Genomic DNA, 57,671 nt, shown 5'->3' with positions numbered 1-57,671 from the left:
GCATTATCATCCTCAGGCGGTGTCTGATCAGAAGTGACCGTACTCACATTCCTAATAATAGTGCCAATAGCGGTTCCCGCAGGTATCGTGAAGGTAGGCGCGAAGCTTTGAGATTGACCTACTGCGAGTGTAGGAATATTCGTGCTGAACCCAAGGAACGGATCGCTTACAGTTACATTTGTTAAAGGGATATTTCCAGTGTTGGTGACCGTAATTGTATACGTAATTGTATCACCCGGCAGTCCATTAGGCTGATCTGGCGTTTTGGTAATGGTGATGTCAGGTACTTCGTTTACCGTAATGGTTGTTGTATCCTGCTGGGGGCCCGTTTCTGTTGGCGTCACGGTAACGACATTTGTGATGGTCGACCCTGGGGTTGCGTCATTTGGAATAGTAAATGGAATCGATTCAATTACACTTGCACCTGTAGCAAGTGTGTCAATCGTCGTTTGGTAAGACAGAACGGGATCAGAGATAACAACATTCGTCAGGTCGATATTTCCGGTATTGGTGACGGTTATCGTGAACATGACGGTATCACCCGGATTGGCCTGTGGCTGATTGACGGATTTTGCTACCGTGAAGGCTGGAAGCAGTAGGGCTAGAGCGGCCGTTGAACTGTCTTGAACCGACTGCGTTCCAGCAGTGCCGGTTACTGTCGCGGTATTGATGAACGGATTGCTGCTAGAGCTAGAAACAACGAATGGGAAGGTAATCGTTCGCGATTCTCCTACTGCAAGCGAGCCAATGGATTGGATAATTCCAAGCAGCGGATCACTAAGCTGTACGCTTGTCAGTGGTGTGTTGCCTGTGTTCGTTACAACAAACGTATAGGTGACTGTATCCCCGACAGCGGCTTGGGTAGGGGCGACCGATTTGGATATCGAGATACCAGGTGCACTGATGACTGTGACGACAGCATCGGCTTGCCCAGGAGCTGTTTGATCGGTTGTAACGGTGGAAACGTTAACGATTGTATCGCCTTGCATTGCGGTTAATGGGATGACGAATGGCATCGTAACTACAACTGTATCTCCGGGGTTTAGCGCAGCAAACGTTTGATCAATACTTATAGTCGGGTCGACAATGTGTACATTGGTGAGCGTCTGATTGCCTGCATTTGTTACCGTAATGGTGTAAGTGACCGTTTCTCCTGGGGCAGCAATTTGTGGCGTGACGCTTTTGAAAATAATCGCATCTGGGATTGGTGTTACGATAATCGTCGCTGTATCGGAGGTAGGTGGCGTCTCGTCAGAGGTTCCCACCGATTGATTCGTAAACACAGTACCTGCAGTCGTTCCTAATGGGACCGTAAATGGAACCGAAAACGTTTGTGATTGTCCTACATCCAATGAAGGGATCACTTGGGAAAAACCAAGTAAATCGTCTGTAACGGTGACATTGGTAATAGGAGCATTGGATGTATTGCTGACAGTAATCGTATAGCTTACCGTGGTTCCAGGGGCTACAGCTACTTGATCCACTGTCTTCGCAATCGCTAAACTAAAGCTTGGTAACACCGTCACTTGTGCCGTATCAATAATAGGAGGAGTCTGATCCGAAGTAGCTGTGGCCGTATTATCGATAATGGTACCGGCCAAAGTGCCAGGAGGAACTATAAATTGAACAATAATGGTTGTTGAGACTCCAGGTGCCAAGCTGGACAAGACATCAATCAGTCCGAGCAGCGAGTCTTCTATGCGTACATTCGTCAAGGTGACATTGCCTGTATTGGTTACCGTGAATGTATAGTTCACACTATCTCCAGGTAATGCAGTGGGCGTAGACGCTGTTTTCGTAATCGAAAGCATGGCTGGAGCAGAAATTAGAACAATGTAATCCTCTACTTCTCCATCCGCGGCAGCTCCTAAGCTTCTCGTATCTTCTGCAGTCGGCAAAGTATTTTGATTCACCAGATTATCAGTTGTAAGCCGTAGTCTTACAAAGGTCTGACCTGAAACTAATGTGACACCTGCAGGAACGGTGAAGGGAAGCGTGACGATTTGGGTCCCTGTCTGTGAAGGGACGACCTGAACAGGTGCAGCTTCATTCGCTTGGAAAATACCATCATCATTAAAGTCAACCCATCCGTACAAGTTAGCTGGACTTCCTGTATTATTCGTTATCGTGACATTTAACAAATAACTCGTTGCGGTTACTGCAATGGCAGGAAGAGGAACGGTTAAGCCGTCATCTTGTATCCCTTTTGAAATATCATCGCCTGTGGCGGTAGGGTTCTGGAAAGCATCTTGTTCCGTCGTAATCCGTGTTCCTAGGAAAAGTGTATTTGTCGTCTGATGCCGTGGTCCATTGTTAGCAAGCAAGGTAGAATAATTACTTGGCCCATTCCCTGCACCTGTATCTGGCGCATCACCATAATCAACGCCAACGGTGATAAAGGGACATAGAGTTGCATCATTTAAATTCGTAGTAATGGTTGTGGAGAAGCGGGCTGAAGTTGCTTTATTTCCAGTTATGGTATATCTGTAGATTCCCCCGTTTGTATTGGAGATCGCGTAGATATTGTCCGCTGCATCAATAGCCATTGCACCAAAGGACGTGGCGGTAACAAGTGGAGTCGTCGTTAAGTTGGTAACCGCTCCCGTCGTAGGGACAATTCTTATGACAGGACCCGATGGATCAACCCCATATAAATTTCCATCTAATGGTCGGAATACCCAGTCGCTAATGGTTGGTGTTTTGCTAAAGGCAACTCCGAAGTTGCTCGTCTGTTCCTGAAACCCATTTGCAGGATTAACCAGTTTCATAAAGGTTGCAGTATTGGGACGTAAGTCTACAACAAAAAATCGGGATGCCCCTCTTGCCAACAGGTACAGAAATCCGCTCAAATCGAAAGTTCCACAAATATAATCATCCGCAGGCAATCCAGGTGGAAGAGGAGCCAGATCTGTAACATTTCCACTTCTATCTACACGGGTAATGAGATTATTAGTCCGATCATAGCCGTAAATATAATTATCTAATGGATTGTATCCAATTGCATTAATACTTACCGCTGGATTAACAATTCCTTGTGAGATAGCAGTTCCCGTTACAAGGTTAATATTAAACCACTGGGTAGGTTGGCCTGAAAACTGAACCATGGTCGCTGTACAGAATAAAGGGTTATTTGTCGTGTCGTGGCTGAAATTTTGGTTCGCAATGGTGGCGTTGCCAGTAACCTGTGCAGCGGTTACGGTAACTGTTAATTTTCGTGGCCCGTTGGATACGGTAAAGCCGCTAGGCTGTGTAAAGGTAGTAGGTGGGCAGGTAGCGCCTGGATTCGCTACAGGCTCATAGACGGTATACGTTCCTGCAGTCGTAATAGAAAAGCTGTAGTTACCATTCGCATCCGTTTGCACAGATGTACAGGTTCCTGCTGAGCTGCTAAATAACACAACAAAAACATTAGGTATGCCCGGCTCTCCGGGGTTAAATGTACCATTATGATTGAGGTCATTAAACACGATTCCTGTAATCGTTGCTGGCATCTTTCTTTATCGCTCCTTTCATATTGGCGCCAATACATTTACATAGCGTCTAAATGAGCAAACATCACACTACTCAAAATTCGCCTATGTCTACTGTTAAGCATCTTATGCGACTTTACTTATCACAGTGCCCATTTTCCAATAATGAAAGAAAGGAGCATTCATACAGATACGTATCACAAATTGGTCAAATATGAAGGTGGGCTTGGTGAGGAAAAGTGATGATTAGTTTGAAACCACATGATATTGTGATAAACTTCACATATAAGTGTGTTAGCTGGGTATAGTTCGGGTAATCCTATTACTATCCATATAATGCAACTAGTATGAATCGTGGAGATGAGACAGCATGAGATTTTCTTACGGGAGCGAGTCTATCTATTATCAACAAGAGGGGCAGGGACCTGTCCTTCTATTTCTGCATGGTCTAGGTGGCAATTCAAGCAACTGGATCTATCAGCGAAAGTACTTTCAGACGCATCGAACGGTCATTTCCGTGGATTTGCCTGGTCATGGTCAGTCAGAAGGATCACATATCAGATTTCAGGAGTACTGGAAGGTAATTGCCTCCTTATTAGAGCATCTCAATATTATATCTTGTACAATTTGCGGACTTTCTAAAGGAGCACGAGTTGGTCTTGATCTAGCTGATCATCGTCCCGAAATGGTTGATGGTTTAATTATGGTGAATTCCTTTGTACGTCTTCGAACTGATGATCGGATTGAGCGAATGAGCATTTACGGATTGCTTGACTTAGCTGATGGGGGAGAACAGTGGGCTGACGTTCTACTTAGAGAAATGGGTGTGCTTGAACATCCATCCATCGTTAGAGGTTTTAAACATTCATTGAAAACGATGAATCGGAAGCATGTGCAGCAGATGTTCTATGAACTGGCGGATGTGGATCAGAGGGACAAGCTGGAGCGGCTAAACTGTCCGGTACTCATTATAAGAGGTGTCCACGATCATTTCGTCCCTGAGTTTTATGCGAATGAAATCCATCGTCTGGTGAAGCAATCCGAGGTGGTAGTGATGGAGCATTGCGGTCATCTTCCCTATTTGGAGAAGCCAGCTGATTTTAATCATATTGTTGATACGTTTTTGCTGAGAGGAGAAGGTGAATAACACATGAATCCATTTATTGTACTTGCACATCATGAACCGGAATCATTTTGTGGTGCGCTTAAAGATGCAGCGATAGAACTGTTTGCCGAACAAGGTTATGAAACGCAGCTCTCTGATTTGTATCAAATGGCGTTCAAGCCTGTGGCGGATTGGGTTGATTTCCAAGCTCCGAAAAATCCAGACTATTTGAAATATGGTGCTGAACAACGTCATGCTTATGAAAATGACAGCTTATCGCCAGATATCGAGCTGGAGCAAAAAAAGTTGGCTGAGTCCGATCTGGTCATCTTTATTTTCCCATTATGGTGGCACTCTGTGCCCGCAATCTTGAAGGGCTGGTTCGACCGCGTGTTTGTGCCAGGCTTCGCGTATGGAAGAAACCAAACGTTTGCGAACGGCTTATTAAAAGGAAAGCGCGCGATGCTTGTGTTTACAACTGGTGCAGAGCCAGAGCGTTATGAGGATGAAAACGATCTGGGTATTCTAGAGCATCACTTGCATGGCATAGAGCATGGAACGTTAAAGTATGTAGGAATGGACATTGTGCCTTATTTTGCGGCATGGCAGCCTACCCATGTTTCTGCGGAGCAGCGGGAGAAGTATTTGGCGGAGTTTCGAGAGAGACTGATATCTTTGATTGAGGGATCTGAGCAGTAGTTGCGCTCGAAGATGCTTTGAAACTACTAAGCTTTCAGCATTTTGCATGATATTTTCTCGTAAATGTAGGTAAGAGCAGTAATTTTCTGAATGTTGATTTACACAGAAAAGCACCCTTAATTGAAGGTGCTTTTTTTCTTGTTTTTAATTTTTTTAGAGAAACTTAATTAATTGACAAGCTGTTATATCCTGCTATAATTATCGCTCAAAGAAGATACCACACAATTCGAAATTCAACTCGCTTCGAAACCTCTTTCCAATTAATTGTTACTTATTCTTCTTAGACATTCATAATTCCTATTGTATTTTTTTATAATAGTACAGGATATCTGGGTAAAAGTTGTTCGAATTTTTATCAATATGCGTTTCCTTCGAACACTGTTCGATATTTAATTGACAACACATTAAGGTCCATTGTAATCTAATATAGCTAATAAGCCATAAATTTCCTCTATTTTTTATACCTCATAATTTACTTAGTCGCATATTTCTCATGTTGTCAGTACGTTTAAATATTGAAAAAGGACGTGAATGTAAGATGCCTGTAACTACGACACTTACATTCGGGGATTTAATTAAACAACATAGAACAAACGCCGGGCTATCCCTGAGTGAGTTGGCCGATCTAGCTGCGATTAATAAAGGTACGATCTCTAAAATTGAAAACGGTCGAAATCCTGAATTTCGTACCTTGAAGCCAATAGCTGAAGCCCTTCAAATACCTTATGAGACGTATCTAATTCCTTTCATTGAACAGGGACAAAGACCTCACGTACTCAACGACATTCTCAAAGACGCTATTGAAGATAAACGGCCAACATACCTCATAACGAAAATCGCCGAAAAGTTCCTTGAATCTGAGAAGCTAGACAGCTATGAAGCTACCTCCCAACTGTTTGATTCTACTTATGCATTAGAAAATCCTGAGCTGAAATTAGCGCTATTTAAAACGATCATACTGTATTCCCGGGGGCATGGAGTCATGCCATTTTTAGCGCGCTCCTTGTTTCAAGAATACCTTATTGAACGAAACAACTTTAGTAAGTTACAAGAAACCTACCCAGCAGGGAAATATGTACTCAAGTACAGGGACGCACTTCCAGCCGGAGAGTATGCAAGGCTCCTTTATTGTCTTGCAGGACATGCATATGTTATCCGTCAGTACAGTGAAAGCGTGGAGTATTGTAAAGCATTCCTCAAAACCGATGAACAGGAAACGGGTCAACTTCGTGTGTACGCTGTGGATATATTGCGTGGGGCATACTACCATCTCGGAGAGTACGACTTGGTAGAGAAGTACACTGAAGAATACCGGAGATGTGCGCCGTCTATTGAGGCCGATAATGATAGGCTACTCAGTGCTATGTTGAATGCAAAGAAAGGGAATGACGATCTCGCCATTGAGTTGTTCGAGAAAAGCCTTAGACTTTGCGACGACGATTTTATCGTACACGCAGTAAACGAATATATAGCATTCTGTTTCGAGCGTGATCATATAGATAAAATGGAGAATCTTATCTTAAGCTATGAGACGAAGATCCACGAACAAACGTACATAACACCAAGGGAAAGGAGTGAGGTCGGACGGTTCTACATGCTTAAGGGGGATTATTATACTCGAGTAAATAGTATAAACCGAGCTATCAGCAATTACATAGAAGCTGCCTATTCCTATGCTTGTATAGCTGATCTCGATAACGAGCGAGAATGCTTACGACAAGTATTCAGTGCTGGTAATCAACATAGCTTAGCGGCTGATGTAGTGAAACTTATTGGAAACTATTACAACCGTTTTAAAAAGGAACAGGAGGGGCATCATGAAGAGTAGAACTATCAAATTATTGTTCTCAGCTGCATTATTTAGTGTTATCCTCATTCCAGATCTCGGGGGAAGCCTTGACGGGGGTATAAAACCCTTTGATATTAAATTCCCATGGTAAAAGTTAAGTAGACGCCTAATGTGGGCGTCTTTTTTTGTTGCCGCAAAAACGAACAGCATGATCACAGGCAACTAATATTATGATAAACGTGGGGAACTGATTTACGGGTGAGTGGATGGGGAGATTCACTCACCTATATACAAAAAGGTGATCTATATGATAAAGGAAATTGAATGCCTAAGAAAGCAAATGCATGAAGCGTATGAAGAGGGCTTAACATTGACCGACGTTAGAATAGTTAGCATAAGCCAAGACCTCGATAAACTACTCACCGAGTACCATTATACACACAAATATGAAAGCAAATCATTACACTTAAAATCAATTACTGGAAGATAATACGTAATTATATTAGGAGGTGAAATCCCTTTAAATGATTTTAAATAACATCATTCCCAACAAATAACTCACGCGGGTACTGGAATCAATTATATAGAAAGCACTATTTTGAAGAAGATACGTTTGTATTGTTATTTGATGTGCATTTTTTCACATTTGATAGCAATTCATTCGTACTTGAAAGGGAACAAAGCAGCTTTCTAATAGAATCTATTCTTACATTACTTATAAAAATAAGGATTTATTGCAGAAGTAATACTTAAGGGGTGTCTTTACAATGAAGTTAAGATTGAAAAATCTTCGTACGGATGAATTTGCAGAGAAAAACAAAAGTCTGATACGTAAGTTGGTAGGGCAAGAAATTAAGGACGTAGACACTACTAATAAAGCCCACTATTACACCAGGTGCGGATGTAGTTATAAAAAATCTTATTATAAACGGTTTGACTTTCAAGAGACATTTATTGATGTATTTGCATGCTCGTGCGGAGTCTGGGTAGCAAATCAAATGAAATGTTGGTAGAAATAATTTTACAGTTATGTAAAAACGATCTATATTCATTTGGGCATAGAAAGGGGTGATAGCAAATTAATAAATAGGCGCGTTGAAAGCCTGCAAAATCCTACATCAAATTAAACTAATTATGATAAGGAGAATTTGCATGAAACTCAAAAAACTGTTATTATCGTTCTTGACAATCGCTTTACTGTTTACTCTAGTTATTCCATCCTCGTTAGCAACCGCACAAGAAACTTCTCAAACACAAGTTTATTCTACAGAAAATGGTTCCAGTTACACTGTAGCAAGTAGTGAGAATGGCACTGAAATTGTTATCCCTATTTATGTAATCTATGATGAAGAAACGCAACAAGGATACCAGCTTACCGAAAGCGAGTATCAGCAACGTAAGTCTTCTTTATCTCCAATGACCGTTTCTGTTATTAGATACCAGGTTGCCATATCTGCTAATAACGGTATCCTCACCTATGGGTATACTATTAAAACACTTGCAGGGCCTATACCAACCACTGCTAAAATACATGTGGCTTCGTTAGTTTCATCCACTACGCGTTACGGCCTTTACAGCCAATGGGGTTCAGCAGATTTTAATTTAATTGGTTCCGATTTTGTATTAGGAACTGGTAAGACTAAACAAGACAATATGTATAATACGTATTATTGGAAATTTAGAATTAACTCGTCAACAACTTGGGCATCTGGGCGTGTGGATCTTAGTGACGAAACTACTGATGCATTCCTTTTAAATAAAAAAGGTGTTTTGTACCCTAAATATAGTGACCCTCAATCTGGAATAGCTCTTATCGAACCTCGCGCAGATATGGTGCCAAATCCTAGAACACCATCATCTACTTATCGAACTAATTTTATGAAGCATTATAACACTAGTTTTGGAAACCCCACATACTTCATTTGGGATGACGTACAAGTTCATCATATGATTCCAGTAAGATTTAATGGGAGTGACGCTATGTCCAATTTAATTCCTCTCTGGAAGCCTGGTGTTCAACCGCAGAACGGAATATTGAGTCATAGTGTTTTGAATAGTTGGTGGGCTAACTACTATTAAGTAAGGAAGTGTTTGCGTTTGTCAGAAAAAACTAGATTAACATTAATTATAAAATCTCTTCAAGAGTTGCTTAATTCCTCTTCTGATAGAATGGTTACTACAATTACTCAAGAGGGAAATATCGGAAAAGCAACTTGTCTATTTAATGAACCTATCAGCAAAAAAGAATTTGAAGATATTATAATCAAACATAATTGGAACTTCCCACCTGACGTAATAGAGTTTTATTTAACTCATAATGGGGCAAGAATGTATACGGTTCCAAATTACGGTGGGGGTACAGATTTATTAAGTCTAGACAGGATTTTACGAATAAAACATGAGCAAATTAACATACCTGATCGATGGGTACCTATTGCATGGACTGATCACACAATAGGAGGGATTTACGTTGATTGTGATCGAGTAGTCGAAAATAGATACCCTTATCTATACTTTTTAGACGCAATTGCTCCTGTAAATGAAGCAATACCAATACATTCTGATTTTACAACATGGCTTGAAAGGTTAATTATATGCCAGGGTGTTGAATATTGGATGTGGGATTTTTACAATTCAATTGAGTTCAAGAATAAATAGAATTTGACATCAGTTACAGCAGGTTATCTAGATATATAAGGGTGAGTATCTGTGTTTTAAAAAAAACTCTACAAGAACTTTATGAAGCATATAAAAATGGTTCTAGGGTTGTTATCAGAGAAGAAGGCTATAATTTTGAGAGCATGTGCGTATTTCATGCCCCTGCTACTTCTCATGATATTTCTCGTTTATTAGAAAAGTATCCTAATATGCCTAAAGATTACCTCGAGTTCTTGTCTATAACGAATGGACTTGCTCCCTTCATTGAAACTGATTTTTTTGGCGGAGGAGATATATATCGAATAGATTCAGTACTTGAGTTTAATGCTGCAATCAAACATCCAGCTAGAATATCTGTTGCATATATCTCTGACGATTACATTATTATCGATCTTGATGATGTGAGATCAGGTAAATCAGAATATATGTATGTGCTTGAAAGTATTAGCGATTTTGATGATGCACGTTCATTGTACTGTGATTTCCAGACCTGGTTTAATCGTTATATTATGGCGCAAGGAAATAAATATTGGACGTGGCGTGTAGAAGATCGAAAGTTTTAAACGCGTTAGAAATTAAGCCTGTTCTTAGATTGGACAGGCTTTCCTTTTTATTTTTGTAAAGTTTTCGTGTAATGCCAGAACCAGCGTCATTCATCATATAAGACCTCAAGAGCAACCTTATTCCTTTACCTTACGCGTTTCATCGTGGGACAGTCAGTCCGTGGTGGATTGCATACTAAAAACAAAACACTGAAGGGTGAACACAATGTTTGTAGAAGAAGTATTGAAATCATTGGCAGAACTGTACTCAGAAGGTTCGCGAAAAGTTAGTGCAGAAAATGGAAATTTAATTGAAAGTGAATTAAAGCTTTATCCTGCATCTTCTGATTCAGTCTCCTTGTTGACAGAACGCTATTCACCTTTGCCAGAAGATTACTTGAAGTTTTTGTCGATAACAAATGGTTGCAGGCTCTTTGAAGATGTTGTGTATGGAGGAGAAAATGATATTTTCTCAGCAGAAGAGGTTCTAGAAACTAATTCTCATTACAACCATCCATCAAGAATAATAGTTGCATATATAAATGGCGATCATATTTTTATTGACTTAGAAGATGTAAAAGCAGGTAGAACAGAATATATGTACGTATACGAGGGTGGTGTTGATTTTGATGACGCAAGCTCTCTGTATTGCGATTTTCAGACTTGGCTTGATAGATTTGTTATGGCACAAGGAAATAAATATTGGACTTGGCGTGTAGAAGATCGTAAGTTTTAAAGATTTATGAAAGAAAAGCCTGTTCTTGATTAGACAGGCTTTCGTCTTTATGAATATAGTGTTGAGAGGAGTATTCTATGATTAATTTAAAACGAGTAAAAATCACAACAATACTTGCTTCTTCAATGTTATTGGCTTCTATTCTTAATCCAATCAGCTCATCTGCACACAAATACTACTACAACTATGACGTTGACTTTATACCAAAAAAACAAGTCGATGGAATTTCATCTAATGTATCTTATACTGAACATGCAAGCGATTACTTTCACTACAAAGAAAAGGTTTTTCATTTTGAATCCGCTTACCATCAAGCGATGGAAGAATGGAATGCTAAGACCGAAGCTTACATCTTAGACCACCAGACCTATGGCGGATTAGAAACAGTGCGCTTAAAGGTTGCTCCAGCTATACCAGATGGATATCAGGGATTTGCGGAATTTTACAGAAACGGAAGTCTTGTTAGTGTTAAAATTAGCGACTATCCTAAAGCGCTTTCTGACTGGAATTTGGGCGTAGCATATGTAAATCCTTACTATTTAAGGTTAGCAGACTTCAAAACTTACAAAGCAGTTGCTGTGCATGAAATTGGGCATGTTTTAGGTTTGGCTCATGAAAGTGGAACATCCATTATGAATCCTGATTATAGCACACAAAGTGTTCAACAGGATGATATCAATGGAGTTAACAATCTCTATTAGTAAGTAGAGGAGGAAATTCGAGCGATGCTAAAAAAACTTGGGATAATATCTGTGTTGAGTATACTTGCATTCACATCAATTGCTTGCACGTCAACGTCAGAAAAGAATCAAGCTTCAAGCTCTTATAGAGATCAAAAAGATGTAGGGGTTAACTATGGCACAGCTTTAGTAGCAAACCGCTATAAATCGATGGAAGAGATGATTTATGACGCTGATTTAGTTGCAGAAGTTGAACCAACTGGAAAAACGCAAATAAAAGACTATCAAGGCGTAAAATATGTTGTCACGGAACTAAAAGTAATCAGAGCTTTACACGGTAGTGAAAATTTGAAGTCAGATATCATCACTGTCTTTAGTTTAGAACTATTCAGCGGCGACCTGTTTAACCATGAAATTGTGTTTTTAGACATTGTTGAGCCTGAGTTTCAAATGTCAGACTTTGTAGTTACTGGAGCATATCAAGGAAGATTTAGGATTGAAGATGGTAAGGTGATGTATGATGCAGATAAATATGGTGGAGAGATATATTTTCAAAACGAGGTTAAAGGTATGGATTTAGCTTCCTTTGAAAAACGTATCCAACAAGCGGCTCAAAATGCTACACCACTTGCAAAGCCTCAATCTACTTTGAGTATTGAGGAGCAAAATAAGATAGATGAGCAACAGATGTTAGAAGGAAATAAGGCAATGGAAGAGAGCAAAAGAAAACGACAAGCAGAACTTGAAAAGAAAAAGCAACAACAAGACGAAACTAAGCAACAAGAAGTGAAGCAACCTTAAGCATCATTCATTGAACATGGTATGAAGAAAAACGTAGGTTTTAAAGAGGTATGAAAGAAAAGCCTGTTCTTATATGGACAGGCTTTTGTTATCTCTGAATCTATTACATGGCGAGGTGATTAGATATGCAGGAAGACGAAGATTTGTTCCCACCATTAACTATTGAGTCACTGATTGAAATGGTGAAACAATGTAATGAGGAAGGATTTAAAATCTACCGTAAAGGAGCTTTAATTGATTATTCTTTCACAGTTCATCCTCCAGCAACAATGTCAGAAATTAAGGAGCTATAAGCTCTTTAGATATGTTTATCAGCACTTACGGATACCCGTTCTGGGAGTGGAGCATCGATAATCAGCGTTTTATTGTAAAAAAATTTATAATAGGTGAGCGAAAATGACTATAGAGAAAACGATAAATTCATTACGTAAGCTATATGCACATGGTACACGTAAGATTCAATGTAATGAAGGATATGTATATGATAGTGAACTTATATTTTACGAACCATCCTCTGCTAGTGATATTTCTCTACTACTAGAGTCGTACTCTCCATTGCCAGAAGATTATCTAAAATTTTTGTCAATAACCAATGGTTTCAGACCATTTTCGGAAGTTCCTATTACTGGTGAAACTGATATCTTTTCAATTGATGAGGTACTTGAAATCAATAAACATTATGTTCATCCTTCCATGATTATGATAGCCTGTACTAATGATGATTATTTAATTCTAGACACGAAAGATGTTGCCCAAGGAAAGAGTGAATACATGTACGTGATTGAGGGCGGTGGTTGTCCGTTTGAGTATGCTCGTTCATTGTACTGTGACTTCCAGACTTGGTTGGATCGATTTTGCATGGCACAAGGTAATAAGTATTGGACGTGGCGTGTAGAAGATCGTAAGTTTTAATGTGAGAATGTCTATTTCCTTGGGAGTAAGCATTCTTCTTAATGCCATTGCCTTACAGCTTCCATAGAGGGGTAGTTTCGCTGTGGTGGGTAGGATATCCAGATAATTAAGGGTGAGGATCAATGTTTATTAATAAAACTTTACAGGCATTGCGTGATATGTATGCACAAGGTACTAGGGGTATTCTTAGAGAAGAAGGCAATAATTTTAAGAGCATATGCGTATTTCAAGACTCAGCTACTTCTCATGATATTTCTCGTTTATTAGAAAAGTATCCTGATATGCCTAAAGATTACCTTGAGTTCTTGTCGGTAACTAACGGACTTGCCCCTTTCACTGAGACTGATTTTTTTGGTGGAGGAGATATTTATCGAATAGATTCAGTCATAGAGTTTAATGCTCCAATCAAACACCCAACCAGAGTATCTATTGCATATATCTGTGACGATTATATTATTATTGATCTTGATGACGTGAGATCGGGTAAGTCAGAATACATGTATGTACTTGAAAGTATTAGTGATTATGATGATGCACGTTCCTTGTATTGCGATTTCCAGACTTGGTTTGATCGTTATATTATGGCTCAAGGAAACAAGTACTGGACGTGGCGTGTAGAAGATCGTAGATTTTAATCCGTTAGAAATAAAGCCTGTTCTTAATTGGACAGGCTTTATTTTTAATTATCAATTGAAGCACTAATTGAAATGGTGAAGCAATGATTTGTTAGTATAAGCTTCTATTGGCATATGTTCAGAACGATTCATTCCACAGCAGCCTTATTGACCTTCTTCAACAAACTTTTTAATGCGCGCTTTTATAGCATCGCGAACGTTTCTGAAGTGTGCCATGATTTCTTCTTCCGTACCTGTTGTCTTGGCAGGATCTTCGAAGCCCCAATGCCATTTTACAACATTAGTGTTGGAGATAACGGGACAATGCTCATCCGCATGGCCACATAGGGTTACAACGTAATCAGCGCGGTTTAAAATCTCTGGATCAATGACATCTGAGGTATTACTACTGATATCAATGCCAGCTTCCTTCATCACTTGAATGGCTCTTGGATTTAAACCATGAGCTTCAAGACCTGCACTCTTCACCTCATAGCGTTCTCCGCCAAGTTCCTTCATAAATCCATCCGCCATTTGACTGCGGCACGAATTTCCAGTACATAAAAAGTAAATGAGTTTCTTCTCCATGTTGTATTTCTCCTTTATATCTACTAAATGTCTACTAATGAATAAAGCTAAGCCACAAATATAGTCCAGTTAACGTAATGAATAACACCGGTATAGTTAACACGATACCCACTTTGAAGTAATAACCCCATGTGATTTTGACATTCTTCTTAGCGAGTACATGAAGCCATAATAGAGTTGCTAGCGAACCAATAGGTGTAATTTTTGGACCAAGATCTGAGCCTATGACATTTGCATAAATGAGTGCTTCGCGAATTACTCCTTGCGTATCCGTACCCTGAATAGCAAGTGCGTCGATCATAACCGTCGGCATGTTATTCATAATAGAGGAGAGGAGTGCTGCAACAAATCCGGAGCCAACTGTCGCGATAAACAGGCCTTGATCTGCCATCCACTGAAACACCTTACCGAGTTCTTCTGTGAGTCCTACGTTGCGTAAACCATAAACGACAACATACATGCCGATGGAAAAGACGACAACGGACCATGGAGCACCTTTGATAACAGCGCCTGTTTGTATAACTTTACTTCTCCGAGCAATGAACAGGAACGTGATAGCAGCCACGCCAGCAATGATAGAAACTGGAATGTGTATGAACTCGCTAATCATGTAAGCAACTAATAATACGCCAAGTACGCTCCACGAAAGCTTAAACATTCGCATATCTTTAATTGCTTCCTTAGGTTGTTTCAGTTGACTGAGATCATATGTTTTCGGAATACTTTTTCGAAATACAAGATACAGAACGAGCAAGCTTCCAGCGATAGAAAAGATAGTTGGAACAATCATTCGACTCGCATATTCAGCAAAACCAATGCCAAAGAAATCAGCCGACACGATGTTAACCAAGTTACTTATGATAAGCGGCAGGGAAGCCGTATCTGAAATAAATCCACTGGCCATAATGAATGGCAATATCATTCGATCATCAAATTTAAGAGCCCGAACCATAGCAAGTACGATTGGAGTCAGAATCAGAGCCGCTCCATCGTTTGAAAACAATGCAGCTACTGCAGCTCCTAGTAAGACGACATAAATGAACATCAGCGTTCCATTTCCTTTAGCAAAACGCGCCATATGTAGGGCTGCCCATTCAAAAAAGCCTATCTCGTCAAGAATTAATGAAATTAGAATAATGGCTACAAAGGTAAGGGTTGCATTCCATACGATGCCAGTAACATCCCATACATCCTGAAAGTTTACGACCCCGAAGAGCAGGGCCAAGATGGCACCTCCAGCAGCAGAATATCCAATGTTTAACCCTTTAGGCTGCCAGATGACGAAAATAAGCGTAACCATAAAAATAAGCGATGCAATAGCTAACATGTGCGCCTCCTTGTGTTACTTACAACAGTTAGGATTTAATTTATTTAGTTCATCTTTCATGGAAGGCAATTCTTTAAGAATACCTTGTAAATACGGTTTATCATCCATGTTCAACGAATAGTAAATCCACTGACTACGTCTAGTTTCTAGCACAAGCCCACCATTTTTAAGCTTTTTCAAATGCTGACTGATATTAGGCTGTGTCGTATGTAAAATATCGACGATATCACAGACACACATTTCCTTCTCTTTCAGAAGGGCAAGAATGGTCAAGCGTGTTTTATCAGCTAACAATTTCATCGTCTCTACAAGAGAATCCGTTGTTTCTGTCAAAATAGACACCCCTTTCACTTAAACTTGGATGTTAAGGTTTTCTTACAATCACGGCAATCTTTATCCAGAGTTTATTATACACAGATCATTATATAAGTAAATAATTATATTAGTAAACACTTATATACATATATATGTATAGTGTTACTTGCGTTACAATTAAATATATTAATCAAAAAAATTTGATTAATAATTGACTTTCATAAAAAATGGATGTTATGATATCAATCATAAATCAAATTAATTTGATTAATTGCAGAATTAAAAGATAGGAGGAAAGAGGATGTTCAAAGAACTTCCCATCGTACAACAAGAATCATCGAAAGTTGATTTTGCTACATACGAAGCCAAGTTCAAAGCACTGGCAGATCAAAAACGACTGCAGATTATGTATGAGCTCACACAAAGAGGTAATACATGCGTATGTGATCTTACCGATATTTTCGATATGCAGCAGTCTAAACTGTCGTACCATTTGAAAATCTTGCTGGATGCTGGTTTAATTCGGAAAGAAACGAAAGGTACCTGGAGTTACTACGAACTCAACCAAGAGGAAGTTAACAATCTTCTTTCACCAGAGCTATGCTGTATTTTCCGCTTAAATGATGTTAAAACAGGCGATTGTTGCTAATCGCTTTTGTTTTATTCTATTAATCAAATTAATTTGATTAATAGAATATGGAATTATTTTAATCAAACGAATATCAATTAATCATGGAGGTTATGAATCATGAATAAATGTTGTAGTGCATTACCAGTTGCAATCATTGGTGGAGGTCCTGTAGGTCTAGCGGCAGCAGCCCATTTGGTTTCTAAAGGAGAATCCTTCATTTTATTTGAGGCATCCAATGAAATAGCAGGGAACATCAAGCGATGGAGTCATGTACGTCTATTCTCTCCATGGCAATTTAATATCGATAAAGCAGCTAAGCAATTACTCGAGGAAAGTGGTTGGAAGGTACCAATTGTTACGAATATTCCAACAGGCGGTGAGCTAGTAGAGCAGTACCTTGTTCCACTTTCAAACCTGCCAGCCATGAAACCACATATCCACGTTAATGCCAATGTTACTGCGGTAAGTCGTAAAGGCTTAAGTAAAGTTAGAACAGCCGAACGTGGTCAGCTGCCATTTGTACTGCATGTCACGAAAAATGGTGAAAGAAAAGTGTTTGAGGCAAAGGCTGTCATTGACGCATCTGGCACTTGGGCAACTCCTAATCCTGCCGTTTCCAATGGGATATGGACGGAGAACGAGCTCACACTGAAAGAACAAATTACTTACGGAATCCCTGATGTAGTTGGTCAGCAAAGAGAACGTTATGCTGGCAAACACGTACTTGTTGTTGGAAGTGGGCATTCTGCAATTAATGCACTATTAGATCTTGAAAAGCTTAAAGAACAGGAGCCAGATACAAAAATCTCGTGGGTCATACGAAAATCGAATGTAACAGCAGTATACGGAGGCCAAGAAAAGGACAGTCTTCGTGAACGTGGAGAGTTAGGTATTCGTTTAGAGAATCTTGTTCGTTCCGGCAAAGTACAAGTGTACCCATCCTTTATGATTGAGAACTTCGAAAAATCAGGAGATAAGATTCATGTAATTGGGTATAGCAACGGTCAGACCATGCAGATTGAATTTATAGATGAGGTTATTAGTAATACCGGATCTCGTCCGGATATGAGTTTTCTTCGTGAAGTCAGAACGGACATCGATTCTGCAATTGAGAGTGTTGGTGCAATAGCTCCGTTGATTGATCCTAATCTTCATAGTTGTGGTACCGTAAGGCCTCATGGAGAGAAGGAATTGCGTCAGCCTGAACAACACTTTTATATCGTTGGATCGAAAAGCTATGGTCGTGCACCAACGTTTCTGATGGCAACTGGCTATGAACAGGTTAGATCTATTGTGGCAGCTCTGACAGGTGATTGGGAAGCTGCAGAGAAGGTCGAATTAGAACTGCCGGAAACAGGAGTATGTAGCATAAGTCTTTCCCGCGAAGAGAGCTGTTGTGAGACAGAAGAAACTCCCCACGAGGAGAAAGCAGAAAGTACTTGCTGTACAAGTAATTCAAATGTAAGTGCGCCTTCATCATCATCTTGCTGCGGATAATCATAGAAGGAGGGAAGGGACTTTGAACATTGAGATACGGAGAGCCAAGGTAGATGACGCAAGTGCTTTAACCGAAATCTACAACTATAATATTGTTCATGAGCGAAACTCGACATTTGAGAGCGAGCCTAAAACGATTGAAAGCAGAGTGAAATGGATTGAGGACGCAGGGACTTATTATCCTATCTTAGTTGGCGTTCGTGAAAATGTAATTGTGGGCACAGCTTATGTTTCTCCGTACCGTGAAAAGAGAGAATGCTATAAAGGCGTAGGGGAATTCTCGATTTACATTCATAAGGATTACAGAGGAAAAGGAGTAGGCAAGCAGCTTCTAAGTGTACTTATAGAGGAATGTGAGAAGCTTCATTACTGGAAACTGCTTTCTCGTATCTTTGACTTTAACACAGGCAGCCGACAGTTGTGTCGTAGTTTGGGTTTTAGAGAAGTTGGTGTGTATGAAAAGCATAGTCAATTAGACGGTAAATGGCTTAATGTTGTGATTGTTGAAAAGTTATTTCCAAGCAATATGTAGATTCTATTTAGACAAGAACATAGTGAAATTTCTCATTCAAAAACAATAGCGATAGATGGTACGGCTTTCAAATAAAAATCCAATTTCAAACAATAACCGGCTTTCAAAAAGGCTGGTTATTTCTTTATTCGCTTTATTCGGTTCCCGTAACATGCTTGTACAAAATAGCATACTTCATTTGGTTTGCATATAATGCCTAAATTGAATGCTAAATCAGCACTAACTAAACAATTCTGATCCAATACTGGAAATAGTATGTGTGGAGGAAAGTTTACTATGATTAGTGTGTTAACTTTAACCTACCGACGCCCTCATTTATTAGAGGAAGCCATTGAATCTTTTCTTCGTCAAGATTTTTCAGGTGAATCAGAAATGGTCATTATTAATGATAGCCCTAAAGCTGAGTATGTATTTAAGCACCCCCAAATTCGAATTGTTAATGTAAAAGAAATGTTTACATCCATTGGAAGTAAACTTAAATTTGGATTTTCTCAATGTAAATATAAATATATATACCGCCTTGATGATGATGATTTATTGGCACCGAGGGCATTGAGTCATACATGGGATGACATTATTGCTCATCCAGGTTATGAAATTTATCGAAGTGATGGTCATTATTTTTTTGTAGATAACAAATTCGAAGGAATATATAGCAATGTTAATACTGGAAATGTGTACACAAAGAATTACTTGTCACGTATTGAAATACCTGATAGCAGTTTTGGAGAAGATTACACAATGACTTTTAGTTTTAATGCAAACATTTATAAATCTCCCCGTGAACAAAAAACGATGATATATCGCTGGGGTATGAATACGTATCATATATCTGGAATGGGTAACATTAATGAAATTGCTAGACGTGCATGGACTGATCTTATTGTTGAAAATGTAGCAAAGGAAAGGAATACAAGTGTAGAGGAGGGGCTACTTATGCTCCACCCCCACTTTCAAGAAGATTATTACCAACAAATATCTATAAATTAATAGGCTTTAATGTGAAGACATAACCATCGTGATTCGATGGTTTTTCGTGTTTTTTATGCGTACCATAAGCTACTAAAAATCCTATTCAAAACAACAACCGGCCTCCGAAAAGGCCGGTTATCTCTTTATTCCGCATGTTCATCCACTTTGATGCTAATTACGTTGGAATCGATTGTAAACGGTCGAGTTGAATTGTCTAACTGGAAGCTGACTGATGCCCGATTTTGTACCTTTTCATTAGGCGGCAGCACAGTTTGCTTCACTTGGAACGTCACTTTAATTGTTTCACCCGGGGCGATATTGCCTAACGGAATACCAGCATTCGGATTTGCTCCAGGTAAGGCACATCCTGCGACCGTCACGCTGCCTGGGACGAACTTCGTACCTGTCTGTAAAATGTCCGTCAACACGGCATTCGTGACCGTAATCGAACTCGTATTGGCTACTGTAATCGTGAAGCGAACCTTATCCCCAACAAAGACGGTGTTGCAATCTGCTTTTTTAGTAACGGTTAGCGGTAGTCCTGCAACATTGACGGTTACGGACGTACTTAGCGGACCTGTCTGAGCCGAGTCGAGCAAAACGGTGTTGACAATCGGCTCGCCTGGCGTGGCGTTGGCTGGAATGGTAAATGGAACAATCAGTGATACGGCAACGCCGACATCCTGTGATTGCACGATTCCGTTAATCCCGAGCAGCGGATCGGAATAGCGAATATTCGATAGCGGTACGTTTCCAGTATTAACGCCTATCATATTGAAAAATACTTGTTCGCCAGGGAAGGCGACTGGCGGAAACACTGTCTTACTGATCGTCAACTCCGGATCTTCAGCCACGGTAACTTGAGCCACAGCAATGATTGGCGTCGTTTGATCAGAGCTGAGCGTAGCTATATTGGTAATGACGCTATCGCCACGTGCATCCGCAGGAATGGTAAATGTGCGAGACACGTTAACGAAAAATCCGGGAGGAATAGATTCTACCGTCTTGTCGATCCCAATTAACTCGTCAGTAAATCGAACGTTCGTAAACGTCGTATCGGTCGTATTGCGAATTTCGAATGTAAATGTCACTGTTTCACCCGGCAAAGCAACGGACGGAGTGACGGTTTTGACCAGCGTAAGCTGGGCCTCTGGTAGTACTGTGAGCGTCGCCGTCGCAGATGTTGGGCCTGTTTCGTTGGAAGAGGCCGTTGCTGTGTTCGTGATGACCGTTCCTGCCGGTACAGTAGGCGTCGTAAATGGAATTGGGAATGTGCTTGTCGATCCTGCAGGCAGAGATGGAATGACAGAACTGAAATTGATGGTCGCATCTGTAATGACGACGTTCGTGAGGTCGACGTTGCCCGTATTCCTCACCGTAATGGTTGCCGTCACCCTCCCGCCTGGTACGGCCTGAGTTTGAGAAAGCGCTTTGGTCACGGTTAGCCCTGGAGCTGGTTGAACTGTAACGGTAGAAGTGCTTTCCTCTGGATTTGTCTGATCCGAGGTCACGACGGCTGTATTGACGATGACGGAGCCGCTTGGAGTGCCAGCAGGAATGATGAAGTCAAAGGTTAGGGCCTGGCTTTGGCCAGGGTTGAACGTGCCAAGTGCTTGCGAGATGCCAAGCGTCGTGTCTGTCAAGAGTACATTGGTCAACACGACCGCACCCGTGTTCGTCACCGTAATCGTATACGTGACAGTCTCTCCCGGTGCAGCAGCCAGCACATTTGGCGTTTTTACAATGGTTATCGATGGTGGCACATCGTTGACCAGTACTTTGAAGGTCGCATTGACCGATTCCGTCTGGTCAGAGACGGCCGTGCTTACGTTTGTGATAACGGTTCCGATTGCTGTTCCCGGTGGAACGACGAGCGTTAGCGTGAAGCTTTGGGATAGACCCACTCCGAGCGATGGAATAACGGTATTTAGTCCTAGCAGCTCGTCGCTGACGCCAACACTTGTTAAAGGGACGCTGCCGGTATTCGTTACCGTCACTGTATAGGTAATCGTATCACCCGGCAGCGCATTGACCCGATCCGCCGTCTTCGTGAGCGAGATCGCGGGAACCTGATTCACCGTTACGGTGGCTGTCGCTTGCTGCGGCCCGGTTTCTGTTGGGGTCACGGTCACGACATTTGGAATGACCGATCCTGGTGTTGTACTTGCAGGAACGGTGAATGGAATCGTCTGGGTGACTGATGCGCCCGGAGCTAGTAAAGCAATTGTATTCGTGTAGGCCAATAGCGGATCGGAAACGGCGACATTGGTTAACGGTACGGCTCCCGTATTGACGATTGTAATCGTGAAGTTCACCGTTTCACCCGGATTGACCCGCGCCCGATCTACTGTCTTCGTCAGCGTGAAAGCAGGGAAGAGCAGATTCAGAGACGCGCTGTCACTTGCCTGAACCGTTTGCGAACCAGAGGTACCTGTAACCGTCGCGATATTGATGAACGGATTGGCGGCGCCACTTGGGATGACAAATGAGAAGTCGACCGTTTGTGATTGACCAGGTGCGAGTGTACCAATGTTCTGATTCAATCCAAGCAGTGGATCGGTGAGCTGCACGTTCGTCAAAGACGTATTGCCTGTGTTCGTAACCTCGAATGTATACGAAACCGTAGCTCCTACCGTTGCCTGCTGCGGCGAGACGGACTTCGTTAGTGTAATAGATGGAGCGCCGATTATGATCACGACGGCATCCGCTTGCGTTGGTCCCGTCTGATCGGATGTAACGGTTGCGACGTTAACGAGTGAGTCTCCTTGCATGGCGGTTAAAGGGATTATAAACGGTATCGTGACAACGACCGAGTCACCCGGATTCACGGCATCGAACGTTTGATTGATGCCTAACGTCGGATCGGCAATTCGCACGTTGGTAAGCGTCTGATTGCCAGCATTCGAGGCCGTAAGCTTGTAAGTGACGGTATCTCCTGGCGCAGCCGTCTGCGGCGTCACGGATTTGAAAAGAACCAAATTCGGAACGGGTGTGACGATGATCGTTGCTGTATCGATTGCAGGCCCCGTTTCATTAGAGGTTGCGGTCGTCACGTTTGTAAACACGGTACCGGCCAGCGTTCCCAGAGGTACGGTAAATGGAACGGTAAACGATTGTGACGCCCCAGCGTCTAGCGATGGGATCACTTGCGAAAAACCGAGCAGATCGTCCGTCACGGTAACGTTGGTAAGCGGAGCATTGGACGTGTTCGTAACCGTCAGCGTATACGTGACGATATCCCCGGCTGCGAGGGAAACCCGATCCGCCACTTTCGCAACGTTGAGACTGAAGCTCGGGAGTACCAATACTTGTGCTGAAGCGTCTTTGGGCAGCGTTTGATCGGAAGTGACCGTAGCCGTGTTGTTAATCAGGGTGCCTGCCGGCGTACCCGGAGGGATGACAAAATCCACATCAAATGTGACGACGTCTCCCGGCGGCATATTAAGTAGCACAAATAAGCCAAGCAGTGGGTCATTCACTTGCACGTTCGTGAGCGTCACAGCGCTGGTGTTCGTCACCGTAAACGTATACGTAATCGTATCGCCGGGGACGCCGGACAGCGGATTTGCCGACTTCGTAAATTCAATTGTCGCCGGTGAAACCTGAACGCAGATCTCGCTGGACGGGATACTGCCGTCGAGTATGGGACCGCCCGCAACGCTCTGGTACTGGAAAAATGCCGTAGCCTGATTGCATGCTAATCCGTTCGGAGGCAGTGACACGATGGTCACGGAAAAAGTTACGAAAACCGACGTGAACGGAGCAAGCGTGCCGATGGGGACGCCAACCGTAGGATCTGCTCCCGACGGCGCGCCATTGATCCTGACGCTTCCCGGAACAAATGCCGTATTGTTAGGCAGCGGATCGACGATGACGGTAGAAGTTGCAGAGGTTGTTCCGGTATTGCTTACAACAATAGTGTAGGTTACCGTCTGTCCGATGACGACTGTACCGGCATTGAGGGCTAACAAACCGCCTTCTATGGCAATATCTGCGGTTATACCAGTCGAGCTACCACCTGCGACGAATTTATTGACGACGATTTTTGGGGCGTTGATGTCGAAATAAAGGCCGACGGCATAGACGGTATAGCCGTCACCTGTCGTTCTTAACTGCAAGGTGGCGGATGTCTGATTGTTCGTTAGCGTCCCCGAAATGTTGACATTCGTAATATCCCAGCCCTGCCGCCCCGCGACGACGTTCGCCCCTGGGGCTCCTAGGAGCATATTGCGCGTGCCGAACGTACCGGATGTATCCAAATTTCCGCTATCGTCGCAAATTTGCGAAGCAAAAAAGTTGTTCTGGAAGTTCCTTGGGCCGGAGAGGAAGGTCAAGCTAGCCGGGTCAGGTCCGAACAGTACTTGATCTCCCGATTTGTTAGCATCCCCGTCACCAGCGCAAAGCTGCATCCTCCCCGTAACAGGTCCAGTAATTGGCGTGCTGAATCCCGTAATGGTCGTGTCGACCGAAGGCGTACTCGCAAACTCGATATCGACGATGCCAACGTTCAAGCTCAGATTACGGAATGGCAAGACGGTATTTTTGTACACGACGCACAGCGTCCAGCCGCAATGGTTGCCCGAAGAAGTTGAGACGTTTTCGGTGTTGCCGACGATCCCTCCTACCGTATAAGTACCAGCACCACCCGCCTGAACGATTGAAGTGACGTTAGCGGATCGGAAATAGTTAAAGTTCCCGTTAATGAACAACAGCTGCGCTGTAACCGGATCGGGCGCAACGCTAACGGTTGTACCTAGCGGCGTCGTCACGGAGATTGACTTGTCGATAAACGGGGAAAAATCGGTCGTGCCTCCCGTTACTGCATACGTACCCGCCCAAACCAGCTCCGCATAAAGGATACTGCTTCCCGGCGGCAAGTTAAGAATGGCGCTGGCGTTATTCAGATTGAAATCGTTTGTCGTGCCTGGGGGAAAGTCTCCGACCTGAAGAGAAGTATTCGTCGTGACAAGGGCACCGATAAAGTCTTGCGTTCCAGCTACGCCATTCAATCCGGATAGCCCCAGCGTATTGCCGGTAAACGAAATTGCCCCTGTATCATTACCGGAAAATCGAAGAATAAATGGCACTGCATAACCTCCTTTCGTAAAATAAGTTTTCAATCGATAGGAAGAAGAATATGAATAATTAAGGGTGCGTGGCAAAAAGTTGACCATAAATCATCATCGACACATAATTATGTTGGAATGGCTTGGCTTTATGTCGTGAGTAGGGAGAAGATTCGTGTTATACAAAGAACCTATCTAATTTGGGAACGAGGGGGAGATCTGTTTGTTGCAATCGAGCATCGTGTATTATCAGGACCCGCTAATTTCTTACTATAAGAATGTCGCATCTGCCGATGAGTGCCAACAATTGATTGATTTGGCGACAGGGAAATTAGTCCCATCCGTTGTCGCAAGTCACAATGCGGTAGGTTTATCCCAATCCCGAATATCGGAGCAAGCGTCTTTCGAGCACGCTTCATCCGAGATCGTCCGAAGAGTGACAAGCCGCATTGAGGACATCGTGTGCCAACCACTCAGCAGAGCCGAGCCGGTTCAAATCGTCAAATATCCGTTCGGAGGAAAAGTCGATCCCCATTACGATACGTTCGACCCGGTTTCCCCTACGGGTTAACAAAGTTTGCAAATGGCAGGTCAACGGTTGTATACGGCAATCCTGTACTTAAACTCGGTACAGCTAGGCGGAGAAACCTTATTCCCGTTTCTTAACTTGCATATGCCACCGGTAAGAGGGGATTTGCTTGTGTTTCAGAATTGCAAAAGCGGTTCGTCCGAGCTCACCTGCTTTCCACCCGGTAGTAGAAGGGGAGAAATGGATCGCTACATTATGGTTACGCGAGTTGTCGCATTAATAAGAGTGTTCCTTCATGTGAAAGGGGGCTAGTCTTTGAAAGTTGCCATATTGACGATGTTTACTGGATTAAGCAGTACGTACTCTGTGGTCAATGTCGTCGCCGAACAACTACGAATGCTTCTGGATGCCCATGTCGCGACCAAGCTACTGGTCTCTGAGCGCTTTTCCGACGAAGAGAAGGTTGGGGTTTTCCTGGATGAAAGAATTGAGTGGGTGAAAATTACAAACAAACGGAACCTCAATATCATGGAGAACGGCAAGGTTCGTGATGGCTTTTATGAAGAAGCAGACGTCATGGCACATGATTTTGTACGGAATCTGTCAGATGTAGACGTTTGTTTCATGCATGATATTCTTTACCTGGGGGAGTTTCTTCTTCAGAATGTCGCTGTAAGGACGGCACAGCAGCAGTTGCCGGGCGTGCGTTTTTTAGCGTTTACCCATTCGAGTCCTGAACCTCGGCACAAAACAGATTGGCCGTTTTCAGCCCGGTTTATGCCAATGCCCAATACAATTTATGTATATCCTATAGCCTCAGGAATCCCGGCTTTAGCCAAGCAGTATGATGTGCCTGAAGAGATGTGCCAGGTTGTCAACAATAGCCTCGATTTTCTTGCCTTCTGCAGCGATGAGGTACGAACGGTAGCCCAAAAAGTCGATTTGCTTTCTCCTGATTATCTCGTCGTCTATCCTGCCCGTTTATCGCCGGGAAAACAGCCTGAAAAAGTGGCTTCTTTCTGCGGTGCGATCAAAGAGTTGACTCGGAAAAGTGTTACCGTTCTTTTTTGTGATTTTCCGTCCAACGAGATTGATCCGAAAAACTATAAGACCTTGATTCAACTGACAGGCTATGAAAATGGACTGAACGTCGATGATATTGTTTTTACTTCGGATATCGGTTTTGAAAAGGGGTTTCCAAGAAAGGGGGTCTTGGAGCTTTTTACACTGTCGAATTTGTTCGTTTTTCCATCGGCTTCCGAAGCATTGCCACTTATCCTACTGGAAGCAGCAAGTCGAGGCAATTTTCTTGTTGTCAATGAGGGTGTACCCGCTCTTGAGGATCTGGGAAAGAAACTGGGAGCCTATTTTATGAGGTGGGATGCTCACAACTTTAGGCTTCGCACAACCGAAACCTATCCTCAGACCGAGAAGGTCTATTTACAGGAACATGCAGCAAAAATTGTCGATAGGATGCAAAACGATTCCGTCATCCATGCCAAAACGTTGGCAAGGCAGCAGTTTAGTCCCCAGTGGGTATGGAAGAATCAGCTGGAACCGCTTTTAAGGAAATAAAGTGGTCATCTTCTTTACCTTCATATATTAGTTCTGCCAGCGAGAGTAATGTGGAGCTCATACAATTTGCTGGTGTATTCTACGACTAATTCTAAATATGAAATACTTCCAGCTGAGTAACTTTATTATAAATAATAGTAAGTGCTCTTTCCTTGACTCTTGAGATAATGAACAATTCATCAATTCCATGCTTTCGAAGGTGCTGCACGTCGTCAAAGCTTCCTGCAGTGTGTACGGTATTTTCTCGTAAATTGAAGGTAAGGGTCGCGATCCAATTATTTTTGTGCAAAATATCAGCTGTTATGTTCTGCTCTACTACATCTACCTTACGAAACAAAGCCTTCAGTTCTATCGATTTGAACTCGGTATATCCTGTCATATCCAACAACCCTTCCATTCGTTTCTACAATACCTACTAATATATAAGTATAACTAAGTTCATCGTCCAATAAAAATAAACAACCAACTACCGATGGGGACGGCAGTTGGTTATTTCATGAGGGGTTTGTTTATTTTCTACCATAATGGGGAGTGTGAATATTGATAGAGTGGGGGCAGTGCGGCAAATTATTTAATAACCTTTTCAATCCATTCATTATTTACAACGGACTGAAAGTCGAGCTTCTTCTTAATAAAGCCATGCTCAAGCAATTGATCAGCAGATTGCTGTTGAGCTTGCAGCGCTTCGTTTGCGTATCCAGACACGGTAAATGATAGATTCGAAACGAGAGATTTCATAATATCTTTCGGTATTTTCACTCGATTAGCGAAGATTTCAGCTGTTTCATCTTGATTCGCATTCATCCAGTCAATAGCTCTCTTATATGACTTTAAGAAAGCAGTAACGACCTCGGGATGCTCATTAAGAAACTCAGTGCGGCCGATCAAGGAGGAAGGGGCTAATATGTTGTCTTCATCCCATGCGATCGTACGCGCCTTATTTGTTTTGGTTAAATTCGTAATATGGGGGTCCCAAGTTCCCCATGCATCCAATTGTCCGCTGGCAAACGCAGCTGCACCATCATCTGGCTGCAAGTTAATAAGTTGGACATCATCGATAGATAGACCGTATTTAGCGAGTACTTTTAGAAGATAGACGTGTGCCGTTGTACCTTTGGCGAGTCCAACTTTTTTTCCTTTTAGGTCTTTTACGCTTTGAATGGGACTATGTGGAGGAACGAGAATGGCGTTGAACTTGGCTCCTTTGGACAGTAAGGCGATAACTTGAAAAGGCAGCCCAGCCGATGCTCCGCTAATCGTCGCTCCATCTCCTAGAAGAGATAGATCTACACGTTTTGCAGACAATGATTCGAGTATAGGAGGGCCATTCGAAAATTCACTCCATACGACTTCTGCATTCAACGCTTTAAATTCCTCTTCCAGCCAACCTTTATTTTTTAAAATGACAAGCGCGTTGAGACTCCCATTGATGGCGACATTGACCTTGATTTTCTCCTGAGCTGCTGTACCATTAGCAGCTGTAGAACTAGCCTTATTGCCGCCGGTATCTGAGCAGCCAGCCGCGAGTATAAGAAGAAGCACTGCGAAACTGATGACATAGGCAGCTTTAGTTTGCTTAGATTTTTTCATAGGCGGCATCTCCGTTTCCATTTCTCACATTGAACTTTGTGCTCAATAAGGTACGTCACCAACAATAGAGACTCTTTCAACGACGCGACGATTCGGGAAATAGTCAGATACTGCATAATGCTGTGTGGCTCGATTATCCCAAAATGCAATCGTATTTGCTTCCCATTTATAGCGGATTTGATATTCAGGCGTATGCGCCTGCTGGAATAAGTACTGGAGCAGTTGTTCGCTTTCTTCAGGTTCTAATCCTACAATGCGTATGGTGAATGCTGCATTGACGAATAACGTTTTGCGGCCTGTTTCTGGGTGTGTGCGTACAATGGGATGCTCAGCAGCAGGATACTCGTCTTGTTTAATGGCCAACAATTCAGAAGAAAGGCGACGCCCGAAAGACGGGGTGAAATCATGAATGGCTGTCAGTCCGTCAATTTTCTCCTTAATGTCATCAGGCAAATTATCATAGGCAGCGGCCGTATCAGCCCACAGTGTATCTCCACCATATGTAGGGGCTTCGACCATGCGGAGCACGGCACCAAGCGCAGGGTTGAGGCGCCATGTGACATCGGTGTGCCATATGTTTTCCATCCCGGTTACTTTCTCATCTTTTGCAAACCGAGCAATTGCTTCCTGATCGCCTTGCGGCAAGAAAGGATGGGATTCCAACTCGCCCCATTGTTTTGCAAATGCAACATGCTGTTCGCTTGTAATATCCTGATCGCGGAAGAAGAGTACCTTCCACTCAAGCAAAGCACGGTTTATCTCTTCTTTTACTTCGGGAAGAAGGGGATCTTTCAAATCAAGCCCTTCAATTACTGCACCAATTAGCGGACCAAGCGGCTTAAGCTGAAACAGGTTATAAGGTAGACTTTCCTGTCCTTCAGGTAGACGATGCAGCTTACGGGCACCGGATACTTTGTATCTTTCAGGAAAATAGTCTCGGGATAACGTTTCAATAATATCGATTTGCTGTGTCATCATTATCACTCCTGATCGTTAATATAGGTAACAGACGAGCTCGGCTTTTTAATTAGTACGAAGTGTGGAAAACAAAAAAAGATCCAACATACATGTTGATCAACATGTACGCTGAATCTCTGGTCGTCCAGTGGATTCATTACCAGTATTGTTTTCGTTTCGCTAGGTAACTAATTAGCCAGTCTATATTTGAATAGGGAAATGATACCAACTGAATATAGGTGTGTCAATAGCCAATTCAAATTAATCCGATTATAATACAAGGATATTGACAGTGGGATAGGGCGATGCTAAACTCTCCTGAAACGAGCTGGCCATATAAGATCGGAATTCAATAATGACAGAATCGACTAGACGACTAGAGATTCATCAACGAGCAAGCCTGATAGCAGGCGGTTTTGTTGGTGGGTCTCTTTTTATTTTTTCAAAAGGGAGGAAGGACATATGCCTAATACGATGCTGGAATTGACTGAGCTGAATAAGACGTTCTATTCGTCAGACCATACGACACATGTGCTGGATCAAATTCATTTAACGATTGAAACAGGTGAATTTATAACGTTAATTGGACCAAGTGGGTGCGGCAAAAGTACGCTACTCAAGATCATAGCGGGTCTTGATGTGGATTATACGGGGGAAGTACTGCTTGGCGGTGAGCCAGTGAAAGCTCCTTCTCAAGAGAAAGGATTTATTTTTCAAGAACATCGCTTGTTTCCATGGCTGACGGTGGAACAAAATATCGCATCTGAGCTTTCGTTAAAGGATACCTCCGTTAGAAAGAAAGTAGATGAGTTAATTTCGCTAGTAAAGCTGAATGGCTTTGAAAAAAGTTATCCGAAGCAGCTTTCTGGCGGTATGTCACAGCGTGTTGCCATCGCACGGGCGCTGCTGCGGAATCCAAAGGTTCTGCTGCTGGATGAGCCTTTTGGTGCATTAGATGCCTTTACCCGCAATCATATGCAGGAAGCCTTGTTGGATATTTGGAGAAGCAATCGCACGACTATGGTGCTCGTTACTCATGATATCGATGAATCGTTGTTTTTATCGAATCGGGTAATTGTGCTGGATACGAAGCCCGGCAGAATTAAGGCAAGCATCCCAATTGATCTGCCTTATCCTCGCAAGCGATCAGGTAAAGCTTTTCAAGAGTTGAGGACGAAACTGATCGCTCTCTTGGAGCATGAGACAGTCGATAAACAGGATTGGCAAATATAACGTTCAGAGAATGGAGCGTCGATACTGATGAGTAAAACGTCTAACCATGCTATTTCCGCCGCAAATCCGATTTCTCACCGTCCGTCGTGGAGCAGTAAAAAAGAGAAGAAAGCTAAGCTCAATCTCTCTATTATTCGTGGAGCTTTGCTGCCTGTTTCTGTTCTCTTAACTTGGCAGATTCTTAGCACCAATGAAATCATTCCGTCGCAATTGTTTCCGCCGCCATCGCTCATTTTTCAGACCTTTATCGAAATGATTTCCTCAGGAGAGCTGTTTCATCATTTGAAAATAAGTATTGTCCGAGCACTGCTGGGCTTCACGATCGGCGGTGTTAGCGGTCTATTAATCGGTCTATTCGTAGGGATGTTCCATCGGGCAGAGCAATACATTAATCCAACCGTACAAATGCTGCGTGCCATTCCGTTGTTGGCAATCACGCCTTTGTTTATTTTGTGGTTTGGATTTGGTGAGTTGTCAAAGGTGCTGCTTATCTCGTTGGGTGCATTTTTCCCGATGTACGTGAATACGTTCCTCGGGGCTCGGAACGTGGACAGCAAGCTATTCGATGTCACGCGCGTGCTTGAGTTCAGTCGCGTCCAGCAAGTGACGAAGCTCGTTCTTCCATCTGCGCTGCCCAATGTGCTGCTTGGTTTGCGGCTTTCGTTAAGCATTGCGTGGATGTGCTTGGTCGTGGCTGAACTGATGGGGGCGGATGCAGGAGTCGGTTATCTCATTCAAGAAGCCCGCTCGTTTATGCGCACGGAAGTGATTTTTCTAGGTATTTTACTGTTTGCTGCTGTCGGGAAGCTGTCGGATTCGTTGGTGAGAGTTTTGGAAAGCCGACTACTGCATTGGCAGGATAATTATAAGGGGTAGTTGGATGTAACAAAGGAAATAAAGGAAACATAGGTAACAAAAAAGTGCAAGGATGCTCCCTTTTATTTGCAACTAGAAGGGAGTATTTTTGTGCGGTTATTTAGTGAATATGGATGCGCTTCTATCAGTTTAATGCTAACGGTTGTCATAGAGGCTATTAGATGGCAATTTACTCATTTTGAAATGTAACGGTTGGCAGCGAGCTTATTTTTTATTGGTAGCGATATCATTCACTATCAATGCTAAAATAAGCGCGTTCACGACCGTTAAAACTAGAAATTGAACGAATTCGCGTTAATAACGTCAATGGCGACCGTTAGAGAGAGAGGAATTCTCATACTACTACAATGGATTACATAGGGCCACCTTTAAATGTACATAACACCAGTCAAGTGAGTATAACTTCCTATCTGGTATAGTTACATCGAACTATATATTCCAATATATGTTTGGACTTTCAAACTAGCTCCTGATATGTTTAACAATGTTTTCTATATGTTAATGATAAAAGGGGATCAGAGAGAAATGAAGGAAAAATTTAAAGGATTAGTAATTGGTTTGACTGTTGGATCATTGATTACGGGTGCTACTGCGTTTGCAGCAAGTGGCAAAATGATTGAAGTATTCTATGGTGTTAACGATATCAAAATTGATAAAGTATCCAAAATGCCAGCGGAAGATAAGCCGTTTCTATATAACGGAACAACTTATGTTCCACTTGCATTTGTCGCTAAAGCTCTAGGACAGCAAGTAAAATGGGATGGCAGCACGAAGACCGTACATATTGGTGAGACAGAAGGTAAGAACGAGCTTTACTTCGAGCGTGATATTAAACATATGAATGTTCAATCTGGATACAAACCAACTTCTCATTATGAATATAATGCAAATAACTCGTTGTCAGATAATATTGGAAATGAATACTCAAATTATTTGAAAATAAAAATGAACGGATATGTTTCTGATGAAGATTCGTGGGAATACATTGAGTTTCCGTTAAATGGAAAAGTTAAAACTTTAAAGAGTAAAATTGGTTTGACAGACGAATTTAAAGATACTCAAGCAACATTAGTAGTAACGATTTCTGCGGATGATAAAGTTATTTACACGGAGAAATTTAAAGCTGGCGAATTTCCCAAAGATCTTGAGTTAGATTTAAAAAATGTTTTGAAGTTGCAAGTGAAAGTTCAAAAGCAAGGTGAATTTAAAACTGAAGGTGAAATCGGATTATTCAATCCTGTATTCACGAAATAATATTTATCTAGAAAAAGGTCGCTGAATAATCAGCGGCCTTTTGGTTTTGCGCTGCAAATAAGATCGTAGAGACGTATGACGTAAGTATTCTGTCGGCTTGCTAGATTTAGTATTCATTATCCAATGCACGGATAGTTTTGTTCAGTGAGATTCTAGAACCCAAAATCCAATGTCTTTCCTGTCTCCGCATACGATTTAATATTACTTAAAATCATAGGCCAGTGCTGCTGTGAATTGGCATACGACGGGTGATCGACAGGCCAATGATCATGGACAAGTGTAAGCTTGGTACACGCTCCGACTAGCTCTAAAGTAAAAGTTACTCGTGTTTCTAGTTCAGCATGGTTAGCACGATAGGAAGGTCCAGCGTGCTCAGTGTAACTAAACGTACGATTCTTTTCCAATGCAAGTATTTTCCCATACACATGTACGGTATCATCCCCGTCGTTGCCTGGTCCCACATAGGCATAATCACTGCCAATTTCAAATGTAGATTGAAGGGTGCATCCGTAGAAAGTTTGCTTGACACCCTCATCAGATACGAGTATTTGCCATACTTCCTCAGGTGTTGCTCCAATGTAGAAATTAAAAGTAAGATCCATATCCTAATCCCTCCGTGTACTTGATTTGCTTTGTTCATTGCCTGCGAAAATTATATAATGAGGTTCAACAGTTCGTATTGTAAAAACGCGACAGGTTGTTTGATAGTTGTTGACCATCTTGTTAGGAGGAACGGACATTGGAAATCATCCCTGGACGGTTACCTAAAGGAATTCTTAATGCCAAGACAGGAGATCAGACGTATGCACTAACAAGATTTCATCCTTCCCCTAAACTAAGCGCCTTCGTACAGCATTATTGGGTAGTGCAGTGGGATGTGCGTGGAAAAGCTCCGTATCCTCAAACGGTACTGTCCCATCCTAATGTAAATCTTATCGTGGAGCGAGATATGGCTCGCATTTACGGGGTTTCCAGAACGACCTCAACTCGTCTAATTGAGGATCATGGCTGGGTGGTCGGAGTGAAGTTTAAGCCAGGTGGCTTCTATCCTTTCTGGCATAAGCCTATTTCTGAGCTAACGGATCGTTCGATTTCTTTCGAAGAGGTTTTCGGGGAGGAAAGCGATTTACTCCGGGCTGATATTTTTGCAATGGAATCGATAGAATCAGCTGTACAGTTGGTGGAGTCGATGCTAGCAGCGGTGATAGAACGACTCCCGGAAGTAGAGCCAGATATGTTGTTCGTAAGTGAAGCGGTGGCTAACATTCAATCGGATCGGACGATTATGAAAGTAGACGATGTCGTGCAGCGAACGGGTCTTCATATCCGCAAGTTGCAGCGTTTATTCGATCGCTATGTGGGCGTTTCTCCGAAATGGGTCATACAGCGATATCGGCTTCATGAAGCGGCTGCCTCAATGGAGGCGGGAGAAGCAACGGATTGGTCACAATTTTCAATCGATCTTGGGTATTACGATCAGTCTCATTTTATACGTGACTTTAAGGCAATCATAGGCCGATCACCTGAGGAATATATTCGAAATGCCTAGTCGCGATCCAATCTTAAGTTGCATCATCGTCAGCTCTAATCAGTAATGGCTAGCCCCAGCAAGAGGGGAATAAGAGATTCAGGTCTCTATTACGTAAGCAACTTAGAGGTTGGAAAAGCAGGTAAACATGTAGATTAACATGTAGATTAACATGTAGATGAATACCATCATAAGCGTATAATAAAGGGACGGCAGCAAACACTAACTCAACTTACAAATGTTGATGAAGGAACATACATGATATACGATTCAAACTCAGATATATTAAGTGTCAAACGAAAGAAACAAGGAATACATAAGCCACAATCGATAAAGGAGATACGATGATAGAGAACAACGAAATGATAGAACCAGGATGGAAGTTCGATAACAGTTACGTACGCCTTCCTCAACTATTTTACACAGAGCAACAACCTACGCCTGTACATGCACCAGAAATGATCATATTCAACACTCAGCTGGCAGCATCTTTAGGATTGAACGCGAAAACGCTAAACAGCGAAGAGGGGCTGACCGTGTTTGCAGGCAATCACATTCCTGCGGGAGCTGCACCATTGGCTCAAGCCTATGCGGGCCATCAATTTGGATATTTTAATAGATTAGGGGATGGGCGTGCGCTGCTAATCGGGGAACACATTACTCCGCATGGTGAGCGATTTGATATACAGCTGAAAGGTTCCGGTCGAACACCTTATTCTCGCGGCGGGGATGGGCGAGCAGCACTTGGTCCGATGCTGCGCGAGTATATCATTAGTGAAGCGATGCATGCGCTGGGGATAGCGACTACTCGCAGTCTAGCGGTTGTCACTACGGGAGAGTTCATCAATCGCGAAACGGAATTGCCAGGCGCAATATTAACTCGGGTAGCTGCCAGCCATATTCGTGTTGGTACGTTTCAATATGCAGCCCAATTCGGGACCGTTGAAGATATTCGTGCGTTGGCTGATTACAGCATTCAAAGACACTATCCGCAAGTTTTCGATCATGAAAACCGCTATCTATCGCTGCTGCATGAAGTAATAAAGCGTCAAGCTGCATTAATTGCGAAATGGCAGCTCGTTGGTTTTATACACGGGGTAATGAATACAGATAATATGGCGATTAGCGGTGAAACGATTGATTATGGTCCGTGTGCCTTTATGGATCGCTATAATCCAGCTACGGTATTTAGTTCGATTGACAGGGACGGTCGCTATGCCTATGGCAATCAGCCGCGTATTGGCGCATGGAATCTATCGAGATTGGCGGAAGCATTGCTGCCGCTTATTCACGAAGATGAAGAGCAGGCGATTACAATCGCAGAAGATGCGATAGCAGACTTTATTGAGCTGTATCATGTGAATTGGCTTGAGGGTATGAGAGCGAAGCTAGGTATTTTTAATGAGGAGTTAGAGGATTCATCTTTAATTGAAGGCCTTCTCAGCATGATGAAAAAGTACGACGCGGATTATACGAATACGTTCCGTGCCTTAACTTTAGAACAACCAGAAGCTACTGCGTTGTTTGGCTCAGCGGAATATGCAGAATGGCATGAGCGTTGGCAAGCAAGATTGGGCAGACAGAAGCAATCGATTGCTGATTCGCAGCAGTTAATGAAGAACAGCAATCCAGCAATTATCCCGCGCAATCATCGTGTTGAAGAGGCGTTGGACGCCGCAGTGGAGGGGGATCTCACTGTCATGGAGCGATTGCTGCATGTTCTTGCGAATCCTTTCGCGTATTCGGAAGAGCAAGCTGAGTATACCTCTTCACCTCCTCCAGATGCTTGTCCTTATCAAACGTTCTGTGGTACGTAAATATTAAAGGCGGAACATTATCATTACTTAATAAGGAGAAACACAATGGAAATACGTAAGCTGAATGCTCATGAACTTCCTCCTATGGACTTGCTGCTGTTGGCAGATCCTTCTGAAACGATTGTGACAGAATATTTACAGCGGGGGCAGTGTTATGTAGCCGAAATAGATAGACGCATCGTAGCTGTTTACGTGCTGTTGCCTACAAGGCCGGAAACAATGGAATTGGTAAATGTGGCAGTACACGAGGATTTGCACGGACAAGGGATCGGGAAGCATATCGTCAATCATGCGATTGACCAAGCTAGGAAGCAAGGCTATAAGACAATCGAGATCGGCACAGGCAATTCAAGTGTAGGTCAATTAGCGCTATATCAGAAATGTGGCTTCCGAATTGTTGGCGTGGATATCGATTTCTTTGTCAGACATTATCCTGAGGAGATCATTGAAAATGGGATTCCTTGCAGGGATATGATACGCTTGGCTCAGGATTTATAAGGTAATAGCTAATAAAATAAATAATGAAATGGTTGCGGCCGCTGCTCAGTATATTGCTGGGGGCGGTCGTTTTTATTGTTCCTTTAGCAAGCCTATGAGGAGAAATGGCTCCTTTATTTTCAGGGAAATTTTACATAGAGACAACATTCCGTTGACATAACATTAATATATTCAAGTTACTATATATCAGTACTTAAACATATGAGCTAATAAACCGATATAAAAGTTAATGAATATGCTGTTTTGACCTCAAGGGAGCTAATAGCCACAATGAATCAACATCCACGTAAAAAAACCATGGTTATGGAACGATTGATACAGATGGAAGATAAGGGACGCGTTATAGAAATGCCATTCAACATGTCGTCTGCTGCAGAGCGACTTGATATAAAGATACAGGTAGACGCGTTAGGAGAGGAAGCATGTGTGATAGATTTGGGCTTCCAGGATGCAGAAGGTATGCGTGGCTGGAGCGGGGGGACCGACATCTCTTTTCAAATAGGGAGAGGTGCACCAGCTAGGAGTTATGAATCCCCAGAAATAGAAACCGAGTCAGAATGGGCGGTACTGTTATATGCTAATGAAGTGTCGCAAGCAGGATGTCGCGTCACCTTACATCTAACTTGTCAGCTCACGGCTCCATGCCGGCAGAAGGATAGCAAGTACAGCGATTACTTCCCGAATATAGAGAAAAACTTGAATAGGACCTTTGACATCAGTACAAGCCCGAGCTGCACATTGAGTGAATTAATTCGTTTAAAGGATTGATTTACTGATGTAAATAGGATTAAAGGCGACTGCAAGAGACAAAACTTTGGGTGCTTGAAGTGAATGAAAAAGCTTAGTAGGACGCTAATGTTATCGATAAACATTTTTCCTTTTGAATGGTTAGTGTTATGTACTTACTCATTGTTTGTTCGAATTTTGAATGGTGTTCATCCGATCATTTGTATGATCTGAGAGTTGTATGATGGCATAAATAAACCAATTGTGGGTCAAATTATGTAGGTACAATCACGGATAGGATGCCGATTCAAAGGAGATTACAAACATGACAAATAGTGAAGCAGTCATACAGGTACAAGCTTTTATTAAATCTGTTGAGAACGATGTGACGACTAATGGTTATACCCAACACTACTTGCGACTTCACGAAGTTGTCGTTATGCATGCGGAAGGCATTAAAGTATCAGACATTAACAAAGAAATTACCGCATTGATTCGCTATGGTGATGAACATAGCTTTCCCGAGCCGATTACGGGATTAGCAGCAGGACAATCGCTTGAAATCAAAGGCGTCTATTTGGATAAGAATACACTAGATCCGATTATTGGAAGTCCAGATGATGCGGTGCTGTATTATGCACATCGTCCAGTAGGGTATGTTGTGTATGGCGGGAAACGCTACGAATAAGCTACCTGATTAGGAAGTATATAGTAGTGTAGTAGCGTGAATATGAATGAAAGCCTGCCTCCTCTTCGAGGATAGCAGGCTGTTTCAGTTGCGAAAATTGAATTACTTGGTGTGGTTGTATATGTTAAAGAAGCAGCTCTTTCGATTCGGGAATATTAGGCGAAGACAAGAACGATGATCTCGGACCTTGCAAGCATGCGTGCATACGCTCTACCTGTTCCTCTGTAAACATCACCATCGCCGAATCATTCACGTAGTCCATATAATTCATGAACATATCGCCGTCCGGACCATTATTGCAGGAGATCTGAGGGAAGCTAGGGGTGTCAAAGTTAGGGCCGGCTTGATTAGGAGTATCCTCTACAAGATCGCTGCCTGTACATTCTGTTCCTGGTTCCATGCCGTCATCTCCCCAGATGTGGCGAAGATCGAGCCAGTGACCCACTTCATGGGTAAGGGTTCTGCCTAAATTGAATGGAGCCTCTGCGGTTCCTAATGTACCGAATGCCTGATACGAGCATACGACGCCGTCAGTATGGGCAGGTCCTCCTGGAAATTGTGCATAGCCAAGTAAACCAAAGCTTAATGCGCACACCCATATGTTCAAGTATTGATCAGATGGCCAAGCGTCAATCCCACCTGTAGCGCTTGCTTTGACATCATCCTCAAAGGCTGAAAATTGGACTTTAGAAGTTTGGGTTCGAGTAATTCCTGTAGTAGGCAGTCCTTCTGGATCGATAGTCGCTAAATGGAACTCAATGTCAGCATCTTCAGCAGTATCCTCCCACACAGGTGGAACTTGAGATATATCCGGGTTTTGTTTGCGGAAATCTTGATTGAGCACGAGCATCTGACTAGCAATTTGTTCATCTGAAATGTTCTGTGCTGGATTGTTCCAGAGTACATGTACAACAACAGGAATACTTACCACATCACGTTGTCCGACACGGGCAAGCATGACATTTTGACGATAGCCAGCTTCAATTCGTTGACGTTCCTGTGCATAATGCTCAGACTGTGCTAATAGTTGTTGATGGACATGTAAGGTAGCGCATGTTCTCCTTACCGGCAGGTCTGTTGTTGGAAGCTTAGCGTGTGGTTCATTCATACCTATCCCTTCTTTCCATTTGAAATGTGGAGATAAAGAAGATAGTAATGACAATAGATGTTAGACTAGAGCTACTAGACGCCTCAGGATATGCAATTGTGAGTGGAAGATGTTAATTAACATCTTATACTAGAAGGACTTAATTATACCATATTTACATCCGATTGTAATGTCACGATTTGTGTCAAAGTGAATAGAGAGAAATAAATCCAGATTCTAGGTAATTAATGATTGCTATTTATTACGATATCGTATTAAAATAAAAAACAAGAAGTACATCGTCATACTGGAGGAACTACACCGTGATAGAACAACTGCTGGATCTGTTCGTTAAGAACGGATTGCGGCCTTTAAATTGGATGCCAGAGGCACGAGAGCTGGAGCAATCGGTAAACAGCTCGGAACTATCTGCGCTCGTACTGCTTGATTATTATGAGGAGCTGACGATGTCGGAGCTGGCTGAGCATTTGGGCGCTCCACTTAGTACGATTACAAGTTTGGCGAAACGACTCGTTCGTAAAGAATTGATTGCACGCAGTCAATCCGAGCGAGATCAGCGAATTATTCTTGTTCGACTAACTTCTGAAGGGAAGCAGCTGGCATTACAGGCTAAGGCTATACTAGAAAGCTCCTTAGAACGTGTTCAGAGTGCTTTGACTGCTGATGAGCTGCAGCAGTTTATAACATTGGCACTGAAAGTTGGAAGGGCGTTGCAGCAAGATAGTAAGGAAGAGAAAGTTAAGCCAGCAAAGTCGCTGCACAAAATACAAATAGAAGATTAGCGGCCGCTGGGTAGTCAAATTTTTTTAGGTATTTACTACGATATCGTAGTAATGCAAAACATAAAGTATCCTCACCTTAGAATATGCACAAGACATCATCTAACGACGAGATGGAGGGTTTTTGTGATGAGAATATTGCTATATACAGGTAAAGGCGGAGTAGGTAAAACGAGTGTGGCAGCAGCTACGGCTGTAAAGTTAGCTTCGGAAGGATATCGTACACTAGTGCTGAGTACAGATGCGGCACACAGTTTATCAGATTCGCTTGATATACCGCTTGGCAGTGAGCCCGTTCAAGTTGCGGAAAGGCTGTGGGGACTTGAAGTAGATAGTGTGCGTGAGACCGAAAAACATTGGGGAGCCGTACAAAGTTGGCTGACAGGAATGATGAATTGGGCGAAGCTCAATGACGTGTCTACCGAAGAAATGCTTGTGTTTCCGGGTATGGAGGAACTATTCAGCTTACTGCAAATTAAGCGTCATGCTGATAGTGGCAACTATGACATTATTATTGTAGACTGTGCCCCGACTGGAGAAACGCTGCGCCTGCTTAGTTATCCGAACGTGATGAGCTGGTGGATGGAGAAAATATTCCCTTATGAACGGAGACTCATCAAGCTAGTACGTCCTGTGGCCAAGATTGTCACGGGAGGGATGGAGCTGCCGGATGATAAAGTGATGAACAATATTGAATCATTCGTTCATGAACTGGAAGAACTTCATAAGCTGATTCTCGATCCAGCTATTACATCAGTAAGGTTAGTGATGATTCCTGAGAAGATGGTCGTGTCTGAAGCGAGAAGGGCATTTACCTATTTGAATTTGTTCGGGTTTAATACAGATGCGGTTATCGTCAACCGTGTTCTTCCAGAAGAGGCTGCTGTAGGCTATTGGGATGAATGGCGTACTATTCATGCGAAATACGAGGAAGAAATACAGAACAGCTTCAGTCCTTTGCCCATTTTGCGTATTCCGTTAATGAAATCTGAAGTTGTTGGTCAATCGATGCTGCAGAAAATTAGTGAGCAGGCATTTGGTGAGCAGGATGCTGGGGCTGTGTTACATGTAGGCAGAGTGCAAGAAATTCGTAAAGAGGATGATGTCTACTATTTAGATCTCACCTTGCCATTTATGCATAAAGAAGATCTCCAGCTTAGTCAAAAAGGGGATGAACTTACGGTTCAAGCAGGCCCATATAAAAAGAAGGTATTGCTGCCAAGAGCATTGTTTGGCCGTTCGATCGCAGGTGCTCGCTTTATAGACCAAAAGCTGTCGATAAAGTTTGGAGAACGTTCGGCTGAAGAGGAAAGGGGTCTTGGTGATGAAGCGAGATGACGTAATACTGCTTGTAAACCATCTGTATTCGATGCATGAAGCGTTGAAAGAAAGCTATATGCCTCGTATTCCGGGTAACGCACAAGATCATTTTCGTGCGATGAAAAAAGAAGCATTGCTTGGGACTCGTTCTCTGTTAGACGCTGTTATCGAAGGATTGGATAACTCCGCTGATAGGGAGGAGGTTTCTGCCCAACAGAACAAACCTAATCAAGGTCATCGAGACCATGCGAATATAGAAGGCAGGCGCTCTCACCGCAGTAGCAGTTCTAACATTGAGATTACAGATTGACTTTCTTTTAAAAAATGGATACAAAAGTGCAGTTATTTCATTGCTCTGGTTCCTTGGAGTGAGGATCGCAGCGAAATAACTGCATAATTGTATCCTTTTACATTCTTATTGCTGCTCATAGCGCTCAAAGGGCACGTGTTTACATCAATTTTTGTTAGCAGGTTAGCTGTTTGTGAAGCAGTTGTACTTCATTTCGACTCATTATTCCTATTAGGCCATCCAGTGCTCTGGAGTATTAAAAGCAGCAGGCAATTTAGTTGTTCTATCGCCATTCGCCGAATTGACTTGCGCTTGTGTAAGAAAATACTGCCTACAAGATTCGCTCCCCTTAGATCAGCGTCTCTTAAGTCTGCGCCAATTACATCCGTCATTCTCATATCGGTATTTCGTAGGTCAGCAGCAATAAATAGCACGCCTCTCAAATTCGCACCTTTTAAATCAGCCCCTCTTAAATTGACCCCGATACAATCTCTTCCTTTGATCAAATTACGCTGGCTATTCAAGAGTTTACTGCTGCTTTTTATTTTAGAACGCACCAATTCGCTTGCTTGCAGCAATAAGGGATTAATTATCGCTCTATGCTCAGCAATATGAAGCCGTATGAGAGCTGATGGTGGAAGTTGTGTAAGACGTTCTGTTTCCGCAAGAGCTATCTTCAAATCTTCATAGATCGGGTGTGCGTCCTTGAAATGAAGTGCTTCATATAAATAATAAAGCATTTCATGAAGCTGCTGCATAATTGGCAGCACATCAAACATTTCCTTAGCTGTGGCAGGATTGTCTCGCCAATTTTGTCCGCTGTATGTATGTTGTGAAATTTTTTGGCCCGCTCCAAAGCATTCATAGACGGTACAACCGCGAAAGCCACTATTTCTCAACTGATTATGAATGCCGCAGCGATAATCTGCTTGCAGGTTGCGACAAGGTGTACCGCTATCTTTATCAAAAGCAAAGTCAGCGGTTTTCGCATAGGGCAGGGCAATACAGCATAAGCCAAAGCAAGTTTCGCAGTCTGCACGAAATCTATTTTTCGTTTGGTTGTAATCAATTGATGTAGAGGACAAGCGATTGCACATCCTTACTAAAGTATTGGTGTTTTGATTTACCATATTTTACGTATTCGACATTGCATTGTGTTAATCCTTGCTGTGAGTATGCAAACAAAGAGCGCTGACGAAACGAGTCGGCACCCTTTGTACGATAAGCACTAGAAACTTTTTTACACTCAACGTTTACTGTATATGACTTATAGTTGTATTCGTGTTCGCAGATGGTTTCTCGGCAGCTGTCGATTTTTTAATCGGTGTCCATTTCCAATACGTAAACATTCTCCACAGCCACTCAATGGGGCCGTATGCAAATCGAGACAGCCACCAAGAGCTGAATTTGGCCTGCAAGACGATTGTGACACAGGCAATAACAAGGCCCCAGAACACGCCTACGCTGTGGATGAGACCAATCCCCTTCAACAAGATGCCTGCAGGAATGAACAATAGAGTGAATATAATCGTGTGTGATAAATAATTGGTTAGCGACATTTTCCCAATCGCTTGAAAAGGCTTAAAAAAACGTTCTCCGAAACGGGTTGTAAATAAGTACATGATGCCGAACAAATAGCCAAGCATCGTAAGTCCATTCCCGATAATAAGTAAATCAGCCCACGCTTCGTGACTATTTGAGAGGTACAATATTGCTTTGATAGGCCATCCAATAATCAAAAATATCAATGAGAGCAAGCCATTTCGCGTCCTGTTGTCCTCTAATCGATGGAACCAATTGCTGTGCATTGCATACATCCCAAGAAGGAAATAGGGAAGCACTTCAGTTGCGGAAGCCCATAGCGTATGAAATAAACTTTCGAACGGATTCCATAATCCAGGGGAAATTAAATTTGCCAAGTCCATAATATGAAACAGTGGCTTGTCTACGATATCGAGTGGCCTGAGTATTAGGGATATGATAGGCGCTGACAACCAGATGAGAAGTGAGCTGACCAGCAAAGTCTTAGGTTGACATTTTAAAAATAGAAGAAGGAGAAACCCAGCTGCCCCATACGTTGCTAATATGTCACCTTGCCATAAATAGAGATAATGGATAAGTCCTAATCCAAACAAAAAGAGAAAACGCCGCAAAAAGGTTAGTTCTACACGCAATCCTCGTCTCTCCAAACTGCGAAACAAAATAACAAAGCCTACTCCGAACATGAAAGAAAATAAAGGACGATAGCTGCTGCTGGTGAAAATTTGCACGAAATCAGTTAGCACTTTATCAAGGTTAATTAGCTTTGTGATTTCCTCTGGTGAGGGGTACTGAAACATAATGATATGCAGCAATAAAATACCGAACAATGCGAATCCTCGTATCGCATCTAATACTGGCAAACGTTCCGTTTTCAAATTAATCACTCTCCACTCCATATTCTCTCTTTCTATTCTCGAACAACATCATCATAAGTGCTGTAGATGTTAATGATGTGTCAATTAACTACTAAAAAAGACACACAAAAAACATAATGATCGATTACAATATTTAGGAAAGAAAATAGAATAAGCCCTTTCATGGCTAGCACAAAGGGGAGGACATAAAATGGGGTATAGTGTACTCATTGTTGAAGATGAGAGTCGGATTCGGGAAATTGTGAGCGATTATTTTGAACAAGAAGATTGGGTCGTACATGAAGCAGAGAATGGGAAAGAAGCAATGAATATGCTCCTTTCCTTAACTGTGGATTTGATTATAGTCGATATTCTCATGCCAGAGATGGACGGATGGAGTGTATGCCGCCAAGTTCGCAAGCGATCGGCTGTGCCGATCATCATTTTGACGGCACGAAGTGATGATGACGATAAGTTAATGGGATTTGAGCTGGGGGCAGATGATTATGTAACGAAGCCATTTAGTCCCAAAGTGCTCGTCGCGAGAGCTGCGATGCTAATGAAGCGGGTTGAAGGTACGGTAGGTATGGAGCATCAATTGATCAAGTTCGGTAGTATTTCGATATTTAAGCAGGGCAGAAACATTGAAGTAGATGGCCAACAAGTGGAGCTAACGCCGAAGGAATTTGATATTCTCATGTATATGTACAAGCACAAGGGAATTGTAGTTGCTAGAGAAACGCTGCTCGATCATATATGGGGTTATGAGTATGATGGGGAACTGCGCGTTGTGGATACACATATTAAGAAGCTGAGGGCAAAGCTAGGAACAGGAGCTTCCCATATACGTACCGTGACAGGTTCAGGCTATAAGCTAGAGGTGAAAGTATGAAAAAGCGTGGCATTACGTTTAAGCTATTTGCGCTCACTTCTGCGATTTTTGTGTTATTCTACGCGCTGCTCACTGCAGGGCTGTTTATCTTTTTCGAGCAATTTTATGAAAAACATAACATTAAAACGGTAAAGGATAGTTTATATTCGTATATTAAAGAATCATATGAAGAGGAAACCGATGAGGCTCAATATGTATTGAAGAACGATGCTCTTCTTGCCATACTTGAACCAGACGGCAGCAACATTTACACCAATCCCTTTGTCCTTGAAGTTCTTGTGGAAAATAAAGGGAGTTATATGGTTCCTCTCTTTATGTTCTACAACAATAAAGAGCTGCTTGAAGCGGGTGTGAAAACGGGAGATTCTATTACGCTGACAGGGTTGTTAGGAGAAAACGCTACGATTTCTAAAAAAATGAACAGCCGCTTGTTTTATCCATATATCATTTCGTATAAAGATAACGTTATTACAGGAGGGCCTGAGGAAAAGGTAGACACAAACGGGATGACCCAGTTGTCGGGGGTGATTACAGGGATCCAATATCCCGATCAACCGTTTATAGATGCTCCATATGATGAACGTAATGAGATTATTGCAGAAGCGATTGATAGGTTGTTCCCATTAACAGATGCTCAGCTTAGTCTGCTTGGAACAGGCGAGTCCATGGAAGTTACATGGTTGGACAGCAAGACTGGGGCCGATCATCTCATTGAAATTCAACCAATCCTACAGCATGGAAATTTAAATGAACTTATATTTTCCGTTTCCGCCCACCAAGAGATAGGCGAGAGCTTTGATGCACTGAAGACGTACTATATTTACATAGGTATTGGAGGATTTGTTGTTATCATTTTGCTATCCTTTATGTTCTCCAAAATTGTGAGCCAACCGATTTTGAAAATGAATCATGTCGCTTCTCGGATGGCGCGACTTGATTTCTCTGCCGTCTCTGAAGTTAAAAGTTACGATGAAATGGGCAGTTTGTCCGAAAGTTTAAACAGCCTTTCCAACAACCTTCAGCGTTCTATGAATGAGCTTCAGGACGCGAATGAGCAATTGCAAAAAGATATGGAACATAAACAAAAGATGGAACAGCTTCAGAAGGAGTTCATAGCGAATGCCTCTCACGAATTAAAAACGCCATTAAGTATTGTGAAAAGCTACGCAGAAGGTTTATTGGATGATGTAGTCGCACATAAACGGACTCGATATACAGAAGTGATTCTGGATGAAGCGGGTAAGATGGAGACACTCGTAAACGATATGCTGGAGTTAGCTAAACTCGATTCCCCCGTAACGAGATTGAAGTTGGAAAGCTTTTCACTTATCGATTTGCTGCAAGAGATTATCGACAAACTCACCAAACATCTGAGGGAGAAACATTTACATGTCATCATCCATACCCATGATGAGGCAGAGCAAGCTTGGGCAGATTCGAAGCGTATCGAACAGGTTCTAACCAACATCCTCGTCAATGCGATTCGTCATTCGGATACCAGTAGTACAATTTCGGTGACGCTTAAACCTGAGCAGGTAGATGGGAGCCAGCATGTGCATGTTCGAATCGATAATCATGGAGAACATATTCCAGAGGAACAGTTGGCATTTATTTGGGATCGATTTTATCGTGGAGAGCAGTCCCGCAATCGTAAAATGGGCGGAACGGGCTTAGGTCTCGCCATTACGAAGCATATTTTGGATTTGCACGGTAGTCGATACCATGTGTTCAATACAGAACAGGGAGTGGCGTTCGCATTCACTGTTCCAGCGGAGCATAAGGATGATAATACCTCGCAACTGATGATTAGGGATGGAAATATGTAAGTGAGGCGAGGATAAGAAATAAATAAATCAAACAAGTAAGCAAGCATCTTAAGTGCGATAAGAGGTTCCGATTTCTTATCTGACTACAAAGATGCTTTTTTATATGCAATCACGCAAAAGTAACTGGAGCCATTCTATTGAGTTGAGGTGTCTTTTTACTAATCCATCAATATTTTCTAGCCGAGGAGCCCATAATAAGGGGACTGATGAAAGCGGTGGTGAAAATGAGCATACTCAATCGCCTGCATGATGTATTTGCGGAAAACTGCCAATGGACATGCAGATTTTTTAGTATTCATGGCAGCACGGTCCATGTGATGTTTTTAAACAACGTGGCAGATGACGAATTGTTAAGCGAAGGAATACTAAGGCCGTTACAAAAGCTTGATGTGCACGCTGTAGAACAGTTGACGCCAGACCTTTTGCTTGGGCAGCTCCCGCTCAAAAAAGGGGAATTATCGCACGATCTAGATCAAATCTGCCATAAGCTCATGTTAGGTTGGAGTTATGTATGGATTCAAGATTGTAGTGAAGGTCTCTTAATGTGTACAGCAGCCCATCACGAACGTACTTTGAGCAAAGCCGAGATCGAATCTGATGAGTATGGACCACAAGTCGCTTTTGTTGAGGAATTGTCCACCAATCTGGCTTTATTATATAAGCTGCTTCCTGATTCCAAGCTCTGTGTCAGTTCTTTGGAAATGGGAAATGTATCGAAAACAGTGGTCAATATCGTTTATTTAAAAGAATACGCGAATGAGGATCAAGTGGCCCTGTTACGGTCTAGGATTTCATCCCTTCAACATATTAATGGCATGCTCGATTCGCTGAAGCTAGCACAACTCCTTGATGATAATGTAGCCACGCTCTTTCCAACGATGCTGCATACAGAACGTCCTGACCGGGTATGTCAGGGCCTGCTGGCCAATAAAATTGCACTCTTTGTGGATGGCAGTCCATTTGCAGTACTTTGTCCCGTTACGATCTATGAGTTCTTTCATGCTGGCAGCGATATGTACCAGCGTTGGATCGTTGGCGTGCTGCTCCGTTTGCTGCGCATGAGCGCCATTATTGCGTCGGTATTTGTTACTTCTATTTATGTAGCAGCCATTACGTTTCATTATCAAGTCATTCCACCTGAGCTGCTGAAGACGTTAATCGAATCCCACAGTAAAGTCCCGTTTCCACCTATACTGGAAGCTCTGATGCTGGAAGTCATGATAGAGCTGCTTCGTGAATCCAGTATACGGATGCCAAGCAAAGTGGGACAGACGATGGGGGTTGTAGGCGGTATCGTTATCGGACAAGCTGCTGTGGAGGCTGGATTTGTCAGTAATATTTTGCTCATGATCGTAGCGTTAGGCACCTTGTCATCATTTGTGGTTTCTAACTTCGCTATGGGTAATTCGCTGCAAATTATTCGCTTCCCACTTATTGTACTTGCAGGTACGTGGGGAGGTATAGGGATTGTTGTGGGAGCTAGCTTCATTATTATTCATTTAGCTAGACAAACTAGCCTAGGTGTCCCGTATTTGCAACCTATGAATATGTTAGATAGCAAAACAGATGAACATTCGGTGCTGCGAATGATATGGAAATTAATGAAGCGTGAGAAAAGCAGCTATCGTATCCGTAAGCCAAAGGAAGATTTTGCAGAGTAGAGGTTAAACTTATGAGCAATAAAGAGGTGGAAAGTCCGACACTCCTTCACCCCATGTTTACAATGGTGTTTATGTTCGTGACCCAAATATCCATTGGCATGTTGGCTTTTCAAAAATATGTGTACCGTGAATCCGAGCATGATGCGTGGATTTCTGTTGTTGTTGCGGGTTTATTTGCTCATGTTATTCTGTTTCTCATCATGAAAACGTTAAAGCGGTATCAATATCAGGATTTGTTTCACATCCATGTCCGCTTATTTGGAAAATGGTTTGGCGGGGCATGCAATCTAATCATTATTTGTTACTGGTTCAGTGTTTCCGTCTATATTTTACGTAACTATATTGAGGTATTGCATATTTGGATTTTTGCAGAAGTGCCGGTCTGGGTTTTTACCGCCTTATTTTTTGCGTTGATTATATACGCGCTGTCAGGTGGATTAAGAGTGATTGGTATCGTATCCCTTGTGAATCTCCTGTTAGTAGGTTGGATGGCGGTGCTGCTCTACTTACCGATTAGACAAGCAGAGTGGAAGCTTCAACTGCTGCCTCTTATGGAGGCTAGCTTGGGACAAATTATGATGGGGTCTTTAGCGATGGGTGCGACGTTGGGCGGATTTGAGGTTGTGTACTACGTGAGTCATCGGATGAAGCAGCCGCATCGAATAAGTACATATGCCCAACTTGGATTGCTGTTCGTTAATTTACTGTATGTCATTGTCATGCTCGTATCCATCGGATACTACAGTGAGCACCAAATTTTGAATAACTCTTGGGGAACGCTATCTTTGTTTAAAATTGTGCAATTTGCATTCCTTGAAAGACTGGAGTTTGTGTTGATTATGCTGTGGCTGCTTATTATTGTGGCAAATTTGCTTGTGAACTATTGGATTATGACGCAGGGACTTCATCGAGTGTTTAACGTAAAACGCAAATACGCTTGTATCGTTATTATGTTAATGGCCTTAGTTTGCAACATGCTGCTGAAGACAGGAGATCAATTAGCTGTCGTCTCTGGACTCGTCGGTAAGTTTTCCATTTTGTTTTCGTTCGCTTATCCAGTCGTTATTTATATCGTTGCTCACATCGTAGAATGTGTAAGATCTCGGGCAAAGGAAGCGTGATGACGTATCAAACATAGAGAGAGGAAAGGGATTTGTTTCGTAGTGTATACGCTGCTTATCCTAATGGTGGTGACGGGGTGTGCGGAGTCCAAAATTATTGATAAGTTGGGCATTTTAGTTGCCGTTGGTTACGATTTGACGGAGGAAGACAGCAATGATCGAATACGCACTACCGTTTTATCTTATAAGCCGGGTGCTACATCGACCAGTACCGTTCCGACTAGTGCTTCCAATAATACAAGTAAAGGAGTACGTGAAAAACTTAGTCTTCGCACATCGACGAAAGAAGTAATTGGGCAGCTGCGGGTAGCTGCTTATGGTGAGCCGCTTGCGAGAGAAGGCATTATTACGCTTACAGATACATTCCAACGAGATTCTGAAATTGGGACCAGTGTCTATCTTGTCGTGGCAAAGGATTCCGCAGAACAATTGTTGAACGCTAAAAATAAGCAGCAGGCTGGCACTGGCGATTATTTATATGAATTAGTTAAAAAAAATATTGAATCGGGCATCGTACCGTCACCAACGCTCCATAATTTTTTAAATGCGTACTATCGAGCAGGCAAAGACCCTGTTTTGCCGTATATCGAGGTGCGAGGAGACGAGATTCTTATTTCCAAGCTGGCGTTAATGAAAGATGATCGGATGATTGGCAGCTTGAACTTGTCGGAAAGCTTTCTCGTTAAAGCGATGATGGGAAGCAATCATTTTTTGACACACGAGATTGAATTGAATACGGATCGCCTTCGTAAATACTACGAGCCCACGTTCGATAAGCTCTATGTCACTCTTTCTCATATTGTGACGAAATCACGTATTAAGCTTATCAATAAAGACACTCCTGAGTTCCACATCCAGATTCAGATGAAGGGAGAAATGGAGGAAATTAGTGATCTGGTCAATCTTGAAAAGGCAGAGGTCATTCATGCACTACAGCGGGAAGCAGCAGAAACGCTGAAATCCGAATTTGAAGATGTTATGAAGAAGCTTCAGACGAAACAAGTGGACCCTGTTGGATTTGGCAGCCATTATCGATCATCAGTACGGGTGAAAGATTTTACTGCTAAGAAGTGGCGGGAAATGTTGAAAGAGGCTAAGTTCGAATTTGATGTAAAAGTAACTTTTGTTAATGTTGGTATAACGAGTTAAGCATAGGTCATTGTGCTTAGGGAATCTTATAAAAGACCTAGGAAATCTTTTGACTTCTAGCGTAAAGAAATGATATATTTATCGATATTATTTTAATCGTTAGATGAGAAGGGATGTACGCAAGTGACAGCAAGTGAAGACATTAAGCCGGTTTTAACACCTACTAAAATTTTGAAATGTAGAAATGCTGAATGTAAAGTATGGGTACGCGATGAATTTGCATCTACGGAACAGACTTGTCCGATTTGCAAAGGACCAATGATTAAAAGTATTAAACATTTACCTGCTGTACAAAACAAAATTAAACGTCAGCCACGCAAGCCGAAGTCGGAGTTTGATATTTAACATTCGTTTGCTGCTAATGAATAACGAGCATCTATTTCATAGATAGCTCGTTTTTTTATGTGCATTTATCCTATTAGGACGTTAATAAATCATTGATAGCTTGCTAGATTGTCTAGTTTAGAAAAAATATTCATAATTATGGGAACTAATCTTGAGCATAAGCGTATTACTATTATTTCCATTAAAACAACAGTGGGGTGAACGTGATGTCGAGTGTAGTAAACCTTGTCACTTATCATCCAGATTATGCGGATAGCATCGCAGAAATGTGGAATCGAAGCCAAGATCATTGGGGTGGCAATACCTCCATTTATACAGGTGCACAGGTTAGGGCCGAGGAAGAAAACTCCGATGCACTCATCGTATTTTTAGCTGTTTGCGATGAGCAAGTAGTAGGATATTGCAGTGTGTGTGAATATCGAGAAGATACAGGTGCGTTGTACATAAACTTTCTCAATGTTCGTCCTGATTATCATGGTCATAAGATCGGCAAACAGCTCGTGCTCCGTGCTGTTGAAGAGACGATACAACGCGGTTGGCCGCGTATTGATCTTTATACATGGGAATCAAATATGAAGGCTGTGCCGTTATATAAAAAGTGCGGCTTCTTCTGGGAGGACAGAGAAGATACAACACACTTTATGAACTTTATTCCTCAAATCATGAATTGTGAAGCGCTCGCTCCTTATATGGAAGGAATCGATTGGTACAATGACTCCACACGAACGATTGAAGTCAAGCGTGATGGCCAAGAAACGAATGGTTTCCATACGTATACATATTCATGGAGCAAGGGTAATCGCAACGTACGTGTTGATATTGAGCGTAGGGGCAGGGGAATTTGCCTCATTGAAACCGATGATTATAAGATTTCGGCCGAAGTTGATCAGGCCAAGCCTGTGTTCGGAAAAGCATACAGTATTCAATACAAGCTCGAGAATAAGTCAGGTGTACCTCTTCGTATTGAGCTTGTAGGAGAGAATGATCGCAATATCGAATTTGATTGGCAAAATGCTGTGGATGTTGAAGCGGAGCAAAGTTTGACAGCATCATTCTTTGTTGGTGCCATTGAGGATGAACAAAGCGATTGGCGCACATGTCCAACAGTTCGCACTCGTATTCGCATTAACGGTGCTGAAGCATTGCTGCAAGTAGGCGTAGTACCGAAACACCCTGCCAAAGTCGTCCTGCAGTCACCTGATATCCTCCATGCTGTAGGTGGAAAATATACGTTCTATTTGGATATCGAGAGCCACATGTCAGAGCCAGCCGACTTCTTGTTTGAATTGCCAGAAGTTCCATGGCTGAACGTAGAAGAACGGGCATTTCGAATCCGACTCGAGGCAAAAGAACGGGCTTCTTTACCCATCCCATACTGCCTGCTGGATTATGGCTTTTACGAGACGAAGCTCACGGTAAGAGCACTTCCCGACAACGGACCTGAAGTAGAATTTTACCGTTGGATTGGGGGCAGGTTCTGCGGACCAGGTGCAATGATTACCGGGATGGATAATGATGCACATTGGGCTGTTAATGGTAAATATGTGCTCAAATATGATAAGGAAGACAGTAATATTTTTATAGAGTGTATAGGAAAGCCCAACGATCATACGATTGTACTGTACCCTCGAATAGGCAAGCCTTATGCGAGCGAATTTTCTAAAAAGAGTCCTGTGTTTACGGAGTGGTTGGAAGAGCGGGGAGCTGTAGGTTTTAAGCATATTTATCACTCAGATGCGTACCCAGGTATTATTTTGTACAATTATGCGCTCGTATATGGTGATGGAACGGTTAAGTTATGGCAGGAACTTGAGAATACAGGTGATACTGCTACTTCTACATCATTGATGCTATCTCAGCGAATAGTTCAAGACATGCATCGAGTAATTTTGCCTTATGAAGGCCGCTACATGGAGACAACGAATTCACTTAGCAGTGACTATGACTATTGGGATGGAAGTAAAATGACGGAACCCTGGATATATGCCAGAAGGAGCTCAACTGGTATCGGCTTATGCTGGACAGATTCCTACCAAATGAATTTTGGTGATTGGTTCACAGAACTTGAGTACGATATCGGTCGTCTAGAGTCAGTCGAGAAACGTTCTAGCGAAGTAATCACGCTTTCTATTGGCGGTTTCGACGATTGGAAAGCATTTCGTGCCTATGCGCTTAAATGTAATGAAGATGACAGCTCACTCCAATTAACTTCGGATATTGAGTTTATAGCGAACGGCGGTAATTCTTTTATAGATTCAAGCGTGTCCGAAGTACAGGTCAAGCTTAATGATGTGAAGCAGAATGTGTGGGATGGAGAAGTGAGTGCCGGGTATTTGGATAAGAAGGGGACTTGCCAAGTTATTTCTAGTGCTGAATTGTCAGACGAAGATGAAGCATCTGAAGTGGAAATGCGCGTGCCAGCATTAACGGACACAGCACAACTTTTAGAAGTAAGTGCGAAAATAGGCCCGCTGCAAGCTCAGTATCATTCCATCTTGTTCCCAGTCTCTACTGAGCCTATCCGAGAACGGATTTACGATCGAGACGGATTTACGCTGCATGAAAGTTTTAATGGTCGAATTCGTCTGGAAGCGGCAAATGATTACTATCCAGGCTTATGTACATTGGAAGTAGACGGTCAAACTTGGCTTGCTTCAGCATTGCCAAACTATGAGCCTAAGTCTTGGTGGAATCCATGGCTAGGTGGAATGAGCGATTCGTTTGCAGATCTGCACGTAAACTCGGTATTAAAAGCAGATCGTGAAACTTCATTTGTAAAAATGAAAGACAGCGTAGGAAACCTTTGGTCAGGGATTCGAATTTCTTTCCAGATTAAAGAGCATGAGACGTACAAAGGACTGACTTGGAATGGATACTATCTAATGCTGCCTAATGTGCCTGTGTTGGCCTACGTATCAGACATTCATCAAGATACGGATACGTATTGGAATGGCAAAGCTGTCACAACGGATCTATGGCTCAATACGAATGCAGAGCAGTCTGCTTGGCTGCGCACGTTCCAAGCCGATGGGGAAACAATATACTATCGTCTTGGAGCAGGAGAACTGGATGTAAATGAGTATGAACATTACGCTGTTGGCATGGGGGAAGGCGGTACTATCATGCATGTGGTGACGGATGAATTGGTCCTCAAGCCTCATCTGTATTCGAACCCTGATATTACGGATTTATCTTTCGCGAGATCCGTGAATTTAGCGAATGGCAGCGTACAGAGAAGTACGCCTGTGTTCTTTGCCTTCCATGAACAACTGCTTCCGCGTACAGCGCTTGCGCAGCTGCGGAATCTTACTTTTCCACAACCTTGTGAGCTAGACGATAAAGGAGTGTAGCAGATGAAAATTATCGATGCCCATATGCACTTATCACATATTGATTCCTTTCGGACGACTGCATTAGAGCGTTCTCATGTGGATTATTCGGTATCAGGACTGCTGCAAGAATACGAGGAGAACGGAGTTGTTCTCGGCATCGGCATGGGGGTAACCGAGACCGCTGCTGGCGGATTCCCCGATCGGGAAGCGAATACGCCGATGGGATTGGATATGCTGGAACAATATCCGCGACAATTCGCATACTGTCCAGGGGTGAATCCCTTTAAGCTGGACCAGTCCAATCTAGATGCACTGGAGCGCGATCTGCAGCGGCCAGAGGCGGTAGGGATTAAAATTTACTTAGGCTATTATCCGTTCTTTGCTTATGATGATGTGTACCAGCCGATATATGAGATGGCGAAACAATATAAAGTACCTGTCGTGTACCATACAGGGGATACGTATTCAGAGCGTGGTTTATTAAAGTATTCCCATCCATTGACGATTGACGAAGTTGCTGTTCAGCATCGCGAAGTTAACTTTATGTTGGCTCATTTTGGTGATCCGTGGGTATTGGATGGTGCTGAAGTTGTTTATAAAAATCGAAACGTTTTTGCGGATTTATCCGGTCTGATGGTGGGGGATGAGGCAGAATGTGCGCGTTTGAAGGACTCTCCGCTCTTTTTCTCTCATCTTCGCCATGCGGTAACATATTGTGACCATTATGAGAAGATGCTGTTTGGTACAGATTGGCCCTTGGCTCCGATTCAACCGTATTTACAATTTGTACAGGAACTAATTCCAGCAACGTACCATAAGGCAGTGTTTTATGAAACAGCCTTGCAAGTATTCCCTAAGATTAAGCCTATCGTGGAATCATAGATGATATCATAGACGGTTGAATAAGCAGCGTTGTGCATGATGTGCATGGTGTAAAAATAATAACATAATACCCTACTTCGTGAACATGGCAGATTGATTTTAGTCTGTCATGTTTTTGTCTGAAGCATACAAATTTGATAGCTAAAAAATTAGCTAATAAATATTAATTTTTGGATAGATATTTACGATCAATAGATATATAATGAAGTTGTAATTAACCATGATTTTATATTTTTAGCATAGTAAGCGTTTTACAATATGAGAGAGAAAGAAAGGGATTCCCATGATGATTACGAGTCAATCCAGAGTGGAACGAGATTCTCTAGGGGAAAAGGAAGTCCCAGTGAATGCCTATTACGGCATTCAAACGTTGCGTGCAGTTGAGAACTTCCCGATTACAGGTTACCGCATTGATGCAGAATTAATTCGTGCCTTAGCGATTGTGAAAAAGGCAGCGGCCATTGCGAATATGGAAGTCAAGCAGCTTCAGCCGAATATGTGCGATGTCATCGTTCAAGCATCAGATGAAATCATTGCAGGTCAATGGCATGATCAATTCATCGTTGATCCGATTCAAGGTGGGGCAGGCACTTCCATTAATATGAATGCCAATGAAGTAATAGCGAACCGAGCGTTGGAATTATTGAACAAGCCTAGGGGAGAGTACGCATCATTAAGCCCGAACAACCATGTCAACCGTTCGCAGTCCACGAATGATGTGTTTCCGACAGCGATTCATCTTTCCGTACTTACTCATTTAGATAAATTGCTTGTTACGATGCATGAACTGCATAAAGCACTATGCGTGAAAGCGGCTGAATTCGATCATGTCATTAAGATGGGTAGAACACATCTCCAAGATGCGGTTCCGATTCGACTTGGCCAAACATTTGAAGCCTACAGCCGTATGCTGGCACGTGATATTAAACGTATTGAGCGTACAAAAGAACATTTATATGAAGTAAATATGGGAGCAACCGCAGTAGGAACAGGCTTGAACGCTGATCCTAGGTATATTGAGCGGGTTGTTGCTTTGCTAGCTGAGTTGTCTGGCTTCCCGATTGTACATGCAGAGCATCTCATTGATGCAACTCAAAATACGGATGCGTATACAGAAGTATCTGCTGCGTTGAAAGTATGTATGATGAACATGTCTAAAATGGCGAACGACTTGCGTTTGTTAGCATCTGGACCGCGCGCGGGATTTGGTGAGATTCGCTTGCCTGCTCGTCAGCCAGGTTCCTCTATTATGCCGGGCAAAGTTAACCCGGTTATGTGCGAAGTTGTGAATCAGGTGGCGTTCCAAGTTATTGGTAACGACCATACGATTTGTCTTGCATCCGAAGCGGGTCAGTTGGAACTCAACGTGATGGAGCCGGTTCTTGTATTCAATTTGCTGCAATCGCTTAGCATGATGAGCAACGTATTTACTGCCTTCCGTACGAATTGCTTGGAAGGAATTGAAGCGAACGAAGAGCGCTGCCGTGAGTATGTGGAGAAGAGCGTTGGTATTATTACTGCGATCAGCCCTCATCTTGGCTACGAAGTGGCTGCTCGTATTGCAAAACAGGCTACGGAAACGGGCAAGTCAGTTAAAGAGCTTTGCCTCATGTACAACGTACTGACAGAAGAGGAACTCGATATTATTCTGAATCCGTACGAAATGACGAAGCCAGGCATTGCAGGTGCGACACTCTTCGACCGAGAGTAGTTTGTATTACAAGCATTTAATTGTTGCGATTAATTAGATTTTAATAATGTGATGTAATGCACATAGAACTCCAATATAGAAGCTGTTCCACACGTGTAGGAATACCGGTGGGACAGCTTCTTTCTTATGCATATCCAACATTATTGAAATGCGAAGCAGGTGAAGATCAGTTATACTAAGTTCGAGTTCGAAGTTCGTTCATACGAAAATTAGAAATCAGATCACATAGGGCCATTGGCAGTTTAAACGTACTTTTGGACAAGCCACACGATTTAATAAATTTATTTGCTAATTTTCAGGTTCTTTTCATCTTGAATAGTTATGATGGTTGTAACAAACACTATTACTCATCATGGGGGACATAAATGTTGACTACAGAAAATATGGCTGCGGATCATATAACTACAGACTTAACTGCGGAATTGGGCATAACAGCAGAAATAACAAAAGAAAAAAGCAAAAGCGAAATATTCGAATTGCTGCAAAAAAATTGGGGTGGCTATTTCCGCCAATACCAAATGGCGTTGAATGAACTAACAAGTGACTTCCAAATTATCGATCTGGACTGGAAATCAAGATACGGTTATTCACCGATTGAACATATGAAATCTCGCATTAAGAATCCACTTTCTTTATTGAAAAAGATTGAAAAGAA

General features: G+C 42.5%; 51 protein-coding genes and 1 pseudogene (2 of these 52 cut by a window edge). 40 read left to right on the top strand and 12 right to left on the bottom strand.

Features of this window, described 5'->3' with window-relative positions; all coding sequences use genetic code 11:
• Positions 1-3,491, bottom strand: partial view of a DUF7507 domain-containing protein gene (locus FPZ44_RS12125; protein WP_144990518.1) — the 5' portion only. It extends 1,642 nt beyond the left edge of the window; only the first 3,491 of its 5,133 coding nucleotides appear in the window; its start codon is at positions 3,489-3,491; its stop codon lies beyond the left edge, outside the window.
• Positions 3,492-3,840: 349 nt separating this feature from the next.
• Between FPZ44_RS12125 and FPZ44_RS12120 the strand changes: the two genes are divergently transcribed.
• From FPZ44_RS12120 to FPZ44_RS12065, 13 genes are all read left to right on the top strand, one after another.
• Positions 3,841-4,617 carry an alpha/beta fold hydrolase gene (locus FPZ44_RS12120; protein WP_144990516.1) on the top strand — a complete coding sequence of 259 codons (777 nt, stop codon included), beginning with the start codon at positions 3,841-3,843 and terminating at the stop codon, positions 4,615-4,617.
• Positions 4,618-4,620: 3 nt separating this feature from the next.
• Positions 4,621-5,274 (top strand): NAD(P)H-dependent oxidoreductase, encoded by a 654-nt coding sequence (locus FPZ44_RS12115; protein ID WP_144990514.1) that lies wholly within the window; start codon positions 4,621-4,623, stop codon positions 5,272-5,274.
• A 538-nt stretch (positions 5,275-5,812) separates the two neighbouring features.
• Positions 5,813-7,102 carry a helix-turn-helix domain-containing protein gene (locus FPZ44_RS12110; RefSeq protein ID WP_186786031.1) on the top strand — a complete coding sequence of 430 codons (1,290 nt, stop codon included), beginning with the start codon at positions 5,813-5,815 and terminating at the stop codon, positions 7,100-7,102.
• 268 nt (positions 7,103-7,370) lie between these two features.
• A complete protein-coding gene (locus FPZ44_RS27115; protein WP_144990510.1) occupies positions 7,371-7,553 on the top strand; it encodes an aspartyl-phosphate phosphatase Spo0E family protein in 183 nt (60 codons plus the stop codon).
• Positions 7,554-8,215: 662 nt separating this feature from the next.
• Complete coding sequence (locus FPZ44_RS12100) at positions 8,216-9,142, top strand: HNH endonuclease signature motif containing protein (protein ID WP_144990508.1); 927 nt, start codon at positions 8,216-8,218, stop codon at positions 9,140-9,142.
• Positions 9,143-9,160: 18 nt separating this feature from the next.
• Positions 9,161-9,721, top strand: coding sequence for an SMI1/KNR4 family protein (locus FPZ44_RS12095; protein WP_144990505.1), 561 nt, complete (start codon positions 9,161-9,163; stop codon positions 9,719-9,721).
• A gap of 41 nt (positions 9,722-9,762) precedes the next feature.
• On the top strand, positions 9,763-10,284 hold the full coding sequence (locus tag FPZ44_RS12090) for an SMI1/KNR4 family protein (RefSeq protein WP_144990503.1): 522 nt from the start codon (positions 9,763-9,765) through the stop codon (positions 10,282-10,284).
• Between the two features lie 205 nt (positions 10,285-10,489).
• Complete coding sequence (locus FPZ44_RS12085; protein WP_144990501.1) at positions 10,490-10,999, top strand: SMI1/KNR4 family protein; 510 nt, start codon at positions 10,490-10,492, stop codon at positions 10,997-10,999.
• Between the two features lie 77 nt (positions 11,000-11,076).
• Positions 11,077-11,700 (top strand): matrixin family metalloprotease, encoded by a 624-nt coding sequence (locus FPZ44_RS12080; protein ID WP_144990499.1) that lies wholly within the window; start codon positions 11,077-11,079, stop codon positions 11,698-11,700.
• Between the two features lie 24 nt (positions 11,701-11,724).
• Positions 11,725-12,480 carry a hypothetical protein gene (locus FPZ44_RS12075; RefSeq protein ID WP_144990497.1) on the top strand — a complete coding sequence of 252 codons (756 nt, stop codon included), beginning with the start codon at positions 11,725-11,727 and terminating at the stop codon, positions 12,478-12,480.
• 125 nt (positions 12,481-12,605) lie between these two features.
• Complete coding sequence (locus tag FPZ44_RS26460) at positions 12,606-12,773, top strand: hypothetical protein (RefSeq protein WP_186786030.1); 168 nt, start codon at positions 12,606-12,608, stop codon at positions 12,771-12,773.
• A gap of 103 nt (positions 12,774-12,876) precedes the next feature.
• Positions 12,877-13,392, top strand: a complete 516-nt coding sequence (locus FPZ44_RS12070) for an SMI1/KNR4 family protein (RefSeq protein WP_144990495.1) — start codon at positions 12,877-12,879, stop codon at positions 13,390-13,392.
• A 122-nt stretch (positions 13,393-13,514) separates the two neighbouring features.
• On the top strand, positions 13,515-14,027 hold the full coding sequence (locus FPZ44_RS12065; protein WP_144990493.1) for an SMI1/KNR4 family protein: 513 nt from the start codon (positions 13,515-13,517) through the stop codon (positions 14,025-14,027).
• 144 nt (positions 14,028-14,171) lie between these two features.
• On the opposite strand, the gene arsC is transcribed toward FPZ44_RS12065, so the two are convergent.
• From arsC to FPZ44_RS12050, 3 genes are read right to left on the bottom strand one after another with little or no spacing between them, the layout of a single operon-like run.
• On the bottom strand, positions 14,172-14,594 hold the full coding sequence (gene arsC, locus FPZ44_RS12060; RefSeq protein WP_144990491.1) for an arsenate reductase (thioredoxin): 423 nt from the start codon (positions 14,592-14,594) through the stop codon (positions 14,172-14,174).
• Between the two features lie 34 nt (positions 14,595-14,628).
• Entirely contained in the window at positions 14,629-15,921 is a 1,293-nt protein-coding gene (locus FPZ44_RS12055) for an arsenic transporter (RefSeq protein WP_144990489.1), read from the bottom strand.
• Positions 15,922-15,936: 15 nt separating this feature from the next.
• A complete protein-coding gene (locus FPZ44_RS12050; RefSeq protein ID WP_144991808.1) occupies positions 15,937-16,221 on the bottom strand; it encodes an ArsR/SmtB family transcription factor in 285 nt (94 codons plus the stop codon).
• Positions 16,222-16,537: 316 nt separating this feature from the next.
• On the opposite strand from FPZ44_RS12050, the gene FPZ44_RS12045 reads away from it, so the two are divergent.
• From FPZ44_RS12045 to FPZ44_RS12030, 4 genes are all read left to right on the top strand, one after another.
• Positions 16,538-16,885 (top strand): ArsR/SmtB family transcription factor, encoded by a 348-nt coding sequence (locus FPZ44_RS12045; RefSeq protein WP_144990487.1) that lies wholly within the window; start codon positions 16,538-16,540, stop codon positions 16,883-16,885.
• Between the two features lie 99 nt (positions 16,886-16,984).
• Positions 16,985-18,364, top strand: a complete 1,380-nt coding sequence (locus tag FPZ44_RS12040; protein WP_144990485.1) for an NAD(P)-binding domain-containing protein — start codon at positions 16,985-16,987, stop codon at positions 18,362-18,364.
• A 22-nt stretch (positions 18,365-18,386) separates the two neighbouring features.
• Positions 18,387-18,896, top strand: coding sequence for an arsinothricin resistance N-acetyltransferase ArsN1 family A (locus FPZ44_RS12035; protein WP_186786029.1), 510 nt, complete (start codon positions 18,387-18,389; stop codon positions 18,894-18,896).
• A gap of 276 nt (positions 18,897-19,172) precedes the next feature.
• Positions 19,173-19,886: a glycosyltransferase family 2 protein gene (locus tag FPZ44_RS12030; protein ID WP_186786028.1), complete on the top strand. Its 714-nt coding sequence runs from the start codon at positions 19,173-19,175 to the stop codon at positions 19,884-19,886.
• A 125-nt stretch (positions 19,887-20,011) separates the two neighbouring features.
• On the opposite strand, the gene FPZ44_RS12025 is transcribed toward FPZ44_RS12030, so the two are convergent.
• Positions 20,012-24,955, bottom strand: coding sequence for a DUF7507 domain-containing protein (locus FPZ44_RS12025; protein ID WP_186786027.1), 4,944 nt, complete (start codon positions 24,953-24,955; stop codon positions 20,012-20,014).
• Positions 24,956-25,157: 202 nt separating this feature from the next.
• Between FPZ44_RS12025 and FPZ44_RS12020 the strand changes: the two genes are divergently transcribed.
• Complete coding sequence (locus FPZ44_RS12020; RefSeq protein ID WP_144990477.1) at positions 25,158-25,505, top strand: prolyl 4-hydroxylase family protein; 348 nt, start codon at positions 25,158-25,160, stop codon at positions 25,503-25,505.
• 273 nt (positions 25,506-25,778) lie between these two features.
• Positions 25,779-27,038, top strand: a complete 1,260-nt coding sequence (locus FPZ44_RS12015) for a glycosyltransferase family protein (protein ID WP_144990475.1) — start codon at positions 25,779-25,781, stop codon at positions 27,036-27,038.
• A 91-nt stretch (positions 27,039-27,129) separates the two neighbouring features.
• On the opposite strand, the gene FPZ44_RS12010 is transcribed toward FPZ44_RS12015, so the two are convergent.
• The 3 genes from FPZ44_RS12010 to FPZ44_RS12000 form a co-directional block, all read right to left on the bottom strand.
• Positions 27,130-27,417, bottom strand: a complete 288-nt coding sequence (locus tag FPZ44_RS12010; protein WP_144990473.1) for a hypothetical protein — start codon at positions 27,415-27,417, stop codon at positions 27,130-27,132.
• A gap of 188 nt (positions 27,418-27,605) precedes the next feature.
• Positions 27,606-28,628, bottom strand: coding sequence for an aliphatic sulfonate ABC transporter substrate-binding protein (locus FPZ44_RS12005; protein ID WP_186786026.1), 1,023 nt, complete (start codon positions 28,626-28,628; stop codon positions 27,606-27,608).
• Between the two features lie 42 nt (positions 28,629-28,670).
• Positions 28,671-29,606, bottom strand: coding sequence for a TauD/TfdA dioxygenase family protein (locus FPZ44_RS12000; protein WP_261378299.1), 936 nt, complete (start codon positions 29,604-29,606; stop codon positions 28,671-28,673).
• Between the two features lie 441 nt (positions 29,607-30,047).
• On the opposite strand from FPZ44_RS12000, the gene FPZ44_RS11995 reads away from it, so the two are divergent.
• The 3 genes from FPZ44_RS11995 to FPZ44_RS11985 all read left to right on the top strand — a co-directional run bounded on the left by FPZ44_RS11995 (position 30,048) and on the right by FPZ44_RS11985 (position 32,948).
• Positions 30,048-30,818: an ABC transporter ATP-binding protein gene (locus FPZ44_RS11995; RefSeq protein ID WP_144990469.1), complete on the top strand. Its 771-nt coding sequence runs from the start codon at positions 30,048-30,050 to the stop codon at positions 30,816-30,818.
• Positions 30,819-30,845: 27 nt separating this feature from the next.
• The gene (locus FPZ44_RS11990; RefSeq protein ID WP_144990467.1) at positions 30,846-31,694 is read left to right on the top strand and encodes an ABC transporter permease; all 849 of its coding nucleotides are present in this window, start codon (positions 30,846-30,848) and stop codon (positions 31,692-31,694) included.
• A 525-nt stretch (positions 31,695-32,219) separates the two neighbouring features.
• Complete coding sequence (locus FPZ44_RS11985; RefSeq protein ID WP_186786025.1) at positions 32,220-32,948, top strand: stalk domain-containing protein; 729 nt, start codon at positions 32,220-32,222, stop codon at positions 32,946-32,948.
• A gap of 152 nt (positions 32,949-33,100) precedes the next feature.
• Here FPZ44_RS11985 and FPZ44_RS11980 read toward each other — a convergent pair whose 3' ends face one another.
• Complete coding sequence (locus FPZ44_RS11980; RefSeq protein ID WP_144990463.1) at positions 33,101-33,550, bottom strand: SRPBCC family protein; 450 nt, start codon at positions 33,548-33,550, stop codon at positions 33,101-33,103.
• Positions 33,551-33,687: 137 nt separating this feature from the next.
• Here FPZ44_RS11980 and FPZ44_RS11975 point away from each other — a divergent pair, with 137 nt between their 5' ends.
• The 5 genes from FPZ44_RS11975 (at position 33,688) to FPZ44_RS11955 (ending at position 38,205) form a co-directional block, all read left to right on the top strand.
• The gene (locus tag FPZ44_RS11975) at positions 33,688-34,497 is read left to right on the top strand and encodes a helix-turn-helix domain-containing protein (protein WP_144990461.1); all 810 of its coding nucleotides are present in this window, start codon (positions 33,688-33,690) and stop codon (positions 34,495-34,497) included.
• Positions 34,498-34,820: 323 nt separating this feature from the next.
• Positions 34,821-36,293: a protein adenylyltransferase SelO gene (locus FPZ44_RS11970; RefSeq protein ID WP_144990459.1), complete on the top strand. Its 1,473-nt coding sequence runs from the start codon at positions 34,821-34,823 to the stop codon at positions 36,291-36,293.
• 45 nt (positions 36,294-36,338) lie between these two features.
• The gene (locus FPZ44_RS11965; RefSeq protein WP_144990457.1) at positions 36,339-36,791 is read left to right on the top strand and encodes a GNAT family N-acetyltransferase; all 453 of its coding nucleotides are present in this window, start codon (positions 36,339-36,341) and stop codon (positions 36,789-36,791) included.
• Positions 36,792-37,061: 270 nt separating this feature from the next.
• Positions 37,062-37,559: a hypothetical protein gene (locus FPZ44_RS11960; protein WP_144990455.1), complete on the top strand. Its 498-nt coding sequence runs from the start codon at positions 37,062-37,064 to the stop codon at positions 37,557-37,559.
• Between the two features lie 283 nt (positions 37,560-37,842).
• Positions 37,843-38,205, top strand: coding sequence for a hypothetical protein (locus tag FPZ44_RS11955; protein WP_144990453.1), 363 nt, complete (start codon positions 37,843-37,845; stop codon positions 38,203-38,205).
• Between the two features lie 124 nt (positions 38,206-38,329).
• Here the strand turns inward: FPZ44_RS11955 and FPZ44_RS11950 are convergent, their stop codons facing one another.
• A complete protein-coding gene (locus FPZ44_RS11950) occupies positions 38,330-39,313 on the bottom strand; it encodes a zinc metalloprotease (RefSeq protein WP_144990451.1) in 984 nt (327 codons plus the stop codon).
• Between the two features lie 302 nt (positions 39,314-39,615).
• On the opposite strand from FPZ44_RS11950, the gene FPZ44_RS11945 reads away from it, so the two are divergent.
• From FPZ44_RS11945 to FPZ44_RS11935, 3 genes are all read left to right on the top strand, one after another.
• Positions 39,616-40,095 carry a MarR family winged helix-turn-helix transcriptional regulator gene (locus FPZ44_RS11945; RefSeq protein WP_261378298.1) on the top strand — a complete coding sequence of 160 codons (480 nt, stop codon included), beginning with the start codon at positions 39,616-39,618 and terminating at the stop codon, positions 40,093-40,095.
• A 126-nt stretch (positions 40,096-40,221) separates the two neighbouring features.
• Positions 40,222-41,430, top strand: a complete 1,209-nt coding sequence (locus FPZ44_RS11940) for an ArsA family ATPase (RefSeq protein WP_144990449.1) — start codon at positions 40,222-40,224, stop codon at positions 41,428-41,430.
• Positions 41,417-41,722, top strand: coding sequence for a hypothetical protein (locus FPZ44_RS11935; RefSeq protein ID WP_144990448.1), 306 nt, complete (start codon positions 41,417-41,419; stop codon positions 41,720-41,722). The genes FPZ44_RS11940 and FPZ44_RS11935 overlap by 14 nt, the downstream gene beginning before the upstream one ends.
• Before the next feature lie 210 nt (positions 41,723-41,932).
• On the opposite strand, the pseudogene FPZ44_RS11930 reads toward FPZ44_RS11935, so the two are convergent.
• Positions 41,933-42,798, bottom strand: a pseudogene (locus FPZ44_RS11930) (pentapeptide repeat-containing protein).
• A gap of 156 nt (positions 42,799-42,954) precedes the next feature.
• Complete coding sequence (locus FPZ44_RS11925; protein ID WP_186786024.1) at positions 42,955-44,118, bottom strand: DUF418 domain-containing protein; 1,164 nt, start codon at positions 44,116-44,118, stop codon at positions 42,955-42,957.
• 190 nt (positions 44,119-44,308) lie between these two features.
• Between FPZ44_RS11925 and FPZ44_RS11920 the strand changes: the two genes are divergently transcribed.
• The 10 genes from FPZ44_RS11920 to FPZ44_RS11875 form a co-directional block, all read left to right on the top strand.
• Positions 44,309-44,989, top strand: a complete 681-nt coding sequence (locus tag FPZ44_RS11920) for a response regulator transcription factor (RefSeq protein ID WP_144990444.1) — start codon at positions 44,309-44,311, stop codon at positions 44,987-44,989.
• Positions 44,986-46,815, top strand: coding sequence for a sensor histidine kinase (locus tag FPZ44_RS11915; protein WP_144990442.1), 1,830 nt, complete (start codon positions 44,986-44,988; stop codon positions 46,813-46,815). The genes FPZ44_RS11920 and FPZ44_RS11915 overlap by 4 nt, the downstream gene beginning before the upstream one ends.
• A gap of 224 nt (positions 46,816-47,039) precedes the next feature.
• Entirely contained in the window at positions 47,040-48,476 is a 1,437-nt protein-coding gene (locus tag FPZ44_RS11910) for a spore germination protein (RefSeq protein WP_186786023.1), read from the top strand.
• 11 nt (positions 48,477-48,487) lie between these two features.
• Positions 48,488-49,597, top strand: a complete 1,110-nt coding sequence (locus FPZ44_RS11905; protein WP_144990438.1) for a GerAB/ArcD/ProY family transporter — start codon at positions 48,488-48,490, stop codon at positions 49,595-49,597.
• A 42-nt stretch (positions 49,598-49,639) separates the two neighbouring features.
• On the top strand, positions 49,640-50,746 hold the full coding sequence (locus tag FPZ44_RS11900) for a Ger(x)C family spore germination protein (protein WP_144990436.1): 1,107 nt from the start codon (positions 49,640-49,642) through the stop codon (positions 50,744-50,746).
• Positions 50,747-50,869: 123 nt separating this feature from the next.
• Positions 50,870-51,091, top strand: a complete 222-nt coding sequence (locus tag FPZ44_RS11895) for a cold-inducible protein YdjO-related protein (protein WP_144990434.1) — start codon at positions 50,870-50,872, stop codon at positions 51,089-51,091.
• Positions 51,092-51,297: 206 nt separating this feature from the next.
• A complete protein-coding gene (locus FPZ44_RS11890; RefSeq protein ID WP_144990432.1) occupies positions 51,298-54,441 on the top strand; it encodes a GNAT family N-acetyltransferase in 3,144 nt (1,047 codons plus the stop codon).
• A gap of 3 nt (positions 54,442-54,444) precedes the next feature.
• Positions 54,445-55,305, top strand: a complete 861-nt coding sequence (locus FPZ44_RS11885) for an amidohydrolase family protein (protein ID WP_144990429.1) — start codon at positions 54,445-54,447, stop codon at positions 55,303-55,305.
• A gap of 286 nt (positions 55,306-55,591) precedes the next feature.
• Entirely contained in the window at positions 55,592-57,016 is a 1,425-nt protein-coding gene (gene aspA, locus FPZ44_RS11880) for an aspartate ammonia-lyase (RefSeq protein WP_186786102.1), read from the top strand.
• A gap of 365 nt (positions 57,017-57,381) precedes the next feature.
• A protein-coding gene (locus tag FPZ44_RS11875) for a GTP pyrophosphokinase (protein WP_261378297.1) crosses the window boundary here: on the top strand, positions 57,382-57,671 show its beginning. It continues 424 nt past the right edge of the window; the window shows 290 of its 714 coding nt (coding positions 1-290); its start codon is at positions 57,382-57,384; its stop codon lies off the right edge, out of view.

It is taken from the genome of Paenibacillus agilis (assembly GCF_007786455.1).
GTDB lineage: Bacteria > Bacillota > Bacilli > Paenibacillales > Paenibacillaceae > Paenibacillus_B > Paenibacillus_B agilis.
The sequence above is the reverse complement of the archived record's forward strand: the minus strand, read 5'-3'. Positions and strand labels throughout refer to the sequence as shown.

Excerpts from the sequence above, each read along its gene's own strand:
- FPZ44_RS12050 (WP_144991808.1), bottom strand. The coding sequence starts at position 16,221 with ATGAAATTGTTAGCTGATAAAACACGCTTGACCATTCTTGCCCTTCTG.
- FPZ44_RS11950 (WP_144990451.1), bottom strand. The coding sequence starts at position 39,313 with ATGAATGAACCACACGCTAAGCTTCCAACAACAGACCTGCCGGTAAGG.
- FPZ44_RS11990 (WP_144990467.1), top strand. The coding sequence starts at position 30,846 with ATGAGTAAAACGTCTAACCATGCTATTTCCGCCGCAAATCCGATTTCT.
- FPZ44_RS12070 (WP_144990495.1), top strand. The coding sequence starts at position 12,877 with ATGACTATAGAGAAAACGATAAATTCATTACGTAAGCTATATGCACAT.
- arsC (WP_144990491.1), bottom strand. The coding sequence starts at position 14,594 with ATGGAGAAGAAACTCATTTACTTTTTATGTACTGGAAATTCGTGCCGC.
- FPZ44_RS26460 (WP_186786030.1), top strand. The coding sequence starts at position 12,606 with ATGCAGGAAGACGAAGATTTGTTCCCACCATTAACTATTGAGTCACTG.
- FPZ44_RS12005 (WP_186786026.1), bottom strand. The coding sequence starts at position 28,628 with ATGAAAAAATCTAAGCAAACTAAAGCTGCCTATGTCATCAGTTTCGCA.
- FPZ44_RS11885 (WP_144990429.1), top strand. The coding sequence starts at position 54,445 with ATGAAAATTATCGATGCCCATATGCACTTATCACATATTGATTCCTTT.
- FPZ44_RS11985 (WP_186786025.1), top strand. The coding sequence starts at position 32,220 with ATGAAGGAAAAATTTAAAGGATTAGTAATTGGTTTGACTGTTGGATCA.
- FPZ44_RS12045 (WP_144990487.1), top strand. The coding sequence starts at position 16,538 with ATGTTCAAAGAACTTCCCATCGTACAACAAGAATCATCGAAAGTTGAT.
- FPZ44_RS12080 (WP_144990499.1), top strand. The coding sequence starts at position 11,077 with ATGATTAATTTAAAACGAGTAAAAATCACAACAATACTTGCTTCTTCA.
- FPZ44_RS11970 (WP_144990459.1), top strand. The coding sequence starts at position 34,821 with ATGATAGAGAACAACGAAATGATAGAACCAGGATGGAAGTTCGATAAC.
- FPZ44_RS11890 (WP_144990432.1), top strand. The coding sequence starts at position 51,298 with ATGTCGAGTGTAGTAAACCTTGTCACTTATCATCCAGATTATGCGGAT.
- FPZ44_RS11965 (WP_144990457.1), top strand. The coding sequence starts at position 36,339 with ATGGAAATACGTAAGCTGAATGCTCATGAACTTCCTCCTATGGACTTG.
- FPZ44_RS12075 (WP_144990497.1), top strand. The coding sequence starts at position 11,725 with ATGCTAAAAAAACTTGGGATAATATCTGTGTTGAGTATACTTGCATTC.
- FPZ44_RS27115 (WP_144990510.1), top strand. The coding sequence starts at position 7,371 with ATGATAAAGGAAATTGAATGCCTAAGAAAGCAAATGCATGAAGCGTAT.
- FPZ44_RS12030 (WP_186786028.1), top strand. The coding sequence starts at position 19,173 with ATGATTAGTGTGTTAACTTTAACCTACCGACGCCCTCATTTATTAGAG.
- FPZ44_RS11940 (WP_144990449.1), top strand. The coding sequence starts at position 40,222 with ATGAGAATATTGCTATATACAGGTAAAGGCGGAGTAGGTAAAACGAGT.
- FPZ44_RS12000 (WP_261378299.1), bottom strand. The coding sequence starts at position 29,606 with ATGATGACACAGCAAATCGATATTATTGAAACGTTATCCCGAGACTAT.
- FPZ44_RS12085 (WP_144990501.1), top strand. The coding sequence starts at position 10,490 with ATGTTTGTAGAAGAAGTATTGAAATCATTGGCAGAACTGTACTCAGAA.
- FPZ44_RS11995 (WP_144990469.1), top strand. The coding sequence starts at position 30,048 with ATGCCTAATACGATGCTGGAATTGACTGAGCTGAATAAGACGTTCTAT.
- FPZ44_RS12055 (WP_144990489.1), bottom strand. The coding sequence starts at position 15,921 with ATGTTAGCTATTGCATCGCTTATTTTTATGGTTACGCTTATTTTCGTC.
- aspA (WP_186786102.1), top strand. The coding sequence starts at position 55,592 with ATGATTACGAGTCAATCCAGAGTGGAACGAGATTCTCTAGGGGAAAAG.
- FPZ44_RS11910 (WP_186786023.1), top strand. The coding sequence starts at position 47,040 with ATGAGCATACTCAATCGCCTGCATGATGTATTTGCGGAAAACTGCCAA.
- FPZ44_RS12040 (WP_144990485.1), top strand. The coding sequence starts at position 16,985 with ATGAATAAATGTTGTAGTGCATTACCAGTTGCAATCATTGGTGGAGGT.
- FPZ44_RS12110 (WP_186786031.1), top strand. The coding sequence starts at position 5,813 with ATGCCTGTAACTACGACACTTACATTCGGGGATTTAATTAAACAACAT.
- FPZ44_RS11935 (WP_144990448.1), top strand. The coding sequence starts at position 41,417 with ATGAAGCGAGATGACGTAATACTGCTTGTAAACCATCTGTATTCGATG.
- FPZ44_RS11960 (WP_144990455.1), top strand. The coding sequence starts at position 37,062 with ATGAATCAACATCCACGTAAAAAAACCATGGTTATGGAACGATTGATA.
- FPZ44_RS11980 (WP_144990463.1), bottom strand. The coding sequence starts at position 33,550 with ATGGATCTTACTTTTAATTTCTACATTGGAGCAACACCTGAGGAAGTA.
- FPZ44_RS12120 (WP_144990516.1), top strand. The coding sequence starts at position 3,841 with ATGAGATTTTCTTACGGGAGCGAGTCTATCTATTATCAACAAGAGGGG.
- FPZ44_RS11955 (WP_144990453.1), top strand. The coding sequence starts at position 37,843 with ATGACAAATAGTGAAGCAGTCATACAGGTACAAGCTTTTATTAAATCT.
- FPZ44_RS11915 (WP_144990442.1), top strand. The coding sequence starts at position 44,986 with ATGAAAAAGCGTGGCATTACGTTTAAGCTATTTGCGCTCACTTCTGCG.
- FPZ44_RS12065 (WP_144990493.1), top strand. The coding sequence starts at position 13,515 with ATGTTTATTAATAAAACTTTACAGGCATTGCGTGATATGTATGCACAA.
- FPZ44_RS12100 (WP_144990508.1), top strand. The coding sequence starts at position 8,216 with ATGAAACTCAAAAAACTGTTATTATCGTTCTTGACAATCGCTTTACTG.
- FPZ44_RS11905 (WP_144990438.1), top strand. The coding sequence starts at position 48,488 with ATGAGCAATAAAGAGGTGGAAAGTCCGACACTCCTTCACCCCATGTTT.
- FPZ44_RS12115 (WP_144990514.1), top strand. The coding sequence starts at position 4,621 with ATGAATCCATTTATTGTACTTGCACATCATGAACCGGAATCATTTTGT.
- FPZ44_RS12010 (WP_144990473.1), bottom strand. The coding sequence starts at position 27,417 with ATGACAGGATATACCGAGTTCAAATCGATAGAACTGAAGGCTTTGTTT.
- FPZ44_RS11920 (WP_144990444.1), top strand. The coding sequence starts at position 44,309 with ATGGGGTATAGTGTACTCATTGTTGAAGATGAGAGTCGGATTCGGGAA.